We start from the raw sequence: 56,669 nt of genomic DNA on the forward strand, positions 1-56,669 counted from the left end.
CGCACAACCTGCGGCGCCTGCGCACCGACGTGAGCTGCATCTGGGTCAAGCGCTGGCCCAACCGCGGCATCTTCTTCCACGACACCCGCATCATGGTGATCGACACCACCTTCGTCGTGAACCCCACCTTCACCCTGGCCCAGGTCGCCGCCACCATCCTGCACGAGGGCGTGCACGCGCGGGTCACCGCCATGCGCGTGGACCGGCGCCACACCAACATCGCCGACGAGGAGCGCATGTGCCGCCGGGCCGAGATCACGTTCGGCCGCCTCGCCCCCGGCGGCGCCCCGGTCGTCGCACGGGCGATGGAGATCCTCGGCCTCAGCGACGCCGAGGTGGCACCGGGCATCGACCTCGGCGTCGCCGAGACGAAGCTGCGTGAACTCCGGCGCACCGAGGGATGACGGGTCCCTGCCGCACGGTGCAGCGCTGATGCCCAGCGTCGCCTTCCTCACGCTCGAGCAGGTCGGGGACTTCGTCATCGACGACGCCCTCGCGATCGCCGAACTGCGCGCCCGCGGCTGGCATGCCGAGGAGGTGCCCTGGTCGGTCCCCACCGACTGGGCACGCTATGACCTGGTCGTGATCCGTACCACCTGGGACTACCACGACCGCCCCGCCGAGTTCATGGCCGTGCTGGAGACCATCGAGGCCAGCGGCGCGACACTGCTCAACCCACGCAGCGTGGTGGCGTGGAACATCGACAAGCAGTACATGCGCATGCTCGAGGAGCGCGGCGTGCCGGTGGTGCCGTCGGTGTGGGGCCACGGCGGGTCGGCGGCGGCGTTCGCGGGGCTGTTCACGGCGCTCCAGGACACCGAGATCGTGATCAAGCCGACCATCAGCGGCGGCGCGCGTGACACCTTCCGCCTGCATGCCCCGTTGGTTGACACGATGCTGCAACGCCTGGTGGACACCTTCCGGGATCGCGACTGGTTCGCGCAGCCGTTCCTGCGCAGCGTCGTCACCGAGGGCGAGTACTCGCTCTTCTACTTCGACGGGGTCCTCAGCCACGCCATCCAGAAGGTGCCGAAGCGCGGCGACTTCCGGGTGCAGGAGGAGCATGGCGGCGAGATCATCGCGATCCCCGTCACCGCCGAGCTGCGGCGCGCGGCCGAGCCGGTGCTGGCCGCCATTGCGCCGGTGCCGCTGCAGGTGCGCATCGACCTCATTCGCATGGACAACGGGTCGCTCGCGCTGATGGAGGTGGAGCTGATCGAGCCGTCGCTCTACCTCCGCATGCATCCAGGCGCACCGGCGGCGTTCGCCAACGCGCTCGACGCAGCACTCGCGCGCCGGGGATGACCGCGTCACGCCGCGTGTTCCTGCTCGGCGCCACAGGGACCATCGGACGGGCGACCCTGCGCGCCCTGCTCGACCGCGGACATGACGTGACCTGCTTCGTGCGGCACGCAGGCGACGGCGAGGCACGGGCAGCGGCATTGCGTGGCGCCACCGTGCGCACCGGCGACGTCACCGATCCGGCCTCACTGCGGCGTGACGGCTTCCGCGGCGAGCACTTCGATGCCGTCGTCTCGTGCATGGCGTCGCGCACCGGCGCGCCGAAGGACGCCTGGGCCATCGACCATCGCGCGCACGCACACGCCCTCACCGCCGCGAAGGCCGCCGACGTGACGCAGTTCGTGCTGCTGTCGGCCATCTGCGTCCAGAAGCCCATGCTCGCATTCCAGCACGCGAAGCTGGCGTTCGAGACGGAGCTCATGGCCTCGGGCCTGAAGTACTCGATCGTTCGCGCGACGGCGTACTTCAAGTCGCTCTCCGGGCAGCTCGAGCGCGTGCGCCGCGGCAAGCCGTACCTCATGTTCGGCGACGGCCGGCTGACGTCATGCAAGCCGATCAGCGACGCCGACCTCGCGGCCTACCTCGCCGACTGCATCGACGACACGACGCGCCACGACCGCATCCTCCCCATCGGCGGCCCGGGGCCGGCCATCACGCCACTGGAGCAGGGCGAGACACTGTTCGCGCTCACCGGTCGCGCACCGAAGTACACGCGCGTGCCGGTGGCGATGCTCGATGTGATCATCGGTGTGCTCTCCGCGCTCGGCCGCGTGATCCCGCCACTGGCCGACAAGGCGGAGTTCGCGCGGATCGGGCGGTACTACGCCACCGAGTCGATGCTGGTCCTGAATCCCGTCACCGGGCACTACGACGCTGACGCGACACCAGAGACCGGCTCGGACACGCTCGCCGCGTACTGCGAGGCGCTCGTGCGCACCGGGGCGGGCGTCGATCGCGGCGATCACGCCGTGTTCTAGCCGGGCCTCTCCGGGGCGACGGGCCGGCGCGTTCATGCGGGCTGATTGCCACGGCAGGGATTCGGGGCTTCCGTATCCGGATGACCTCGTCGCTGCCCGCCGCGCTCACCTCCCGCTACGCCATCGAGCGCGAGCTCGGGCGCGGCGGCATGGGTGCGGTGTACCTGGCCCGCGACCGCACGCTGGATCGCGACGTGGCGCTGAAGGTCCTGCCACCGGAGGTTGCCTCCAGTGCCAGCCTGCGCGAGCGATTCCTGCGCGAGACCAGGGTCGCCGCCTCGTTCTCACACCCGAACATCGTCCCGGTCTACGCCGTCGAGCAGCATGACGACGTGCTGGCGTACGCCATGGGCTTCATCGACGGGGAGTCGCTCGGCGCACGCGTGGCTCGCATGGGGCCGCTCCCGATCCGCGACGTCGTGTCGCTGTTGCAGGACGTCTGCTATGCGCTGGCCTACGCGCATGGGCGCGGCATCGTGCATCGGGACCTGAAGCCGGACAACATCATGATCGAGCGCGCCACCGGCCGCGCGCTCCTGATGGACTTCGGCGTGGCGCGCACCATCACCAGCACCCCCGCGCACGGCAGCACCGCCCTCACGCGGGTCGGCGAGATCGTCGGCACCCCCGAGTACATGTCGCCCGAGCAGGCGTCGGGGGACACGGTGGATGGGCGGTCCGATCTCTATGCGCTGGGCCTCGTCGCGTACTTCGCGCTCAGCGGACAGCCCGCCTTCACCGGCGTGAGCACGCAGCAGGTGATCGTGAAGCAGCTCACGGAGGCACCGCCCCCGATCAGCCAGGTGCGCGCCGACACACCGCCGCCGCTGGCCGCGCTGATCGAGCAGTGTCTCTGCAAGGAACCCGGAGACCGCTTCGCCACCGCTGGCGCGGTGCTCGAGGCGCTGGATCGCGCGCAGGTGATGGGCCCGCAGATTCCACTTCCGGTCCGCCTCTTCGTGCAGGACGTGCAGATGGTGGCGCTGATCGTGTTCTTCGCCATGCTGCTCATCATCACGCAGGCCTCCGCCGCCCTCGATGACGCACTGCGTGACGGGTTCATAAAGAATGGGGACCGGTTCATCCCGCTCGTCATCCTGTTCGCGATCATCGTGGCACGCTCACTCCACGTGATCAGCGAGGGGCGGCGACTGAAGCTGGCCGGGTTCGAGGCGGAGGACGTGCGCAAGGCGGTGCGCGCCATGCACGCCGAGCGCGACGAAGTGCGCCAGCAGAACGCCGCGAACCCGGTGATCCGCGCGCGGCGTCGGCGCACCGTGCAGCGGGCCATCGGCATGCTGGCGGCGGGCGTGCTGCTGCTGGCCCTGGCGTGGTCCTCACGGCGGCAACTCGGGCCCACGAGCTTCTACACGCCCCCGCACGGGCTGCTGGAACTCTTCGCCGGCCTCGCACTCCTCGGGGCCGCGTTCGTGTCCCTGATGCTCAATCCGATGAGCGTTCCGTTGGCCGAACGCCTGCAGCGCGTCCTGTGGCTCGGCATACCGGGCCGTGTCCTGCTGCGGGTGTCGATGGGAAGGTCCGAGCCACTGGCACCCGCCTCATCGGGCGCACGCGGAACACCAGCGCCCGTGGCGCCGGTGAGCAACGCGCCGCTTCCCGTCGCGCGTCTCGACGCACTCGAGAAGCGCGTGGCGGCGCTGGAGTCGCGAAACCGCTGAGCGGAACCGGTGCCGGGCGACAGCAGACGTCGCTTCGCACGCGCGGGCCGGAGCGCAGGGAGCGGACGGTGTTCTGATGCCTGCCACGTTCGCACGGGTGGCTTGCCATCTTTCTGTATTTCTGTAATTTTTCTTTATCACAGAAAGGGAGACACGGTGGCGGTCAACATCAAGAACGACCGCGTGGAGCGCCTGCTCGAGCAGGTCGCCGCCATGACCGGCGAGACCAAGACCGAGGCCATCCGTCGCGCCCTCGAGGAGCGTCGGGACCGCCTCATGCGCGAAGGCGCCGACGTCACGCCAGCCGATCGCCTGCGCCGGCTGCTCGTGCGCGAAGTCTGGCCCGGCATTCCCTACGAGATACGCGGGACGTCCCACACGAAGGCCGACGACGAACGGATCCTCGGCTACGGCCCTGACGGCGCATGATCCTCGACAGTTCCGCCCTCGTCGCGATCGTGCTGCAGGAGCCGACCGCCGACGACCTGCTGCATCGGATGCGCGACGCCTCGCACCTCGCCATCGGCGCCGCGACGCTGCTCGAAGCCGGCATCGTCCTGTCTGCACGCCTCGACCGCGACACACGCGGCCTGCTCGCCCGCGTGCTGCAGGAGAGCGGTATCGACGTACTGCCGGTGACGGATGCGCATTTCGGCGTCGCGATGGAAGCCTGGCTGCGCTACGGGAAGGGGCGCCATCCCGCAGCGCTCAACTTCGGCGACTGTCTCTCGTACGCGATGTCAGTGGTGGCAGGCGAGCCGCTGCTGTGCGTTGGTGACGACTTCCCGCAGACCGACTGCGTGCTCGCCTGAGCACTCCGCCGAGCGGTCAGCGCCGCGGATCCAGAATCGCCTGCGCCCGGTCCGCGAGATCCAGCCAGTGCGCCCGCTGCGCCCCTGACGCCGTCGTGGCCTTCACCCGAGCTGCACCGGCCACCGCCCGGACCTGCGCGCGCGCCGACGCCGAGATGTCACTGCGCCGCACATTCACCTGCGGCACACCGAAGAAGCCCCCGCCACCGCCCTGCCCCGGCGCGGCCACCGGCGGTGCCGGCGGATCGATCAGCGCCTGCAGCCGCTCCAGGTACACGCGATGCAGCAGCCGACGGTTCGCATCCGGCGCGCTGCCACCGACGACGGCACTCGTGAGCTCGTCGAGGTAGCCCGTCACGTCATAGCCCACGCCCGGCTCCAGCGCCGCACCCTGCGCCATGCGGTCGAGGCGCGCCGGCTGCGTGAGTGCCGTCAGCACCGCCGCCTGTCGCGTGGCCAGCGCCCCCATCCCTGACGCGGTCGGCCCGATTCGGCTGATCACGTCCGCCGGCACCAGCCACGCCGGCGTGTCGAACGCCTGTGCCACCAGGAACCGCAGCGCCGCACGCTGGCGCGCCACCGGCAACACCTGCCACACCGGGCCCGCCTGGTCCGACACCTTCTGGTCGATGCGCATGCCGCCCACCACGTTCGTCACATGCCCCATGTACGTGGACCACATCCCCAGCACCTCGCCGTGGATCTCGGCCAGGTCGCTGTAGTCCTCACCCGGCCGTGAGGTCCACGCCACGACCTGCGGCACGACCTTCTTCAGGTTCGCCAGCGCATACGTCGTCGCGGTGACGGGATCGTCGCCCAGGTCCTCCGTCTGCGCGCGCGGATCGACGCCCACCAGCTGCTGCGGCAGGTATCGGTACGCGAACATGCCCGTGGAGTTGCGGAGCATCCGCTCGAGGATCGGGCGCTCCGCCGCCGGCGTCGCCGCATCGGGGAGCACTCGGTACCCCCACTCGATCACGAAATCGTCGAAGGGACCGAGGCGGCGGATGAAGTCCTTCGGCGCCAGCCCGTCACCGGGCTGCGCGACGTAGTTCTGCCGCGCATAGTCCATGATCGTCCCCGACACGCCGTACTTCGACGTGAAGCTGCGCGACCGCAGCGAGTCGGTGGGAAACGACGCCGAGGCGATCATGTTGTGAGGCAGGCCGAGCGCGTGTCCCACCTCGTGCGTGATCACCTGCGTCATCGTCTCGCCCATCACCGCTTCCGGGATCTCGAGCGTGCGCGCCGCCGGGTTGGCGGCGCCGGTCTCGATCATCAACCGGTTGCGGTACGAGCGCATGTGGTTGTGGTACCAGGTGATGTCACTCTCGATGATCTCGCCGGTGCGCGGATCCGACGTACTCGGCCCCACCGCATTGCGCACCGTGGACGCGGCCCAGCGCACCACGGAGTAGCGGATGTCCTCGGGATCCCAGTCGGGATCCTGCGCCTTCGTCGGCGCATCCTTGGCCTGCACCGCGTTCCGGAAGCCCGCCCGCTCGAACACCGTCGCCCACGCGTTCACGCCGGCGCGCACATATGGGCGCCACTTCGCCGGCGTGGCCGGGTCGAGGTAGTACACGATGGGCTGCACGGGCTCCACCAGCTCGCCGCGCGCATATGCCGCCGGGTCCTTCGGCTCCAGGCGCCAGCGACGGATGAACGTCTCGGTCGCCGCCTTCTGCACGTCGAGGCCGTAGTTGATGCGGTTCACGGCGAAGAACCCCACGCGGGCATCGGCGATGCGCGGGCGCATCGGCACCTTCGGCAGCAGCACCAGCGACTGGCGCATGGCCAGCGTGATCGTGGCCGCGTCGGCATCCGACGGCGGGGCGCCCGCGTCGAACGTCTGCGTGTGCGACACCTCGACGTTCATCGGGAAGCTCCTGATCCCGTCCAGCGACGAGCGGGCGGCATCGAAGCGCCGCACCTGGTACGTGCGTCGCTGCGCCGCCGACAGCCCCGAGAGCGCCGGCACGTCGCTGGAGAAGAACTCCGTCACGTCCACCACGTACGACGCGCTGTCACGCCCGAACGCCTGGATCGGGAACGCCGCCAGCACGGGCCCGATGTTGTTCACCCGCACCGAGATCGCGATCGCCAGCGAGTCATCGGCGTAGGCATTGGTGCCGAGGGTGCGCAGCACGATCCGGTCACCACTCTTCTCGAACCGCACCAGCCGGTCGTTGAGGCTGGTGCCGGCCGAAATGAACCCGTCGACGCCCGTCGGCACACCGGCGATGCGACTCACCAGGAGCTGATCGCGGCCAAGCAGCGAGTCCGGCACCTCGAAGAACCACTTCTCGTCCACCTTGTGCACCGTGATCATGCCAGCGTCACTGACGGCGCGCGCCGTGATGACCTGTGCGTACGGACGCGGTCCGCGGCGCGTCGCGGCAGGCGCAGCGGCGTCGGCACCAGCGGCCGGCGGTACCGTGGGCGGTGCGCCGGCAGGCCGCTGCTGCGCCGCAAGCCCTGGCGCGACGGTGAACAGGAGTGCGAACGGTCGGAATCGCATGGCGGACGTCGTGAAGGGTGGACCGCAACGGGCGCCCGACACCAGCGGACGCAGGCGCACAGGCACTGCACACTCGAACGGGCGGGGGCCGGCGAACGCTGGACCGCCGCAGACGCGCGGTCTGCGCCCGGGATACTATACGGCATGCGCCAGCCACTTCCTCCCCGAGCACGCGTCGTGCACGTCCTCGCCGCGATCGCGCTCGTCACCGGCAGCTCCGCGTGCACCCGGCAAGAACCGCGGATCGCCCGCGCGGAGCTCATCCTCCACAATGCACGCGTCTACACGCAGAACTGGGACGCACCGTCGCCAGACGGCAGGCCCGGTGCCGACGCGCCGTTCGACAGCGCCACGGGATGGCACCCGGACGCATCCGCCATCGCCATCGCCGGCGGCCAGCTGCTGGTCGTGGGCTCCGACACCGCCGCGTTCGAGTCCCGGGGCCCTGACACCCGCGTGATCGACATGCAGGGCGCCGTCATCCTGCCCGGCTTCGTCGATGCGCACACACACGTGGCCGAGATGGGCCAGGCGCTCGATCGTGTGAACCTGACAGGCATCACGACCGAGGCGGAGGCGGTGGCGAAGATCGAGGCGCGGGCGGCCACCACGCCGAAGGGGGAGTGGATCATCGGCTACGGCTGGGACGAGGGGGCGTGGGCCAACCACTACCCCGACCGGCGCCTCATCTCGCAGCGCGTGCCCGATCACCCGGTGCTGCTGCGCGGCCTGCACGGCTTCGCCGCGTGGGCCAACGACCTCGCCCTGCGGCAGGCCGGCATCACCCGTGACACGAAGGCACCCGTCGGTGGCGAGATCCGCCGCGATGCCCGCGGTGAACCCACCGGCCTGCTGCTGAATCGCGCCGTGCCACTGCTCGACGACGCCGTGCCGCAGCCCACACCGGCGCAGCGTGATGCGCAGGTGCTGCGCGCGCTCCACGTCATGGCCAACGCGGGCTTCACCGGCATCCACGAGGCTGGTGTCGCGCCGGACGTGATGGCCTCGTTCGAACGTCTCGCCAGTCGTGATTCACTCCCGCTGCGTGTCCATGCCATGCTCAGCGGCCGTGACTCGGCACTGATCCGGGCGTGGATCCGGCGTGGCCCGTACACCTCGCCGGACCGGATGCTCAGCGTCCGGGCGGTCAAGGCGTACTACGACGGCGCACTGGGCTCGCGCGGCGCACAGCTGCTCGCCGACTACAGCGACCAACCCGGCCACCGCGGCATCGCCGGCAGTGCCTATGGCTTCGACCACCGGGTGGTGGGCGATGCGATGGCGGCAGGGTTCCAGGTCGGGATCCACGCCATCGGTGACGCCGGCAACCGCGCGTCGCTCGACTTCATCGACTCGGTCATGCGCGCCACCCCCGGCAAGCGCGACCGTCGCCACCGCATCGAGCACGCCCAGGTGGTCTCACCGCAGGACCTTCCCCGCTTCCGCGCCCTCGGCATCATCGCCTCGATGCAGCCGCCGCACGCCGTGGAGGACAAGGGATGGGCCGAATCCCGCCTCGGTGCGCAGCGGATCCGTGGCGCCTACGCCTGGCGCTCGCTCCGCCAGGCCGGCGCGTCAGTGGCATTCTCGTCCGACCTCCCCGGCTCCGACTTCAACCTGTTCTACGGGCTCCACTCCGCCATCACGCGGCAGGACACCACCGGGGCCCCGGCCGGTGGCTGGTATCCGGGCGAGCGCATGACGGCCGAGGAGGCGGTGCGAGGCTATACGCGGTGGAATGCCTACGCCGGCTTCGATGAAACGGAGGCCGGCATGCTGATGGCCGGGTTCCGCGCCGACCTGACGGTGATCGACGTCGACCCGTTCCGGATGGCGTCGCCGCGCGACCTCCTGACGGGGAAGGTGTTGATGACGGGGTCGCGCGGACGGATCACGGCGGGGCGGCCACCGGCCCCGTAGGTTCGGCTCACGTCAGATTTCGCCCACCGCCTCCACGAACACCGGCCCGAGCTCGAGCACCAGCGCCGACACCGCGCCCGCCGGCTGCCACGTGATCGACTCCGTGACGATCTCCGGTCGATCCGAGGCCGGAGTCCACCGCTCCACCACGCGCGCGTCGAGATCGACGATCCAGTACTCGACGCCGTACCGCTGGTACCGCCCGCGCTTCACGACGCGGTCGAAGCGCGCCGTGCTCGGTGACAGCACCTCGACGAACAACAGCGGAAACCCGATCTCGGCTGCGTCGCGAGGTGACCGTCCCTCAACGAGCGGCAAGATGAAGACATCCGGCTGGACGAGTGTGAAGGCGTCCAGTTCAATGTCCCCCGGTGCCATGAAGACGGCACCGATGCGCTGTGCACGAACGAAGAGGTCGAGTGCGCGCCACAACGCGCCGACCATCGCCTGATGCGCCAGTCGCGGCCCCGGACTCGCCAGCAGCTCGCCATCCACACACTCGAACCGCTTCCCCGGTTCGTCCGGAAGCGCACGCACGTCGTCCGCCGTCCAGCGGCGCGGGGTGACTGCAGGCATGGCCATGCGATGCTCGGCGAGCGATGACAGGGGCAAGCTCACATGGGCGACGATAGCACCGCCGCGCCCCCAGACCGTCACCGAATTCACGCAGCAGTGCGCGCAGTGTTGCCGACACTCACGAACGCCGTCGCCACCACCCACGCCATCCCGGAAGCCCAGCGCCCCAGCTAGCTTCCCTCGGCTGCAGTCCAACCGTCCTGGACAGCACTCCGCCTTCCGCCCCATGCTGTCCGCTCTCCTCGCTATCACCCTCGCCGGCACACTCGGCCTCCCGGCCGACACCCTGCCCGCTGCCCCTCCGACGCCCGCTGACGCCGTCTATTCCGGGCGCGCCGGCCAGCTCGAGGTGAAGGCCCCGCGCGTGGACAGCAGCACCATCATCGTCGACGCCCAGTTCGATGAGGCCGACTGGAGCCGCAGCGCGCTGCTCACCGGCTTCACCACGTACAGCCCCGTGGACGGCCGGCCGGCGCAGGACTCGACGCAGGTCCGGCTGCTCCACACATCCAACGCGATCTACCTCGCCATCCGCGCCTGGGCCCCCGCCGGCACCGTCCGCGCGACGCTCGCCGAGCGCGATCGCATCAACAACGACGACTGGGTTGCGGTCCACTTCGACACCTTCAACGACCGGCGGCGTGCCTTCGTCTTCGCGGTGAACCCGCTCGGCGTGCAGGCCGACGGCATGCGCAGCGAGCAGTCGGCCGGCCCCGGTGTCTCACGCGCCTCGCTCACCGCCGCCGACCTCACGCAGGACTTCGTCTGGCAGTCCAAGGGACGCGTGCTGGAGGATGGCTACCAGATCGAGGTGCGCATCCCGTTCAAGTCGATGCGCTTCCAGATGGGCGGCGCACAGGACTGGGGCCTGCAGGTGGTGCGGCAGACGCAGCGCAACGGGTTCCAGGTCACCTGGGCACCGACCTCGCGCGGGCGGCAGTCGTTCGGCGTGCAGGCGGGCTACCTGCGCGGCATGCGCGACATGCGGCGCGGGCTGGTGCTCGATGCCACGCCCGTCGTCACGTCACGCACCAGCGGGGCCCCCGATTCCACTGGCAGCACCGCCGCCTGGCGCTACGACACGCGGCACCAGGCCGGGGCCGACGTGCGCTGGGGCGTGACCAGCAACTTCACGCTCAACGGCACCGTCAACCCCGACTTCTCGCAGGTCGAGACCGACGTCGGCCAGATCCCCGGCGACCCGCGCTTCGCACTCTTTTTCCCCGAGCTGCGTCCCTTCTTCGTCGAGGGCAGCGAACAGTTCGATGCCCCGAACCGCCTCGTCTACACGCGCCAGATCGTGAAGCCGGTGGTGGCGGCCAAGCTCACCGGCAAGATCCCGCACACCGACATCGGGCTGCTGTCCGCCGTCGATGCGCAGGAGTACAGCACCGACGGCGCGACGAATCCCATCTTCAACATCCTGCGCGTCCGTCGTGACATCGGCGATGAAAGCACGGCCGGCCTGCTGCTCACCGACCGCACCGAGGGCGCGCAGTACAATCGCGTCGGCGGCGTGGACGCGCGCATCCAGTTCCGCCGCGTCTACAGCATCGAGGCACGACTCCACGGCAGCCAGACCCGCGACACCGTGAGCACGCTGCGTGGCAGCATGTGGGAGGCGAACGCCGGCCGTTCTGGCCGCTCGTACGGCTTCCGCTACGGGCTGCAGGGCATCTCTCCCGACTTCCAGACGCGCGTCGGGTTCGTCCCCCGCACCGACTTCGTGCGCGGCCAGGTCAACCAGCGCTGGACCCGCTTCGGGCGGCGCGGCGGCTGGTGGGACCAGCAGCAGAACTTCCTGACCGCCACCACGCTCTGGACCTGGGACGGCTTCCGCGACGCGCAGGTGCCGCTGGAAAACATCGTCTCGATCGACAACACCATCACCATCCGTGGCGGCTGGAAGATCGGCGTCAGGCCGGAGCTGCAGTCCATCGCCTTCGACCCGCGCCGCTACGACGACCTGCGCGTGGTGCAGGGTGGCGACACCGTCACGTTCACTCCCGGGGAACGGCACGCCATCGGCACCGTCGAGCTGGCGCTCACCACGCCGCAGTGGCGGTACCTCGGTGCCACCCTGCTGTACACCGGGGGACGCGACCCGGAGTTCTTCGAGACCGCCACGGTGGACCGTCGCAGCCTCGACCTCGCGATGGACATCCGCCCCAGCCGGCAGGTGCGCGTCGGCATGCTGCTGCGGTACCAGCGGTATGAGCGCGTTCGCGACGGGACGCGGTTCAGCGAGCAGGTCGTGCCGCGGCTCCGGCTCGAGTACCAGTTCACGCGCTCGCTCTTCCTCCGCTTCGTCGGGCAGCTCGAGTCGCGGCGGCGCGACGCGCTGCGGGCCCCCGCCAGCGAGGCCCCGCTCCTCCAACAGGACTCGCTCGGCACCTGGCAGCCCATCGCCGCGCAGCAGAGCCTCCTCGCGCGGGCCGACTGGCTGGTGCAGTACCTGCCGTCGCCGGGCACGGTGGTGTTCTTCGGCTACGGCAACTCGCTCGATGCGAGCCTCAGCAACCGCCCCGGCGACCTGCGGCGCGCCGCGGATGGCTTCTTCCTGAAGGTGAGCTACCTGTTCCGCGCCGGCGTCAAGCGGCGTGACATGTCCGGGCCGAGCTGAACGCACCGCCGCGCGCTCAGCCGACGCGCCGGTGGCATGAAATCGAAGTTCAGATGGCACGCAGCCGGGTTTCACGCCACTCGTGGCGTGTAATCGAAGTTCGGATAGCACCAAGCCGGATGCGGCGCCTGGTTGGCCAGGCGAAAACCGCAGCAGTACCGGCGGTATTGCGAGGATCTTCAACGCCGCCAGCCGGGATGCCCCGACCGGCGACTGATTCCGGAACTTCGACTACACGCCACTAGCATTCCCCCCATGTCCCGCACCAGTGACGTCGTCATCTGCGGCGCCGGAATCGCCGGCATCGCCACCGCCCATGCCCTTGCCATGCGCGGCACCACCAACGTCACCCTGGTCGACGAGCGCCCGCCGCTCACGCTGACCAGCGACAAGTCCACCGAGGCGTACCGCAACTGGTGGCCCGGCCCCGACGACGCGATGGTCCGCTTCATGAACCGCAGCATCGACCTGCTCGATGCGTGGGCTGATGCCAGCGACAACCGCTTCCTGCTCAACCGGCGCGGCTACGTCTACGCCACCGCGAGTACTGACACTGGCGCGCGCTTCGCGGCCGACGCGCGGCTCGCATCTGCGCAGGGCGCTGGCGACGTGCGCACCTATCGCTCGCTGGACGAGGCGCGCGCCTACCAGCCAAGCGCCCACGCCGGTTACCGCGATCACCCCACCGGCGCCGACCTCTTCGTCGATCACCACGCCATCCGCGCACACTTCCCGTGGCTCGCGGAGGACATCGTCGCCGTGCTGCATGCGCGGCGCTGCGGCTGGATGAGCGGGCAGCAGCTCGGCATGTACCTGCTGGACGAGGCGCGCGAGCGCGGCGTGACGCTGCTGTCGGGTCGCGTGTCGGCCGTGGATGTGCGGGGCGGTTCCGTTCGCAGCGTGACGGTGGCGTGTACCGATGGCACCACCACCAGCATCGCCACACCGGCGTTCGTGAACTGCGCCGGCCCGTTCGCGAAGCAAGTCTCGCAGCTCATCGACGTCGAGCTCCCGCTCTTCTCCGAGATGCACCTCAAGGTCGCCTTCGAGGACACCCTCGGCGTCGTCGATCGCAACACCGGGCTCGTGATCCTGGACGACGCGCAGCAGCTCGAGTGGACCGACGAGGAACGCGCCGACCTGGCGTCGGACGACACCACCCGCTGGCTGACCGAGGTGATGCCCGCCGGCATCCACCTCCGCCCCGAGGGATACCGGCAGAACCAGACGGTGTTGATGCTCTGGGACTACCACAGCACCCACCGCTTCGACGTTCCGGAACTGCCGCTGCCCGAGGACACCTTCTATCCCGAGGTCGTGATGCGCGGCATGGTGCGCCTCGCCCCCGGCCTGGCGCAGTACCTCGACCGGCTGCCCCCCGTCTCCGTGGACGGCGGCTACTACACCAAGACGGCCGAGAACCGCCCACTGATCGGGCCGCTGCCAGTGGCGGGGGCATTCGTGCATGCGGCGCTGTCCGGCTACGGCCTGATGGCCGCACCGGCCGGCGCGGAGCTGCTGGCCGCGCACATCGCCGGCGGCTCCCTGCCGACGTACGCGCCGGCGTTCCGCCTCGATCGCTACCACGACCCTGCCTACCAGGCCATGCTCGCCGACTGGGGCTCCACCGGTCAGCTCTGAGCCCGGTGGGTCCGCCCCCCGAGGGGAGCGTGATTCCCACCTTGCGCGTAGACTGGAGACAGGGCCCCTGCCACCTCCAGCGCATCCCGCCATGCACCGACCTCTCCGCGCCGTCGTGCGTGCCGCCATCCTCGGCAGCACGCTGCTCACCACCCTGACGCCGCAGCGGTCGCTGACGGCCCAGGCGCTTGCCGGCGGCATCGATCCGCGCGCCACGCAGGCACTCCGGTTCCGCAACATCGGCCCCTTTCGCGGTGGTCGCGTCACCACCGTCACCGGCGTGCCGCAGCGCAAGCGCGAGTTCTGGATGGGCGCGACGGGCGGCGGCGTGTGGAAGACCACCGACGCCGGCCACAACTGGGTCAACGTCTCGGATGGCTCCTTCAGCACCGGGTCGATCGGCGCGATCCGCGTGGCACCGTCCAACCCTGATGTCGTGTGGGTCGGCACCGGCTCCGACGGCATCCGCTCCAACGTCATCGTCGGCCGCGGCATCTACCGCTCCAACGACGCCGGCAAGTCGTGGAAGTTCATGGGCCTGCGTGACGTCGGGCAGATCGCGGCGATCGTGATCAACCCGGCCAACCCCGACATCGCGCTCGTGGCGGCGCAGGGCGTGCCGTTCAGCAACTCCAGCGAGCGCGGTGTGTACCGCACCACGGACGGTGGCCAGTCGTGGCAGAAGGCGCTGTTCGTGAACGACAGCACCGGCATCACCGACCTCACCGCGAAGCCTGACGACCCGAACACGCTCTACGCCGCCGCCTGGCGCGGCGTGCGCCGGCCGTGGGCGATCATCTCCGGCAGCCGCGACGACGGCGGCATCTACCGTTCCACCGACGGCGGCACCACCTGGACGAAGCTCGGTGGCGGCCTGCCGACGGGGATCATCGGCAAGTCGAACATCGCCGTCTCCGCCGCCGCCCCCCGTCGCGTGTACGTGCTGATCGAGGCCGAGAAGCCCAAGGCGGGCGTGTACCGCAGCGATGACGCGGGGGACACGTGGACGCAGGTCAGCAACATGAACGCCCTGCTCCTCCGCCCGTTCTACTACACCAACATCGACGCCGACCCCACCAACGCCGACAACGTCTGGGTCCAGAACGAGACGATGTGGCGAAGCACCGATGGTGCGAAGACCTTTGCCGCGGTGGAGACGCCGCACGGCGACAACCACGACATCTGGATCAACCCCACCGATCCCGACGTGATGGTCCAGTCGAACGATGGTGGCGCGAACGTCTCCATCGACGGCGGGAAGACCTGGAGCACCCAGTACAACCAGGCCACGTCGGAGCTCTACCAGGTCTTCCTCGACGACCACTACCCGTACCGCGTGTACGGCGCGCAGCAGGACAACACCACCGTGATCGTGCCGTCATTGCCGCTCTTCAGCACCCGCCCCGACCAGCCGGCGCAGTACTGGATGACAGGCCCCGGCTGCGAAACGGGCCCGATCGTCCCAAGCCCGTGGAACGCGGACGTCGTCTATGGCGCGTGCAAGGGCCAGTGGTCGCGCCTGAACCTCGTCACCGGCCAGGAGCAGAACTCGTGGATCGGTGCGCAGTCACTCTACGGCAACGACCCGAAGGACCTGATCTACCGGTTCCAGCGCGTGGCCCCGCTGGACGTCTCGCCGCACACGAAGGGCGTGGTGTACTACGGCAGCCAGTTCCTGCACCGCTCCCGTGATGACGGGCTGACCTGGGAGCGCATCTCCCCCGACCTCACCGCGTTCACGCCCGAGACACAGGGCATCAGCGGCGGGCCCATCACCCGCGATGTCACGGGCGAGGAGTTCTACTCCACGCTCTACGCCATCCGTGAGTCGCCCATCGAGCCGGGCGTGATCTGGACCGGTGCGAACGACGGCCCGGTCCACGTCACGCGCAACAACGGCGCGAGCTGGACCAAGGTCACCCCGCCCGACCTGCCGCCCGGCGGCCGCGTGCAGCAGATCGACGTCTCGCGCCACCGGAAGGGCACGGCGTACATCGCCGTCTACCGCTACCTGCTCGGCGACTTCAAGCCGTACGCCTACCGCACCACCGACTATGGCCGCACCTGGACGCGCCTCACCACCGGGAGCAACGGCGTGCCCGACGACACGCCGACGCGCGTGCTGCGCGAGGATCCCGACCGGCAGGGGCTGCTCTACCTCGGCACCGAGTTCGGCTTCTACGTCAGCGCCAACGACGGTGCCTCGTGGATGCCGATGCAGCGCAACCTGCCGGTGGTGCCGATCACGGACATCAAGGTGCAGCGCCGCGACCTCGTCCTCTCGACGATGGGCCGCAGCTTCTGGATCCTCGATGACCTCACGCCGCTGGTGCAGTACGCCGATGCGAACCTCGCGAAGAAGGCCGTGCTGCATGCGCCGCGTCCCGCGATCCGCTGGCGTCACCAGGGTTCACCGGCCGGGCCGGGGGTGCCGGAATACCCGGCGGCCGGTGCCGCGATCGACTACTGGATCGGCAGCGCACCTGCCTCCGCACCGGTGCTGGAGATCCGCAACGCCCTCGGTGCCGTCGTGCGCAGCTTCACGACGGCCGCGGCGACACCGGCCGCACCCGGCGCCCAGGGGATGCGCGCGCCGCGGCGCGGATCGGCCGCCGCCACCGCCATCACCGACGTGATCGGCGCGAACCGCTTCACCTGGAACCTGATGCACGGCGCCACGGCCGGCGGCCCCGGCCCGATGGTCGCCCCCGGCCGCTACTCGGTGCGCCTGATCGTCGATGGCGACACGCTCTCGCAGCCGCTGGTCGTGCAGGCCGATCCGCGCGTGCGCCAGGATGGCCTCACCGACGCGATGCTGGTCGCACAGGAGGCACACCAGCTCGCGGTGCGCAGCGGCATCGAGCAGGCGCGCGCCACGCTTGCCCGCGCCCGCGACATCCGCACCCAGATGCAGTCGCGCGGGGCACCGATGGCCCGCGAGTCCGAGGACATCGTGCGTGCCCTCGAGACGGCCGAGGGCCGCTACCAGGCGCCGAAACTGCTCGCGCAGTTCGAGTACCTCTACAACATGACGCTCGGCGCGGACCAGCGTGTCCCCCGCGACGCCGCCTCGCGCCTCGTCACCCTCAACGCCGAACTCGCCGCCATCAAGCGGCGGCTCGACGCCCTCGCCCGCATCACCACGGCAGCCGTGATTCCGTAGGCGCGCGGAAGCAGTTGCTGTTCCCCCCATGCGCCGTTCGCGTCTCTGCGGCATGCAGTTCAGGATCGCTGGAACAGCTTCGACGCAAAGGCGCAAAGGACGCAAAGGACGCAAAGTGAAGATGAGGGGGGTGTAAGACGGGGATCGATGCACGAAGGCGGCGGTCACGGGATTGCGTGACCGCCGCCTTTTCGTTGTCCGCCCGCCCTACTGGTACTGGATGTACAGCGGCTTCGGCCAGAGGCGCAGCACCTCGCCCGGCACCATCATCCGCGAGCGTCCGCGCACGTCGTTCTTGTAGAACAGCTTGAACCCGGCGAACTGCACCGGCTCGTCGCGGATGTACGACCGGTAGCTGGAGATCTTCACCGGCGGGATGCCCCAGCCATCCATGTGCATCACCACCTGCACGTGCGGCTCGAAGCGGATGTTGCGGTAGTTCGTGATCATGGGCCGCGTGTAGCGGTGCACCACCAGCACCTTCGGCGGGAGGTTCTTCCGCTTCACGAGGTCCGCGAGCTGGTCCTGCACCCAGTTGATGTCCCGGGCATCGTAGGTGCCCACCCGCCGGCCGGGGTTCGAGCCGTCCTTCATCGAGAACTCGGCGTCGATGCCAAGGTGGACGTTCGGGCGCTCCAGCCACTTCATCAGCACGGGCAGCTCCTGCTGGATCGTGCTCTTCGCGACCTGGATGTCGAGGAAGACGATCGCGTTCCGGCTGTCGGCCCATCGGATGACCTTCGCGATCAGCGAGTCGCTCATCCGCGCCCGCCAGCGCCCATCGGCGCCGGCCGATCCCTGCGCCACGGTGGCGATCAGGTGCAGCGCCGGCATCACCGGCGTCGCCGGATCGGCGGTGCGCCACGCGGCGACCTCGCGGTCCAGGCGCGCCAGCATCGGCTCCGGGTCGAGCTCGCCGAGGATGCCCATGCGGCGCGAGAGCGGGTTGCCGTAGAACGCGACGATGCGGTGCCCGGGGAGCAGTGCACCGGCGGCATAGGCCGGCGTGCGGACGGGCCAGCGCGTGTCGCCGACCGAGTCGCGGTCCAGCGAAGCGATGGCGATGCTGTCGGACGCCGAGCGGCCACGGATGACCGGCGGACGCGGGCGGGGGCGCGGGCGTGGCGTGGAATCCGCGCGCGCCGGTGCGGCCTGAGGGCGGGTCGCCGTTCCACCCTGCTGCTGCGCGGCAAGCGGGATTGCAGTGGCCACGCCCAGGGCGAGGATCGACGCACATCGGCGCACGTCGGCACGAACCTTCAGGAACGGAAGCAGGGTCACGGCAATCGGCAGGGCTGGGGTGGCAGGTCGGAAGCCACAAGCCTAATGCTGCCTTGGAAAGCACTCCAGCGCAGGTCGCCAGCGCCGCGCCCTCTGCCCCCCGCGTGACTCTGTCCCCTTTCCCCCCATCCGACTCAGACCCCTTTGCACGAAAACGCTACGCCAGCCCCGCCGCCTCCGGTCCGCGCGCCGGCGGCGCAGCCAGCAGCATCTCCACGGCTTCCGCATCCGTGAACAGCCGCGACCGCGTCAGGAACCGCACCCCTTCCGGCGCCTCCAGCGAAAACCCGGCACCTCGACCCGGCACCACGTCGATCGTCAGCCGGGTGTGCTGCCAGTACTCGAACTGCGCGGCACCGATGTACACCGGCGTCGCCCCGTGGATGAAGCCCAGCAGCACGTCGCGTGCCCCGATCCGGAACTCGCCGCGCTGGTAGCACATCGGCGCGCTCCCATCACAGCACCCGCCCGACTGGTGAAACAGCACCGGCCCGTGCTGCGCCACCAGCCGGTCGATCATCACCGCCGCCTCCGGCGTGCAGTCCACCCGCTCCACCATTCGAACTCCTCCATCATCCTGAGACCGCAACGGCCTTGACGCAAAGGGCGCAAGAAGAATACTGCAAGATCGCGACGAAGGACTGGAATGGGCTCTCCAGCGGCGGCATCACCTCGATGCCTTTCCCAGGCGCTGTTGTCTGCGTTCGTGCAGTACCCCTGTGCGCCCTTTGCGTCAGGGCAGTTCACGTGTAGGAACCGGCGGGGCTCAGAAGAACCCGAGCGCCTTCGGGCTGTAGCTCACGAGCATGTTCTTCGTCTGCTGGTAGTGGTTCAGCATCTTCAGGTGGTTCTCGCGGCCGATGCCGCTCTGCTTGTAGCCGCCGAACGCTGCGTGCGCCGGGTAGGCATGGTAGCAGTTCGTCCAGACGCGACCGGCCTGGATGTGCCGGCCGAAGCGGTAGGCCGTGTTGATGTTGCGCGTCCAGACACCGGCCCCCAGGCCGTAGAGCGTGTCGTTCGCGATGTGCAGCGCATCCGCCTCGTCCTTGAACTTCGTCACCGAGACGACCGGGCCGAAGATCTCCTCCTGGAACACGCGCATGCTGTTGTTGCCCTCGAAGATCGTCGGCTTCACGTAGTACCCGTTTGCCGTCTCACCGTCCTGGTGGAAGCGCTCGCCACCCAGGCGCACCGTCGCCCCCTCGGCGCGGCCGATGTCGAAGTAGCTGAGGATCTTCTCCAGCTGGTCGTTCGACGCCTGCGCGCCCACCTGCGTGGCCAGGTCCAGCGGGTGGCCGAGCTTGAACGCCGCCACGCGCGCCGTCGCCCGCTCCATGAACGCATCGTAGATCGACTCCTGCACCAGCGCCCGCGACGGACAGGTGCACACCTCGCCCTGGTTCAGCGCGAACATGCCGAACCCCTCGAGTGCCTTGTCGAAGAAGTCGTCGTCCGCGTCCATCACGTCGGCGAAGAAGATGTTCGGGCTCTTGCCGCCCAGCTCCAGCGTCACCGGGATCAGGTTCTCCGAGGCGTACTGCATGATCAGCCGGCCGGTGGTCGTCTCGCCGGTGAACGCGATCTTCGCGATGCGGTTGCTGCTCGCCAGCGGCTTGCCGGCCTCGATGCCGAAGCCCTGCACGATGTTCACCACACCCGGCGGCAGCAGGTCGGCCACCAGCTCCATGAACGCCATGATGCTCACCGGCGTCTGCTCGGCCGGCTTCATCACCACGCAGTTCCCGGCCGCCAGCGCCGGTGCCAGCTTCCACGTGGCCATCAGCAGCGGGAAGTTCCACGGGATGATCTGCCCGACCACGCCGAGCGGCTCGTTGAAGTGGTACGCCACCGTGTCGTCGTCGAGCTGCGACAGGCTCCCCTCCTGCGCGCGGATGCAGCCGGCGAAGTAGCGGAAGTGGTCGATCACCAGCGGCAGGTCGGCGGCCATCGTCTCGCGGATCGGCTTGCCGTTGTCGATCGTCTCGATCACGGCCAGCGCCTCGAGGTTCGCCTCGACACGGTCCGCGATCTTGTTCAGGATCACCGACCGTTCCGCCGCCGACGTGCGACCCCACGTCTTGAACGCGGCGTGTGCGGCATCCAGCGCGCGCTCGATGTCCGGCGCCGTGCCACGCGCGACGTCACACAGGTGCTGGCCGGTGACCGGGCTGGGATTCGAGAAGTACTGCCCGTTCGCCGGCGGCGCATAGGCACCATTGATCCAGTTCTCGTACCGCGACCGGATCGGGATCGTCATCCGAAGCCGGGATGCTGCACTGGGGACGGTCGCAATGCCGTCCTGTTCGAGGGTTGCTGACATCGTGTGCTCCTGCGCGTGACAGTCGCACCGCCACGTCCGCGGTGCTGGACGCTGCTCACCGGTGAGCAGTTGTACGACCGTTACGGTACACGCGGGACCGGCATCCGCCAGAGAGCACACCAGCGCACTCGGCCGGATCACGCCACCACGAGTGAGCCGGTCGACTGCAGCGCCGTCACAGCACCGACATCCAACGCCATTTCTGGCATGTTCTTGCTATGGCAGCACCCCGAGTGCATCCAACCAGCACGCGCGCAGGCCGGAGGCCCCGGCTGCGCTCGGCTCGTGCGGGCTTCGTCGCCAGAACCACCGCTCCCCCTCCGGCGCCGTCATGCCGTGCCCCTGGAACGCGGCGTGTGCCTCCGCCACGATCGTCCCGCCGAGCCGCGCGGCGCGCTCGCGCAACTGCGCGTTGAACTGCAGCAGCGCGGCCGGCGGCACCGCATCGCCATCGCGCGCATCAGCAAACGTGCCAAGCCCGTCGGTCGGGTCAGGCAGCGTCGTCAGCACCAGCGTGAGGTCGTCGAAGCGTGCATGCAGCAACTCCGCGATCGCCAGCACGCCGCTGACCGCATCCCGCACGATCGCATCGCGGCGCGCCGGTGCGGGCTTCGTCGCGACGGCGCTGAGCAGGTCGATCGCCCCTGCCGTGAGCGTCACCAGGGTCGGCGACCCATCTCCCTCGAGCGTCAGCACCTGCTCGTCGAAGATGTCGCCGATGCTCGCGCCGTCCGTCGCCAGCCGCACGATCCCGGAACACCCGGTGAGCGACTGCAGGTCCAGGCCGAGGAAGTCCGGCCAGCGCTCGTCGTCATTGCTGAACAGCAGCGAACTCGCGCCCACCGGCGGCACGTCACCGCTGCGCGCGTCGCGCTCCAGCGCCACGCTCACGTCGGCCACCTTCAGGTCCAGCGCCGGCGTCAGGTCCGCCGAGAGGCCGTCGCCAAGCGAGATGTATCGCGCGAACTCGCGCCCAACGTGCCGGCTCACCCGATCGTCGCCGGGTCGATGCCCCGCGTCAGGAAGATGCGCGCCACCGCCTCGCCGATCTTGTTGTTCGGCGTGCTCGCGCCGGCCGTGATTCCCACCCGCACCGGCCCGCTCGCAGGCATCCAGCCGGCGCGCGTCGCCTCCTCGAAGTGCAGCCCGATGGGCCGGTAACGCACGACACCCGTCCCGGGATCGATGCCCTCGGCGTCCTCCACGTGGTACGTCGTCACCTTGTCGGCACAGATCGCCGCCAGCGACATCGTGTTGCTGGAGTTGTAGCCGCCCACCACCAGCATCACGTCCAGTGGCTCCTGCAACAGCTCGTCCACCGCATCCTGCCGGTCCTGCGTCGCCGAGCAGATCGTGTCGAAGGTGCGGAAGTTCGCCTCGCGAAAGGCCGCGCCGTGCGCCCGCGCCATCGCCTGGCCCACCTCCTCGCCGATCGCCAGCGACTCACGCGCGAGCATCGTCGTCTGGTTCGCGACGCCGATGCGGTGCAGGTGCAGGTCCGGATCGAAGCCGGGCGACGCCCGGTCGGCCGCGAAGGTGGCCAGGAATGCCTCCCGGTCCCACCGCCCCTCGATGTAGTCGCACACGAGGCGCGCCTCGGCCATGTCACGCACCACCAGGTAGCGCCCCTCGGGGAACTTCTGCACCTGGGAGGCGGTCGCCCGCGTCTCCTCGTGGTAGTGCTTCCCATGGATCAGCGACGTGAAGCCATCCCGTGCATAGCGCTCCACGCGCTTCCAGACGTTCAGCACCGAGCCGCAGGTGGTGTCCACCATGATGCACCCCAGCGCCCGCAGCGTCTCGAAGTCCTGGATCGTCACGCCGAATGCCGGCAGGATCACCACGTCATCCGGCTGCACCAGGTCGTAGTCGAAGCCGGTGCCCTTCGCCTGCAGGAACGTGATGTCCATCTCCCGCAGCTTGTGGTTCACGTGCGGGTTGTGGATGATCTCGCCGGCGAGGAACACCTTCCGGTCCGGGAACTTGCGCCGCGTCTGGTACGCGTACTCCACGGCGCGCTCCACGCCGTAGCAGAAGCCGAACTCCTTCGCCAGCCGCACCGTCACGTTGCCCGCCGTGAGTGTGTACTCGCTGGCGCGCAGCAGGTCCACCAGGCGGCCGGTGTAGTCGTCGGCGAGGGTGTCCTGCACATCGGCCTTGAGCCCGAAGCCCTTCCGGTAATACGTCTCTTCGTCGGTGGATGACATGGCCGGAATCTACCAGCCCCGCCCACCGCCCACCGCCCACCGCCTGCCCGCGCCCCGGGGCGACCGTCGCACGGGGTGAGCCACGCGAGCGCCACGTGGCGACCTGCGCCGGCGGCCGATACAGTTCCGCCGACCTCCAACGCCCAGCGATGATCCACCGCCGACCGGCGCCACTGCACTTCCGCCTCGCCGCACTGCTGCTCGCGGGGCTGCTCCCGAGCGCCGCCTCCGCCCAGTCCGCAGCCGACACGACCGCCCGGCCCCCGGCCGACGCCCCCTACCGCGACGCCCGCCGCTCCCCCGCCGCACGGGCGCACGACCTCCTCGGGCGCATGACCGCCGAGGAGAAGTTCTGGCAGCTCTTCATGGCGCCGGGCGACCGCGACGATCCCGCGCTGGACTACCGCCATGGTGCCTACGGCCTGCAGGTGAACCTGCCCGCCGGCATGCGCGCGGAGTCGCCCCGCAGCGACACCCTCGACGCTGCGCAGGTGGCACGCGCCCACACCCGGCGCATCAACGACCTGCAACGCTGGTTCGTCGACAGCACACGGCTTGGCATTCCACTGGTCCCCTTCGAGGAGACGCTGCACGGGCTCACCCGCGAGGGCACGACCACCTTCCCGCAGGCCATCGGGCTGGCCGCCACCTGGGACACAGCACTCGTGGGCCGCGTCGGCGCCGCCATCGCCACCGAGACCCGCTCCCGCGGCATTCGGCACGCCCTCTCCCCGGTCATCAACATCGCCAGCGACCCGCGCTGGGGCCGCGTGGAGGAGACATATGGTGAGGATCCGTGGCTCACTGCCGCCATCGCGCGCGCCTGGATCCGCCCCCTCGAAGCCGCCGGCATCGTCACGACCCCGAAGCACTTCATCGCGAACGTCGGTGACGGCGGCCGCGACAGCTACCCCATCGACCTCAGCCCACGCCTCCTCGCCGAGCGCCATTTCCCGCCATTCATCTCGGCCATCCACGACGCCGGCGCACGATCGGTGATGAGCGCATACAACTCGGTGGACGGCTCGCCAGCCTCGCAGAACCGGGCGCTGCTCACCGACCGGCTGCGCCGCGACTGGGGATTCACCGGTGTCGTCATCTCCGATGCCTCGGCGGTCGGTGGATCGACCGTGCTGCACAACACCGACTCCACCACCGGCATCGCCTTCAGGCGCGCGATCGAGGCAGGCCTCGACGTGGTGTTCGAGTCGGGCTACCGGCAGCATCGGTCGTATCTCGACGGCTTCCGCAGCGCAGGCATCGAGCCGGCGGCGATCGACACGGCCGTCGCCCGTGTGCTCCGCCTGAAGTTCGCACTCGGCCTCTTCGAGCAATGGGAGTCGGATCCCGCAGCGGCCGCCGCCGTGGCACGCACTGCGGCACACCGCGCCGTGGCCCGGGAGGCCGCCGCCGCGTCGATCGTGCTCCTCCGGAACGCGCGCCAGCGCCTGCCCCTCGACCGCGCCACCCGCCGCATCGCCGTGATCGGGCAGGACGCCACCGAGGGCCGCACCGGAGGCTACGCCCCGCCAGGCGCGCGCCTCACCACCATCCTCGACGGCATCCGCGCCGGTGCGCCGGCCGGCTCCATCGTGCGCAGCACACCGGGTGTGCCACGCCTCTGGTCACCCTGGGTCACCATCCCCGCGACGGCCTTCAGCACCACCACCGGCAGTGGGGTGCGCGCCGAGTACTGGGACAACATCACGCTCGCCGGTGCGCCGGTCGTTGCGCGTCTCGATCGCGACATCGCGTTCGCGTGGACACTCTATTCGCCGGCGCCGGCGCTCCCGTTCGACTGGTATTCCGCACGGTGGACCACCACCGTCACCGCCCCGGCATCCGGCGTGCGCACCCTCGCCGTCGAGGGCAACGATGGCTATCGCCTGCACGTCGATGGACGCCTGGTGATCGACAACTGGCAGAAGGCGTCGTTCGGCCTGCGACAGGTGCGGGTGGACTTCGCACCACACTCGCGCCACGAGATCCGCCTCGAGTATCACGAGACCACCGGGAGCGCCCGACTCCGGCTGGCCTGGGATGCCGGTGTCACGGATCCCACCCCCGCCGCGATTGCCGACGCCGTGCGCCTCGCCCGCTCGAGCGACGTCGCCCTCATCGTGGCCGGCATCGAGGAGGGCGAGTTCCGCGATCGCGCGATGCTCGGCCTGCCTGGCCGGCAGGATGCGCTCATCCGCGCAGTGGCGGCCACCGGCACGCCGGTCGTGGTGATCCTCGTGGGGGGCAGCGCCATCACCATGCCATGGCGTGCGCAGGTCGACGCGGTGATCGACGCCTGGTACCCCGGGCAGGAAGGCGGTCACGCCGTGGCGGACGTGCTCTTCGGCCGCGTGAACCCGTCCGGCCGGTTGCCACTCACGTTCCCCATGCACGAGGGGCAGGTCCCACTGTATTACGCGCACAAGCCGACCGGCCGTGGCGACGACTATCTCGACCTGACCGGCCTGCCGCTCTTCCCCTTCGGACATGGGCTGAGCTACAGCACCTTCACCTACGACGACCTCGCGACCGACGTGCAGCCGCCGGCCGACAGCACCGCGCTTCGCGTCTCGGCCACCATCCGGAACACCGGCACGCGCGCCGGCGCCGAGGTCGTGCAGCTCTATCTCACCGATGTGCTGGCGTCGGTGGTGCGGCCGGTCACCGAACTGGCAGGCTTTGCGCGCGTCCCCCTCGCCCCGGGCGAATCCAGGCGCGTCTCGTTCGCGGTCTCGCGCCACCAGCTCAGCCTGCTCGACGCCGACATGCAGCGTGTGGTGGAGCCGGGGCGGCTGCGCGTGATGCTCGGTGCGTCGTCGCGCGACATCCGGCTCCGCCGCGAAGTCGCGATCCGCTGACCCGGCCAGCCCGCCTGCCGGTGTTCAGCCGGAAGGGCGGGCCCACAACTCGGCCGAGATCCAGCGCGAGAGCGCGTACGTCACCAGGAGCTCGTACGACTGCTGCAGCGGCGCGACGCCGGCGGTGAGCACGCCCACGGCGCCACCCCCGTGCTTCGTTCCTGACGTCTGCGCCACCTGGTCCATCGCGTCGCCGAGCTCCAGCCCCTGGTCCAGCAGGGCGCTGACCACCGGCGGGAGCAGGATCGCCAGCGAGCCGCCCCGGGCCATCGTGCCCGTGCGGTCCACCACCACGGCCCAGGCGCAGACCCGGTGGGTGCCCTCGGGAGACTCATCCCGCACCACGCCACCCTCGATCCCGACGCCGAGGTCGGCCCCGGGATCGACGGCCAGCGCTGCGACCGCCCGGTTGCGGGCGCCCGCCAGCGTCTCGTCGTCGCCGACCGGCTGGGGCGGCACGCCGGAGGGGAGGTCGAAGCCCGTGACGGCGGCTGGGCAGGCACACCGCGCCAGTGCCGCACGGACCGCAGCGACCTTGACCGGATTCCGGGACCCGACCGCCACGCGTCGGACGCCGGGCAGCAGCGCTCTGGTGCTCATGGCCGAAAAGTATCGGAATGCGCCGGTCCGTTGCTTGCGGAGCCCCGTTCCGGGGGTAACGTCGATTGTATCCCCTCAGCGCAGGTCCTCGTGTCCGCACTCGTCGTCGCCCCATCGGATCGCCGCACCTTCGTGTTCGTCGGCGACCGACTCTGGCTGGATTTCGTCAACACGGATGACATCGAACTCGGCGTGCGCCGCGACGCACTCCGTGACTTCGGCACGATGCTGGAATGGCTCGCCGCGGTCGGCGTGATCGACCAGGACCGTCGGCTGGCGATCATGCGACGCGCGGAACAGCAACCGGCCGGTGCCACCGCGGCCCTGCTCGACGCGCGTCGGGTGCGCAGCGCCCTGCGGGCACTCGCGGAGCATGGCGCCGTCTCCGGCGACGCCCGGACCGAGGCCGTGGCGGAGATCAACCGCGTCCTCGGGCGCAGTGCCGGCACGCGCCGCCTGGAGCTGAGCAGCGACGGCGTCTACACGCGGAACTTCGTGGCCGGCGGCGACGCCTTCGCGGCGCTGATGATGCCCATCGTGGACGATGGCGCCGACTCGCTCATCGCCGGCGAGCTGGGACGCGTGCGCTGCTGCAGCGACCCGCGGTGCCGTCGCGTCTTCCTCGACAGCACCAAGAACGGCCGCCGCCGCTGGTGTGACATGGCCACCTGCGGCAACCGCGCCAAGGCGGCCCGCCATCGGGCACGCGAGCCGATGCGCAGCGCGCCGACCATCACGTCTTTCCGGCCGATCACGGCGTCCTGACCGGCTTCTACGCGGGTCGGAATCGCGAACAGGGTTCACGCGGAAGACGCGGAAAACGCGGAAAAGTTCTGCCTGTCGGCGCGTGTCTGCGTCGCTCGAGACGAAGAAATGCTGTAGGAACTCCGCGAGCGTGAGCGCAGTTCCTACAGCATTTCTTCGTCTCGAGCTACGGCGGCGATGGAAGCGGTGTAGTGCATTTCCGCGACTTCCGCGTTTTCCGCGTGAACCTTCTTGACGATCCCGACCCGCGTAGGAGCCCCGAGACGATCAGGCGGCTTCGGGCACCGACTTGATGTACCCCATATCCATCGCATAGCCGACCAGCTTCTTCTGCAGCAGGCGGCGCCCGCGGAACAGGCGGCTCTTCACCGTGCCCTCCGGCACGCCGAGGATGTGCGCGATCTCGGCATAGCGCAGCTCGTGGATGTCACTCAGCACCACCGCCGCACGATATTCGTCCGGCAGCGCATCGATGGCCGAGGTGATCTCGGCGTCGAGGAACGTCTCGTAGAAGCGCGCCTCCGGATTCGCCTCACCGACGGGCTCGAACGCGCCCCACCCGTCCGTCTCGTCGGTCGCCTGCACCTCGCGGGCGTCGATACGGCGCTTCCGGCTCACGAAGACGTGGTACAGGATCGTGAACAACCACGCCCGGATGTTGGTGCCGAGGCGGTACTGCTCCCAGCGTTCCAGCGCCCTGAGGATCGTGTCCGACACCAGGTCCTCCGCGTCGTCGCGGGAGCGCGACAGCTTCAGCGCGAAGCTGTACATCGCATCGAGGTGCACCATCGCCTCGGCCTCGAAGCGCGCGCGCCCATGGAGCACCAGCTCCGGCGTTCCTGCAAGTTCCGAATGCTGCGTGGCAGCCATGATGTGCTCCAGAGTGGGTCGCGTCGTCGTCCGTCCGAATCCGGCCTGCGAGGGCTCCGTCGGCCCCTGTGCGAAGTCAGGCATTCGCCATCCTCTCGACCGTGGATGCAGGCGCCGGCACCGGCTCGCGCAGGTGCGTCGCGATGAACCGCTTGAGGTCGACCGCGATGCCGTCGAGCACCTCGATGTCCCGCTTCACCCGCGACATCATCAGCCCGCCTTCCAGCGCCGCGATGATGAACCGCGACAGCCGCACCGCGTCCACGTCGTCCTGCAACTGCGGCCGTGCCTCCCACAGCAGCGACTGGATCTGCGCTGCCCACCGCGCGAACACCTTCGCGATCCGCAGGCGGAACCCCTCGTGGGCGTCCGCCATCTCCGCCGCCAGCGTCCCGAACGGCGACCCGCCGTGGCACCCCCGCTCCGCGTGCGCCGCCACCAGGGAGTCGATGAAGAGGTGCAGCCGCTCCAACGGGTCGATCATCGGCTCCCGCAGGATCGCCAGGCCACGCTCGGCAAACCGCTCGAACTGCCGGTCCAGCACCTCGTAACCGAGCTCTTCCTTGCTACGGAAGTAGTGGTAGAAATGACTCTTCCCGCTCAACCGCGATTCCCGGATCACATCGTCGATCGAAGTCGCCGAGTACCCCTGCCGCCCGATCAGGACCGCGGCGGCATCGAGGATCTGGGAGCGGCGAGGATTCATGGCCAGAATACTAGGACCGGTCAGTCCGATTTACAACCCCCGCATGCGAAATCGCGCAAGTCATTTCAATTGAATGACTTGCGCGACAATAAATCAGAGAAGTGCCATCACGAACGCCCGAACTTCCTTTCAGGACTAGACCGATCAGTCCTACCGTTCAGTCGTTTGCGCCCCTTCGCGCCCCTTTCCGAGGTTGCGTTCAGGTCGTTGCGGTTGCTGCTCGGGCGGCCGGCTCAGCGCCCCTTGCGCCCCCGACGCTTCGGCGGGATCACCGCCCGCCGCTCCTTCCCGCGCTGGTATTCCTCGCGCGCCCGATCACGGCCTCCCTTCCGGTGCCCGTACTGGTCACCCAGCGTCGCCAGCTCGTCGGGCATCCAGGGCGCATCCAACGCCTCCCGCAGCTCCACCAGCGTGCGGCCGCGGGCCGAGCCGCGCTGGCCGCGCGGCACGATGAACCGGTACGGCCGGTCGAACGGCGGCAGTTCCTCCGTCACCAGTGTGCGCGCCAGCTTCTCCGGCAGCCGCAGCCGCGCGACACCCAGGTACGTGCCGTCATCGTGCTCCTCCACGTCGTACTCGATCACCACCTGGCGATCGCGCACGGTGAGCTGGTGCGGCAGGTCGTCGTAGCGCGCGCGCTCCTCGGGCGTGATCCAGTCGTCCCACGACATCCGGAGCGGCAGGTGCCGCAGGTCCTGCACCGACTCCACGTCACCCAGCCGGGCGCGGTACCACGACGCCAGGTCAGCCTGCGACACACGCGCCGTCGTCGCCGCGCTGCGGCGCCAGACCTCCCGCGCCTCGGCGATCATCGGGCGGTTGCGCTCGACGGCGGGATGCCGCATCCGCTCCGTCGCGAACGCCTCGGCCAGGACGTCGCGCGCCGCGTCGGCCACCTCCGGCGTGAACTCGTCGATCACCGCCGTCTCGCGCTCCAGCTCGAACCCGGCGTACGTCACCCGGCGCGTGCGCACGAGCTGGCCCTGCTTGCGGTGCGGGTCGTAGGCCAGCGTCGACTCGCCGTATTCGGCGAACCGCCGGATGAGCGCCGGTGCAAGTTGCGTCCCCTCGATCGACGCGCGCGGGATCCCCATGCGATCGGCGAAGAAGCGCAGCGTGCCGGTCACGGCGCCCCAGCTGCCGCAGACACTCGTCTTGCCCACCCGCGCACTCTCACCCCACGCGGTCTGCTCGTCGATCACCAGGTCGAATGGCATCACCTGCGCCAGCAGCTCGCTGAAGCGTGCCCGCGTTGCCTCCGTGGCCTTCGGCAGCTCCGTCGGCAGGGGCGCATTCAGCGAGCGGTACACGCTGGCCATCGCCAGCGCCGCATCCTCCAGCGACTTCACCAGCACGCCCTTCACTTCGGCCCACTCCGCGATCTCCTCGTGGAAGAGCTGGCGCGGGAGCCCGTACACGTTCCCCACGTAGCCGTACTTCGTGAACGCCTCGCGGTACACGTTGTAGGCCGTGAGGTGATCACTCCCCGGGATGAGCAGCCCATCCAGGTTCCGGTCCTCGCGCGTCATGCGGTGCAGGCTCTCCACCCCACTCATCACCGCCACATACGGCACCAGGTCGTCGTCGCTGTTGACGAGCAGCTCGGCCCACGGCCGTTCCACCGGCATCTTCTCCACCGCGCGGCCGTAGTCCGTCAGCCGCCCGTTGGCGACGATGTTGCGCGTCTCGAGCAGGCGCAGCGCCCGCTGGTAGGCGATCCGGTCCAGCGGCACCGGCAGCTCGAGGTCGTCGGCGCGGACGCCGAGGGCCGCGCAGGTGATGGCGACGCGCTCGCTGTCGCCCGCGAGCTGGAACTCCGGCAGCTCGGGCTTGAGCGTCTCGAAGGGGATGCGCCGGTCGGAGAGGATGAACACCCGGCCGCCCGCCACGCGCCCGTGCACGCGCCCCGCCATCTGCAGCAGCTCGTTCGCGCCAAGGTGCACGCGCGTGAGCACGTTGCGCCCCTTGTCCACCATGTTGGTGAACCGCGTGTCGTCGATGATCACCGTGTCCAGGCCCTGCACCGTGATCGCGCTCTGGCCCGCCGCCGTCATCGAGAGGAAGAAGGGCTTGTCCACGCCCCCTTCCTCGAGGTACGGCCGGATCACGCGGATCGGCTCGCCACCGTGGTAGTGCTGGGCGTGGATCTTCGGGAAGCTCTCCTGCACATGTCGCGCGGCATCCTCGGTGCCGGCGCGCGTCGGCATGAACATCGCCACCCCGCGCCGCTCGGCGATCACCCTCTTCAGGAACTTGTCGTCCAGGAAGTCGGCCGGGCTCCGCGTCAGCACCTCGACCTTCGCCTTCTTCGCCTCGTCGAAGCTGTAGACCTCCAGCACGTCGTGGCTGCCGAGGTACTTCGCGTAGAACGTCGGGTCGACGGTGGCCGACAGCCAGATGTAGCGGCAGCGGGCCCGCTTGCCGAGGGCCAGGCAGAGTTCGAGCTCGGCGGAGGTCTGGTGGATCTCGTCGACGACCAGCGTGTCGCGGTGGTCGATGTCACCGTCCTGGAACCAGCGCCGCGCGATGCCCGTGGTGACGATGATGACGTTCCAGCTCGGCGTGTCGGGCGTCGCCTCACGCTCGCGGTTGACGACCCCGACCCGCAGCGCCTCGCCAAGGATCGTCTCGGCGATGGGCCGGACGGCGAGGGTCTTGCCGGTGCCGGTGCCGGCCACGATGCCGAATCCCTGACCACTGGCCGCCAGTTCGCGCAGCCTGGCGCCGTGGTGCTGCTCCAGGTAGGTCGGGATGTTGAGCGTGAAGGCCAGCTCGATCGTCTCGCACGCCGCACGGGTGGGGGCGATGACGATGATGCGTCCGCGCTCGGGACGGGCGGCCTTGAAGGCGTCGGGGTCGGGCGGGAGGTACCGATCGCGGGTGTCTCGCATGGGTCGAATCTACGCTGCCGTCAGGAGGAGAACGCCTGACACGGCTGCCATGGAAATCCCGACTGGTGGGGTCCCCAAAGCACCGGCATGTTCGCGGAGAGGGTTACCCATGGGTGCGACGTCAGCGCCCAGTGCTCCATCCGTCGGCCCCGCCGACACGAGAGGCTTTTCCGATGCGGATCCTGCTGATTCATCCGAACTACCACTCTGGTGGTGCCGAGATCGCCGGCAACTGGCCGCCGGCGTGGGTGGCCTACCTGAGTGGCGCGCTGAAGGCGGCAGGGTACACCGACATCCGCTTCATCGACGCGATGACGGACAACATCGAGGATCCCGCGCTGGAGCAGATCCTGCGCGAGGAGCGGCCTGCCGCCGTGCTCGCCACCGCCATCACCCCGGCGATCTACAAGGCGCAGGAGACGCTCGAGATGGTGCGCCGGATCCACCCCGACTGCCTCACCGTCCTGGGCGGCGTGCACGGCACGTTCATGTACGGCCAGGTGCTGAGCGAGGCCCCCTGGATCGACGTGATCGTCCGCGGCGAGGGTGAGGAGATCGTCGTCAACCTGATGCGGGCGCTGGAAGAGGGCCGGCTGCCGGCCGAACGCAGCACGATCCAGGGCATCGCGTACCTCGAGGACGGCAAGCCGGTCGCCACCAAGCCGCACCCGCCGATCGCGGACCTGGACACGCTCAAGCCCGACTGGGGCATCCTGAACTGGGACCGCTACATCTACATCCCGCTCAACTGCCGCGTCGCCATCCCGAACTTCGCCCGCGGCTGCCCCTTCACCTGCTCGTTCTGCTCGCAGTGGAAGTTCTGGCGCCAGTACCGCACCCGCGACCCGAAGAAGTTCGTGGACGAGATCGAGGAGCTGGTGACGGTGCACAAGATCGGCTTCTTCATCCTTGCCGACGAGGAGCCGACGATCAACCGCAAGAAGTTCGTCGAGCTCTGCGAGGAGCTGGTCAAGCGCAACCTGCCCGTGCAGTGGGGCATCAACACGCGCGTCACCGACATCCTGCGCGACGAGGAGCTGCTGCCGCTCTACCGGAAGGCCGGCCTCGTGCACGTGTCGCTCGGCACCGAGGCGGCGGCGCAGCTCAAGCTCGACCGCTTCAACAAGGAGATCAAGGTCGAGCAGAGCAAGAAGGCCATCCAGCTGCTGCGGCAGAACGGCATCGTGACCGAGGCCCAGTTCATCGTCGGCCTCGAGAACGAGACCCCGGAGACGCTGGAAGAGACGTACAACATGGCGCAGGACTGGAAGCCGGACCTCGTCAACTGGAACTGCTACACGCCGTGGCCCTTCTCCGACCTGTTCCAGGAGCTGGGCGACAAGGTCGAGGTGCGCGACTACGCCAAGTACAACTTCGTGACGCCGATCATCCAGCCCGACACGATGACGCGCGACGAGGTGCTGAAGGGCGTGCTCCACAACTACCGCCGCTTCTACTTCAAGAAGGCCACCGGCGGCTACCTGTGGGACAAGGACCCGTACCGCCGGAAGTACCTGCGCGGCTGCCTGAAGGCGTACCTCAAGAGCGCCTTCGAGCGGAAGTTCTACGACCTGGGCCGCATCAACTACTGGGGCCAGAGCACGGTGGACTTCCAGTTCGACGAGTCGAAGACGACGTCCAAGCAGGAGCTGGTGCGCCTCAAGAGCAAGCGCGAGATCCAGCACGTGCACGGCGTGGCCAGCGGCGTGGCGAACTGCTCGCCGATGGTGCTGGTGGCCGGCCACGAGATCCCGGCCGACGAGTTCATCACGCCCAAGCGCTCGACGATGAAGACCACGGCCAACGAATCGGCGGCGGCGGTGCTGGAGGCGGTCGAGGTGATCGACGGCGTGGATCCGCACGCGCGCGACGACGAGGGAATCCGGGTCTGCTGACCGGACACGCGTCAGCATGACCAGCGAGGCGGCGGTGGAGCAGGCATCCACCGCCGCCTCGCTGCATCCGGCCGGAGTGCCGCAGCGGACGAGGGCCGCCACACCCCGCCGCAGCAGGCCGGCGCGGCCGTTCCCTACCGCCGCCCCGCCCGCCGGATCGCCTGTGCCTCCGCGCTCCGCGGCAACGAATCCGCCCAATACCCCGAATCATTCCGGCTCGGATCGGTGTCCAGCAGCGCGCGATACGTACGATCCGCCGCCCTGACTGCCGCGCGCCGCTGCGCCGCCGTCACCCCCGGCCGCGCGAGATACGAGACGAACGCCCGCAGCGCCAGCCAGCGCTCCGAGCCCTCCCGCAGCGACGCGAACATCCGCGCCCGCTCGTGCGACCGCGTCCACGGCAGGTCCCACACCGGCGGGTGCTCCTCGACGTATCGCGGATACAGCGTGTAGTCGCGGTTCATCATCCCGCGGTAGAAGTAGCGCGACTGCTCGTAGAACACCGTCCCGCCGCCGGCCGCCAGCGCCGTCGCATATCGCAGCAGGCCGGCGTCGCTTCCGGTGTCGCCCGCCAGGGTGCCGAGCCGCGTGTAGCGCGCGGCACGCGCCGCGTCGAACGCCTGCACCTGCGCGGCCGCCTCGGTCCAGCGTCCCGCATTCGCCGCCCGCACCGCCAGCACCAGTCGCGCCTCGCGCGACACGACGCGATCCGCCACGGCGCCAATCCGCGACACCGCACTGTCCGGTGCCAGCACCCGCACGATGTAGCGACGCGTCCACTGGTCCAGGCCCGGCGTGGTGGCCGCCGACGCCCAGTCGCCGCGGGTCATGTGGATGCGCGCCGCGAGGTATGCCGACTCGGGCGCGAGCAGCGAATCCTGCGCCACCGTCACCAGCGGGCCGCCCGCGAACCTCGCCGCCTCATCCAGCCGCCCGGCGCGCAGCATGCTCACCGCCCACATGTGCCGCCAGAAGGGTGACGCGGTCGCGCGCCACGACGGCATCGACTGCGGCAGCCGCAGCGGCGCCACCGAGTCGGTCGCCAGCATGGCCAGCAGCCGCTCCTCGAGGTTTTCCGACCACGGCGCACCGCGGTTCGCCACCGCCGCCTGCATCAGCGACTCCCACGCCGCGCGCCCCGGATGGAGGTTCCCCACCAGCGCGGCACGCACCTCGATCGGCACCCGCGCATCCGACAGCAACCGCGGCGGCGCCGGCATGAACGTGGTCAGCAGGTACCGCATCTCGGCCGCCGCCCGCACGGGATACTCGCCGTAGAGCGCGACCGCGGTGTCCCACGTGCTGTCCGCCTGCGACGCGAGAAAGAACAGCCGCATCCGGCTGAACTGCACCAGCCCCGCATACGGGTGCTGCGGATACCGCGCCAGCCAGGCCCGGTGTGCCGCATGCAGCGAATCCCAGCGCGCCGCCGGCACCGCCTTCGCAATCTCCTCGCGCGTGCCGTCCGGCAGGCCGTGCCGCACCGCCAGCCGCAGCGCCGCATACTCCAGCGTGGCGCGGCGCGGGGACTGCGGTGAACGCGCGAGGAGGGCGGGCATCGAGTCGATGGGCAGCGCCCGGATCGGCGCCGCCAGCCGCTCGAAGGCCGCGGTCCGCATGGCCTGTGGCGCGGCCAGCACGGCCGGTGCCAGTTCGATGGTCTCCACCGCTCGCCGCAGCAGCGAGTCGCGGCCGGCGTCGTCCGACACCGGCAACGCCATGACCTGCGCCACCACCAGCCCCGCCTCTCGCAGCGCGCGCTGGGCATCACCCTTTCCCCACGCCGCCACGATCGCGGCACCGGTCGGCTCGGGCACCCGCACTCGCACCGTCGTGTCCCAGGCGTACGGTTGCAGCGGCGCCCGCCCGATCAGCCCCGCGAAGCGCGCACTGTCAGCGCGCAGGAAGCCAGGCAGCAGACGCACCTCGTCGCGCGAGATGAAGTCGAGGTCCCGCAACGGCAGCATGCCGCGCTCGCCGAAGGTCGCCGCGCTCACCAGCGGCCCGTCCACGTCGAAGCTGTTCGACACGCCGCAGGGAAACGCCACCGTCGCCACGCACATCGTGCACGATGCCACCAGCACCGATCGCCTCGTCATCCGATCTCTCCCACGAACGTGATCCAGCGCTGTCCAGCCGGGAACACCCACACACCGCGATAGCCCTCCAGTGCGGCGAACTGCGGCACCGTCGCGAACCACGCGCGATGGTCCGTGAGTCCACGGCGCGTCCGGCGCTCGAAGGCGCCAAGCCCGAGGCGGAACGGCATCCGCGCACGCTGCGCGAGCGCCACCGCCTCATCCACCTGGCGTGCCGTGGCCGGCTCCCCGGTGTCGAACACCTGCAGGACGTGGCCCGCCACCACGTCGCGGAACAGGTCCCCGTACGTCGGCTCACGCAGGTGGGCGATCAGCGACGTGACCCACACGTCATCCGCGGCCAGGGCATGCGCATGCAGGTACGACACGCTGCGCGCCCATGCGGCCAGTGCGCGCTGCGGCACGTCGTGGTCCAGCTGCACCGCACGCACCGTGGCGCCGCCGGCACGCGCACGCAGCACCTGCACCGCACTGTCGAGTGCGAGGTCGAAGCGGTGCGCGCCGTCAGCCGGCGTGCGGCACTGGTCCAGCCCATCCTCGAACCGGATCACGACCGTCACGTCGGCCGTGTGCGTCGCCGTGGCCGCCAGGCCGGCGCGCGGCACGAGGCGCATCGTGCGTGCGTCGCAGCCCACCGAGCCGATGTAGATGCCTGCCTCGAGGCCGGGACGCACGCCGGCACTCTCGGCAAAGCGGTCCACGTCGCCTCGCGTCCAGATCCACTGGCCCAGCTGCGGCGCGGCGGCGGGCGCCCCCGGCGTGGCGCGGCAGCCGGCCAGTGCGGCCAGCACCGGCAGCGACGACATCAGGTGACGGAGCGGGGACCGGATCATGGCGCGGAGAGGTCTCGGGATGCCGGAGAACATATCGCGAGGCACGGGCACGACAGGCCACCTGATCAGGTGACCATCGCGCGGCAACCCGGTGTGCTCAGTCCGTCATCACGGCGCTGTGGCGCGTCTCGGGCATCGTCGCATACACCACCAGCGAGGCCGCGATGCACGCCGACACGTACCAGTAGAACCACCCCTCGTGCCCGAGCTGCTTGAACCACAGCGCGAGGTACTCCGCCGTGCCGCCGAACACCGAGACGGCGATCGCGTACGGGAAGGCCACCCCCAGCGCGCGCACACCGGTGGGAAACAGCTCCGCCTTCACCACCGCATTGATCGCCGTGTAGCCGCTCACCACCAGCAGCGCGAGCGTGAGCAGCAGCAGCGCACCGGCGGTCGACCGCACCTGCGCCAGCGCCGTCAGCAGCGGCAGGGTGCCGAGCGTGCCCACCACACCGAAGGCCATCAGCACCGGCCGGCGGCCCACCCGGTCCGAGATGGCCCCGACCACCGGCTGCACGCACATGAAGATCGCCAGCGACGCGGCGGACACCGTCGTCGCGTCGGCCTTCGAGAACCCGGCGGTGTTCACGAGGAACTTCTGCGCGTAGGTCGTGAAGGTGTAGAACGCCACCGTGCCGCCGGCGGTGAGGCCGAAGACAGTCGCCACCGCGCGCGGATGCAGGCGCAGGCTCGCGAAGCCGCCCGGCCCCGCCGCTCCCGCGCGCGCGGCGGTGAACGCCGCCGTCTCGTGGATCCCGCGGCGCAGGTACACCGCCACCAGCGCACAGGCGGCGCCGATCACGAACGGGATGCGCCAGCCCCACGCCTCCAGCGCCGGCACCGTCATCGTGCGCTGCAGCACCAGCAGCACCCCGAGCGCCAGCAGCTGGCCCATGATCAGCGTGACGTACTGGAAGCTGGACCAGAACCCGCGCTGGCGCTGGCCGGCCATCTCGCTCAGGTACGTGGCGCTCGCCCCGTACTCGCCGCCGACGCTCACGCCCTGCATCATCCGCGCGAGCACCAGCAGCGCCGGCGCCGCCACGCCGATGCGCGCGTACGACGGCGTGATGGCGATCAGCAGCGACCCGGCGCACATCAGCAGCACCGACGCCGTCAGCGCCGTGCGGCGCCCGTGCCGGTCGGCGTAGCGGCCCATCAGCCAGCCGCCGAGCGGGCGCATGAGGAACCCGATGGCGAACACCGCTGCGGCGTTCAGCAACTGCGCGGTCTGGTCTGCCGGCGGGAAGAAGGCCTTCGCGAAGTAGAGCGAGAAGGCCGAATAGGCGTACCAGTCGTACCACTCGACGAGGTTCCCGACCGACCCGCCCACGATCGAGCGAAGGCGCTGGGACGCGCTGGGCGCGGCGGCGGGCATCATGCCGCAAGTCTACGCGGCGGTGCGGCCACGCGCGGCGACGACGCCGGTGCTACGGCTGGCCCACCACCCGCGTGCGGGCACCGTCGCGGCTGAACATCTCCACGCGGTCGGCCCGGCCGTCGCCGTTGCGGTCCGTCCAGATCTGCACCAGGCGGCCGTCGCTGTCGAACCACTGGACCCGATCCGGCAGTCCGCCGCGCGGCGGCATCGGGAACCGCGCCGCCACGTTCAGGCCTCCGAACCAGCGCTGCAGCTCGGCCGGTCGCTGCCCCTCGATCCACTGCATCGCACTGCGCATCCCCGGCAGCGCCGTCGTGTCGTCACAGCGTGCGTCGCGGGCGTCGATGCACCCGTCGCCGGTCACGGCACACGCACCATCGCGGTTCACGTCCGTGCAGGGCTCACGCATGCCGCGCAGGCCCGCCCGGGCACGCTCCTCGTCGCGCGCCGGACGCACGAGGGGTCGGGACCAGTCGTTCGCCGGCAGCCCGCTCCTGCGCACCTCGGGCCCGTAGATGACCGTGGCCCCGACAGGCTTGGCTCGCAGCGCTGAACGGCAGTCGGTCGGTGCCGGCTGCTGCACCGGAGGCACGTCGCGCAACCACACGCGGCACATGCCGGCTGGCGGGGCGTACGCGGGAGGCACGTCGGGCTGTGACGGGGACTGCGCGGGCAGCGCCGCGGCGCCGCCCGCCATCCCTGTCACCAGCATGCCCCAGAAGAGCCCCGTACGTCTCACTGCGCTGTCTCCTTCACCGGTGTGTGCATCGGTCGCGTGCCCGACGCTCATACCCCCGGGAAGCAGGGTCGGTGCCACGTCGCCCCAAAGCGCCAACTGCTCGCCGTGCAACGACTTACGGGCATCCCCCCGCCCCGGCCTCCGGTGTGCGTCGTCCACTCGGGTGGACAGCTGTCCCACCACCGACGTCACAGCGGAAAGTTCCCGTCCAGCGTCAGTCGCCGAACGAGATCCCGGTCGCGCGCGCCGTGCGCACGATGTCGTGGTTCGGGTCGACGCGCTTCACCTCGCGCAGCGCCTCCACGATCGGGATGGTCACGATGTTCGGCGAGTGCAGCGCCACCATGTGGCCCCACCGCGCCTCGGCCACCGCCCGCACCGCCTCGCCACCGAAGCGGGTCGCCAGCAGGCGGTCGTACCCGGTCGGCTGGCCACCACGCTGCAGGTGGCCGAGCACCATCGAGCGCGCCTCCTTGCCCGTCTTCTCCTGGAGCATCCGCGCCAGCGGGCCGGCAATGCCACCCACACGCTTCGCCTGCCCCGGCATCGACGGCCCCATGATCGATTCCTCGCCACCGACCGGCACCGCGCCTTCCGCCACCACCACGATCGAGAACCGGCGACCGGCCAGGTCGCGCGAGCGGATCTTCTTCACCACCGTCTCGACGTCGAACGGGATCTCGGGAATCAGGACCACGTCCGCACTCGCGGCCACGCCGGCATGCAGCGCGATGAAGCCCGCGTCACGGCCCATCACTTCCAGCACCATCACCCGGTCATGGCTCTCGGCCGTCGTGTGCAGCTTGTCGATCGCCTCGATCGCCGTCGTCACCGCGGTGTCGAAGCCGAAGGTGGTGATCGTGCCACTCACGTCGTTGTCGATCGTCTTCGGCACGGCCACCATCTTCATCCCCTTCTCCACCAGCCGCTGCGCGATCGACAGCGACCCGTCCCCACCGATCGTGATGATCGCGTCGATGCCGAGTGCCCGTGAATTCGCCACCACCTCGTCCGAGCGGTCGATCTCGCGGTAGGTGCCGTCACCGTTCGGGATCGGATATGAGAACGGGTTGCCACGATTCGTCGTGCGCAGGATCGTCCCGCCAAGGTGCCCGATGCCGGCCACCATGTCCCGGGTCATCGGCACCACGTCATCCTCGCCGAGGAGGCCATAGTAGCCGCGCTTGATCCCCAGGACTTCCCATCCGCGATCGAGGGCGGAGAGGACAGCCGCACGAATGACTGCGTTCAGGCCCGGGGCGTCGCCGCCACCGGTGGACAGGGCAATGCGCATGACGTTGGTGTTTGGGTGTGGAGTCAGCCAAGGAAAGTAACCGGCCCGGGCCATGTTCCCACGGGGGCGCATAGAATTCGTTCATGCGTCTCCCGATCCTTGCCTGCCTGAGCCTCGCCGCCGGCCATCTCGCCGCCCAGGTTCCCACGACCCCGCCACTCCCGGCCGGCGTGCTCCGCGACCTCGACACCCGCATCGCCCGCGTCGCCCCCAAGGTCGTGAGCTGGCGGCGCGACCTGCACGAACATCCGGAGCTGAGCTACGCCGAGGAGCGCACGGCCGGCGTGGTCGCCGCGCACCTGAGGTCGCTTGGACTCGAGGTCCGCACCAACGTCGGCGGCACATTCAGCGTCGTCGCGGTGCTCCGCGGCGGCCGGCCGGGACCGGCGGTCGCGCTCCGTGCAGACATGGACGGACTGCCGGTCACCGAACAGACCGGCCTGCCGTTCGCCTCGAAGGTACGCACGCAGTACAACGGCCAGACCGTCGGGGTGATGCACGCCTGCGGTCATGACGCGCACACCGCCATCCTCATGGGCACCGCCGAGGTGCTGGCGGGCATGAAGGCAACACTGCCGGGCTCGGTCACCTTCCTCTTCCAAGCGGCGGAGGAAAGTGCCCCGGACGGCGGCGCGAAGCCGATGATCGAGGCCGGCGCCCTCGAGAACCCACGCGTCGAGGCGGTCTACGGCCTCCACACCTGGCCCGGGCCCACCGGCACGGTGTCCACCCGCAGCGGCGGCCTGATGGCCAGCGGCGACAACTGGCGCATCGTCGTCCACGGCAGGCAGGCACACGGCGCGCAGCCCTGGCGCAGCGTGGACCCGATCGTCATCGGGGCGCAGATCGTCTCGGGGCTGCAGACCATCGTGAGCCGGAACATCGACCTCACCGCCGGCCCGGCCGTCGTCACGGTCGGCGCGTTCCAGGCCGGCGTGCGCGAGAACATCATCCCCGACAGCGCAGTGATGTTCGGCACCTTCCGCACCTTCAACGAGACCGCCCGGCAGCGCGCCGCGGCCCAGATCCGGACGATCGCCGAGCAGTACGCCGCGGCCGGCGGTGCCACGGCCACGGTCACGATCTCCATGGGGTACGCCACGACCAGCAACGATCCGCGCTGGTTCGGCCGCGCCTCCACGACCCTCCGCAACGCATTGGGCGGCACGCAGGTGCTCGAGAGCGCCCCCTCGATGCCGGCCGAGGACTTCTCGCGCTTCCTCGAGAAGGTGCCGGGCATGTTCTTCTTCCTCGGCGTCACGCCGAAGGGACGCGATCCCCTCAGCGCACCGGCCAACCACTCGCCGATGTACGATGTCGACGAGGCCGCGTTCCCCACCGGCGTCAAGGCGCTCAGCGTGCTCGCGATCGATGCGCTGCTCAACGGGGTGCCGCCACTGGGCCCGCTCAAGTGAGCCGGCCCGGCGCCGTCATCCTCGACTGCGACGGCGTGCTGGTGGACAGCGAGCCGATCATGAACCGCGAGTTCTCCGCGATGCTGGCCGAGCTGGGGCTGCCGTACACCCCGGAGGAGAACCTGCGGACCTACATGGGTCGGTCCATGAAGAGCTGCCTCGAGATCATCGCGTCGCAGCTCGGCGGGCCGGTGCCGCCGGACTTCATCCCGGGGCTCGAGCAGCGCGCGTATGCCGCCTTCGCCCGTGAGCTGCAGCCCGTGGCCGGCATCGAGGCACTCCTCGACCGGCTGGACGGGACGGGCACACCGTATGCCGTGGCCAGCAGCGGGTCACACGACAAGATGCGCACGACCCTCGGCATCACCGGCCTGCTCCCGCGCCTCGCGGGCCGCATCACGAGCGCGACCGAGGTCGCACACGGCAAGCCAAGCCCCGACGTGTTCCTGCTGGCGGCGGAACGGCTCCGCGTTGCACCGTCGCGGTGTGTGGTGATCGAGGACTCGCTCCTCGGCATCGAGGCGGCGCTCGCCGCCGGCATGCGTGTGGTGGGCTATGCCGCGATGATGCGCGTCGAGGACATGCAGGCCGCCGGTGCGACGTTCGTGGTGTCGAGGATGGCGGCGGTGCCGGCCCTGCTCGCACTCGAATGATGCCGAGTGCGTGACTTCGGCTGGCGCACGCACGCAGCGCCGGCCAGCATGGGCGCTCCCGTCACCCGGAGTGCCCCATGCGCCCAGGCTTCACCCTGCCGGAACTGCTGCTGGTGTTGTGTGTCTCCGCCATCCTCGCCGGCATCGCCGCACCTGCGCTGATCGGCATGCGCGACCGCATCACGGTGCGCCTGGCTGCCGCCGATGCGGCCCGCACCCTGGCGGACGCCCGCAGCGTCGCACTCACCGCCGCGCGGCGCACGGCAGTCCGCATCGACTCGGCCGCCGGCACGCTCACGGTGATCGCCGGCGCCGACACCATCAGCACGCTGCGACTCGAGAGCTACGGTGTGGAGCTGCGCACCACCCGCGACTCCATCGCCTTCGGCCCCACCGGCATCGGCTGGGGTGCCGCCACCGCCACGATCACCCTGCGTCGCGGCTCGGCCACCACGGCGCTCGCCGTCTCGCGCATCGGGCGGATCCGCCGGGCCTGACGTTCGGCGGCGCTTCGGATCCAGAGGCTCGGCGCCGTGCACAGCGTCCACGATGCCGGCGCGGCGGGAACGTCCGCCGCGCCGGCCCCACGACCTACGAGCCGAAATCGTATCCCGGCACCGACACGCGCGGGATCTGCTGCCCGATGACGCGCTCGATCGTGCGCACCATCGCGATCTCGTCCGGGGCCATGAACGTCACCGCGTCACCCGTGGCCGCGGCGCGGCCCGTGCGGCCGATGCGGTGCACGTAGTCCTCCGCCTGCTGCGGCACGTCGTAGTTGATCACGTGCGAGATGCCGTTGATGTCCAGGCCGCGCTGTGCGATGTCGGTCGCGACCAGCACCCGGATGCTGCCGTCGCGGAAGCCCTCGAGCGCCTTGATACGCTGCGCCTGCGTCTTGTCGGCGTGCATCGCGGTCGAGGCGATGTCGTTCTTCTCGAGGTTGCGGACGACCTTGTCCGCCCCGTGCTTGGTGCGCGTGAACACCAGCACCGAGTCCATCTTCGGCTGCTGCAGCAGGTGCACCAGCAGGTCCACCTTCTTCTCGGCCGGCACCGGGTACACCGCGTGCGCCACCGTCACCGCCGCGCTGGAGCGGCGACCCACCTGCACGACGATCGGGCGACGCAGGTACTTGCGGGCCAGCGCCTCGACCTCGGGCGGCATCGTGGCGCTGAAGAGCAGCGTCTGGCGGTACTTCGGGATCTGCTCCACCACGCGGTTGATCTGCGGCGCGAAACCCATGTCCAGCATGCGGTCCGCCTCGTCGAGCACCAGCACCTCGAGGTCGTCCGGCACCATGTTCTGTTTCTCGAGGTGGTCGAGCAGGCGGCCCGGCGTGGCCACCACGATGTCCACCCCGCGGCGCAGCGCGGTCTCCTGCGGTTCGTACGGCACGCCACCGAAGATCGGCGCCACCTCGATGCCGGTGCCGCGCGCGTACTTCCGCACGCTTTCCTCCACCTGCAGCGCCAGCTCACGCGTGGGCGTGAGCACCAGCGCGCGCGTGCGCTTCGGGCCATCCAGCAGGCGGCTGATCAGCGGGAGCGTGAACGCGGCGGTCTTGCCGGTGCCGGTCTGGGCGAGGCCGATGATGTCGGAGCCGCGGAGTGCGAGCGGGATCGCATCGCGCTGGATCGGCGTCGGGTACTCGTAGCCGGCCTCGCGCACGGCGGCGAGGAGGCGGGGATCGAGGTCGAGCTGCTCGAAGGTCGTGCGGGCCTCGTCGGCGGCCACCTGCGCGGCGATCGTCTCGGGCGTCTCCTCGACGGCCTCCGGGACGAGGTTGTGTTCCGCCTCACTGACGGTGGTCGGTCCTGCGCCAGCGGGGCGCGCGCGACCGCCACTGCGTGGGCGTCGTGTCCGTGAATTCACTCGGTGTGGTGTGTTGCTTCCAGGTCGCCTGTTCGGCTTGCGCCGACCTGTGAAGCTGGCTGCAGCGGTCCCGGGGTCCGGTGCCGTCACGGGGACCGCCCCCGGCCGCGACGGAAAGCGTCGCGGACCGTCCGGGCGATCACCGCGGGTGCACGGAGTGCTCGTCGCGTGGGACGCCGGCGAGGTGGCGCATCAGGGGGACGCGTACCGCCGGTGAACATGCCGCCCAGGCGCGGGCAGCTGTTCGAGGTGGAACGTACTCACCCCCGGGGACGCGGAACACCCGCGCGCGGAAACGCCCCCAGCGACCTCATCCAGTCACGAACGCCGGCGCACCGAGGAATGGCAGCACGTGCGTCAGTGTCCAGGCCGGGCGCTCCTCATGCAGGACATGGCCGGCCCCGTGGGCCACGTGCAGCGCCGCATTCGGGAGCATGCGCGCCAATGTCGGGACCACCGACTGCGGGCGCACCACGGGATCGCGGTCGCCGAACATCACCAGCATCGGCTGGCGGAAACCGGCCAGCTCGGTCGGCGTCCAGGGTGACCAGCGGAACTCGTGGAGCAGCAGCCGCATGGCGTTGAGGAAGTCGGGGAACTGGGTCGGCGCCCAGTATTCGTCGACTTCGCGCTCGCCATCGGAGAGGCCGGCCTCGCCGCGTGACCGCCGGAGGGCAAAGCTGATCGCCCAGCGGGGGATGCTGCCCGGCAGGAGCCGTCCGGTCAGCGAGGGGGGCATGAGCTGCGTCCAGGCCGCGCGGTCGACCACGCCGAAACCCACGCTCCCGAGCAGCACGATGCGCGGCACGCGCGCAGGCGCTCGCAGCGCGAGGCTCATCCCCACCATGCCACCCATGGAGTGTGCGATGACCGGCGCCCCGGTGATCCCCAGGGCATCCATCGTCGCGGCCACATGCGACACCATCGCCTCGCGGGTGTACAGCGCGGGATCGGCGGGCCGGTCACTCAGCCCGTGCCCGCGCTGGTCCACCGCCAGGACACGCCAGCCGGCCGCGGCCAGTGGACCGGCGAAGTGCCGCCACGCATACGCCGTGCACCCCCAGCCGTGCAGCAGCACGATCGGTGGTGCCGCCGGGTCGCCGGTCTGCACCACCCGCACCCGCTCGCCGTCGTCGAGCCGCACCTGCAGCGCCGTGGCCGACGCGTCGTGTGCCGGATACATCTCGCCGGCAACGATCGGCACCGCGCGCTTCGACACCGGCACGCGGAGCACCCCGGCTACACGAGGTTCAGGTCGCGCCCGATCAGCCGTGCGATGAGCGACACGCGGAGCGTCACGTCGCTCCAGCGACGCTCACCCTCGGTGGAGGCATCCTCGAGCGGGAACCAGCCGATGAGCTCCGGCGCCGTGGTGGCCGGCATCGCATCACCCTTCATCGGATGCCAGACGCCGTACCGATCCGCACTCTCGACGAAGCGCTCGAACATGCGGATCCACGGCTCATGGCGACGGAACACGCCAAGGCGCACCATGATCTCGAGCCAGTGCAGCGCCGCCGGCACGTCGGCCTCGAGGGCGTTGCGATGCGGCAGCCGGTCACCCAGCACCGCGTTCGGGACCGGCACGAGCTGGCCCTCGATGAGCTGCACCGGCTCCTGCCGCGGCTCGGGCTGCATCAGGTGCTTGCCCAGCAGCTCCATGCCGATGTGGTACTCGGTGCGGAGTTCGGGCATGAAGGCGGCCATGCGGAGGAAGCCCATCGTCGGCGGCGCGGCCTCGCTGGCCAGCACCTGCTTGTTCCCGACGCGGATCCACGGCTTCGCCGCCAGCGGCGAGCGGAGGTAGTCCATCACGCGCTGCGTGGCGCGGATGGCGGCCCCGCGCACGCGCGGGTCGCGCTCGTAGCCAGCCTGCGCGAGCAGCGCCGCCGCCTCCACGCGCACGTTCGCACGCACGCGCTTCGCGAGCTCCTTGTTCCCCGCCACCGACTCGGCCAGCTCGAACAGCATGAACGGATCCTCGTCCATCGCCAGGAGACGGAACAGGAACCGGCGCGAGACGGCCAGCGGGGGCGAGTCACGATCCCAGCCACATTCGAGCAGGTGGCGGAACGCCGAGAAGGTGGCGGTGTGCGGCGCCGCGCCGGGGAGCGGGAAGAGCCGTCCGCCCCAGGTGCCGTCGAGGTGCATGGTCACGGCGCAGCGGATCGCCGATGCCTGCGCCAGCGTCACCGGCTGCGCCTCGAGTGGCGCCTTCAACTTTGCGAGCTCGACGATGGCACGGTACTGCACCGCTCCCGTGCCCTCACGCATCAGCCAGCGCACCGGCACCCGGACCGTGGAGTCGGGCATGTCGGGCAGTACCGGCTTCGGCGGAGGCGGGGGCGGAGCCGCGGGCGCGTCAGCCGGAGGCGTCAGCGGTGCGGTCGGGAGGCCCGTTTCGAGTTCTGGGAGATCGGTCACAGGAGGGGTAGCGGACGGAACACGTTGCGCCACAACAACCTCCAAGCTAGCACAGGAACGGCGTCACGGCATGGGTGCGGGGCATTTTGCGCTCCGGACGAACGGGAAGTCCCACTCAGCGGGACGATACACAATACGGCGGCGCCTCCGAAGCTATTAAAGCCACATTTGCGGCGGCACGATCATGGCGTAGCGTATAGAGGGTCGGCGGTGATGCCGGTGCTCACCGGCAGGCACGGCGCTTCGCCCTCACGATCGGCACCTGCCGAGCAGCTGGAGCTGGCCGGATTCTCCCCCACGAGACATGGACGGTGGTGTAGTGCGCGGCGAGTTCCTGGACGTCGGCGGCGCACGCCTCTACTACTACGCCGCCGGCACGCGGGGTGGCGGTGAGCCCCTCGTCCTCATCCACGGCTTCCCCACCTCGTCGCATCTCTGGCAGGACCTCGTCCCGCTGCTGCCCGATGGCCGGCGCGTGGTCGTGCTCGACCTGCTGGGCTACGGCCGGAGTGATCCCCCGGGCGAGCTGCCGCTCGACATCCGCGCGCACGCCGACCGGCTCCTGATCCTGCTCGACCTCCTCGGGATCAATCGCGCCTGCCTCATTGGCCACGACGTGGGAGGTGGCATCGCACAGGCCGTGGCCGTCAAGGCGCCGCATCGCGTGTCGCACCTCTGCCTGATCAGCAGCGTGTCGTTCGACGACTGGCCCTCGCGCGAAGTGAAGATGGCGCGCGCCACACTGCCACTGACGCGCCATCTTCCAGCCACCTGGGTGCTCGGCGTGCTCAAGACCGACCTCGCGCGCGGCTACGTCGACGCCGACCTCGCGGCCCGATCCATCGAGCGGTACGTCCGCGGCTTCGCGACGCCGGCCGGACGCGACCTCCTCGTGGCGCACCTCGAGGCGCTCGACAGCGCCGACACACTCGAGATCGGCGCCAGGCTCGGGTCGGTGCCCGCCCCCACCGCCATCATCCAGGGCGCCCACGACCCGTTCCTCACCACGGCCGCCGCGCGACGCCTGCAGCAGGCCATCCGCGGATCGACCCTCGAGATCATCGAGTCGGCGCGGCACTTCCTCCCCGAGGAATCACCCGAGCGGTTGGCCAGGATCATCACTGCGCTCGTGGAGCAGTGACGGCGACCCGCTGAGGCAGCCGCGCCGCGTGCTCAGGGCGCGCGGTTCACCATCGTCACGAAGCCGATGCGGCGTGCCACCGGCACGCCGAAGGGCAGCGTGCCGCTGAAGCCGACCACCACCACTGTCTGCGCCCCCCCGGCGGGCAGCGTGATGCTCCCCGTTGCCAGCACCGTCGCCGGTTCCGACAGCGCCGTGAGCGTGAGCGTGTAGGAGCCGGGCGCCATCACGGTGGTGAGCGTGCTCCGGTAGTCCACGCCGGCGAAGGTGGGCGTGCCGGTGACCGCGCCGCCGGCTGGCGTGACGTAGAGATCCAGCCCATCGGCATCGGCGGCGCCATTGATCACCCGCAGCCGCGCCTGGCCGCCCGCCGGCTGCGTGACGTCGTCCACATACGCGGAGAGCGCCGCCGCACGACCGCTCACCGTGTCCCGCGCCTGGCCGGCGCCCAGCACCGTCAGGCTGGCGCCATCCGACACCCGGATCTGGTTCAGGGAGGCAAGCGACCGGGGCTTGTCCGCTGACTCACTGGGCGACGGCTGCACCGCGAACGCCAGCGTGCCCGCGCTCACGGACAGGTACGCCGACGCGGCACCGTACGGCACTGCCGTCTGCGAGGCGTTGAGCGTGGCGTTGATGCGGAAGTCCACGGCCGACGTGTCGGCCAGCGCGTGCACGAAACGCACGCGCGCATCGGTGAGGTCGGGGCCGGCGGTGTCGTCGCTGGCGCAGGCGGTGAGCAGCAGCAGTGCCGCTGCGGTCAGGAATGGGCGCGTCATGTTGTGTGAAGACCGGATCCGTGGGCCGGATGTTCCCGCGCGCGACCCGGCCGTCAGGAGACGCGGTCAGCCTCGCGGGCCCCTTCGAGAAGATACGCGAGATCGCGCGAGAGTGCCTGGGCCTGCTCCGTCGCCATGCCGACATCCGAGCGGACCTGCGGCACGTCGAGGCCCAACGACCCGAGCCGCAGCACGTCGAGGCGCAGGCCCTGCAGCCGCAGCGATGCACTCTCCAGCTTCGCACGCAGGCTGGTGCGCCGCCCCTCGAGATCCGCGATGGACTGCCGCTGGCGCAACAGCAGCGAGAGTGTCGCATCGGAATCGGGCACGCCGCGCATGCGCAACTCGGCGATGCGACCGTCGAGCGAGCCGTCGGTGGCGCTGCCCATGTCGCGGTCGAGCTGGTGCAGCGCGCCGCAGACCTCCGCGATGCGCTGCACCAGCGCATTCACGGTGGGGAGCATGTCCGGGATGACGGAGCTGCCGCCGCCGTCCAGCCGTGCCATCTGCTGCCGGATGGCGGTGCGGTCGTCCACCGCCAGCCGGAGCCGCTCGCCGTACGCGCTCATCACCACGTCGGGCGGCGCGAGCTGCGACACTTCCTCCTCGCGCAGGCGGAACGCCGTGCCCGCCGAGCGTGCCGCCTCGCTGTCGCGCCAGGTGCCGTTGAGCAGGTCCCGGCGGCGGAAGCCGAGTCGCCGCAGCGGGCGCGCAGCGCGCATGGCGCTGACGGCCGAGACGAGCGCCACCGCGCCGCCGCCGAGCATGACCGGGATCAGTGCCTGGATCTCGAACGTGCTGCCGACGACCAGCGACACCACCGCGGTGCCCGCCGCGACCGCCGCGACCTTGATGCGCCGCGCGAACCGCCGCGCGCGTCCGGCGAGGCTGTTGCTGAACAGTGTCGCCGGCACCGTGCCCTCGACACCGGCGCTCTCCAGCGCGCGGTCGTTGCGCATCACGTCGAAGAATGACAGGCCGGCATCCCCCAGCGGGCGCCAGCGGGCGCTCAGGCCCATCAGCATGCCGAAGGCCGGGAACACGATCCAGGGAAATCCGTCCCAGATCCCGTTGATGATGCCCAGGAACGCGAGCGTCGCGAAGGTGCTCTTCGCGTGCCGCCGGAACGTCTGCGCCTGGAGCGCGATGCTCTTCGCGTCTGCGCTCGCACCGTACACCCACGCTGGCACCGCATTCGCGCCGGCCAGCGGCACGGGAGGCCGCGGGGGCACGGGCAGGCCCGGCGGACGCAACGGCGGTGGGGCCAGCGGCCGCGCCTCGCGCGGCGGCGGGGCGGAGCGCGGTGCGGGGTCGTCCGCCCCCCGCGCGGGCCTCGACATCGCCGGCACGCCGATCACCGGCGGCGTGGGCGGCAGGCGCACCGGGTCGACCGCCGCCGCAGCCCCGGTGCGCGGATTCCGCAGCGCCGACGCAAAGTCGGCCAGCGTCGGCCAGCGGTCGGCGGGTTTCTTGGCCAGCGCACGCTCGATCGCGGCCACCAGTGCCAGCGGCGCCGATGGCGCGCGCGCCGCCAGCGGCGGCAGCGGTTCCGAGACCTGCTTCAGCATCAGCGCCGGCGTGCTGTTGGCGACGAACGGCGGCGCACCCGCGAGCATCTGGTATCCCACGATGCCCAGCGAATAGAGGTCCGTCCTCCCGTCCACCTCCCCCTCGCCGATCGCCTGCTCGGGGCTCATGTACGTCGGCGTGCCGACGGCCACGCCGGTGAGCGTCAGTCGGCCATCCCCTTCGGCGGCACGCGCGATCCCGAAGTCGGTCACCAGCACGCGCTTCGAATCGCGCTCGATGAGGATGTTGTCCGGCTTGATGTCACGATGGATCACGCCATGCGCATGGGCGTACGCCAGGGCGTCGGCGACGCTCCCCAGGATGCGCTCCGTCTCCGGCCCATCGACTCGTCCCTCCCGGGCGAGGCGATCGCCGAGCGTCTCGCCCTCGACCAGCGCCATCACGATCCAGACCAGCGTGTCGCGCTCCTCGACGCCGTAGATCGGCACGATGTGCGGATGCGTGAGCTGCGCGGCGGTCTGCGCCTCGCGCATGAACCGTTCGCGCACGTTCGCCACGAACGCCAGCTCCGGCGGGAGCACCTTCACCGCCACGTCGCGCCGCAGGCGCACGTCCCGGGCCCGGTACACCACGCTCATGCCGCCGCGGCCGAGTTCCGCCTCCACGGTGTAGGCGGGGGCGAGTGCCGCCGCGAGGCGGTCGCGCAGGGCGTCGCTGCCGGACGCGGCGGGCGCGGTCATGGGGCGCGCGGCGCCGCGCTCAGCGCGTGCCCGGCGACGTGCGCGACGCCTTCTCGCTGCCGACGGCGGCGAGCACGGCGTCCACATCACGTGCCAGTTCCTGCGCGCGCTCGGCGAGCTGCGTCACCTGCGCCGCCGAGCCCGGGGTCGCACCCGTGCGCAGCTTGACGAGGTCGAAGCGGATCGAGCGCAGGGCGGCCCGTGCACGCTCGAGGCGATCGGTGGAGCGCTCGCGCCGCGCCTTTTCGGTGGATGCCAGCCGTCCCTCGCGGCGCAGCCTGGCCAGGCGGCGCACGCGCTCCTCGCTGCCGCGTTCCAGCGGGTTCGCCTGGGCCTCGAGCATCGCGATCTCGCTCTCGATGCGCCCCACGTCGGGCAGTGCGGCCGCGTTCCGGTCGAGGTCCGCGAGCTGTGCCGCCTCGGCCTTCACGGCGTTCAGCAACTCCTCGGACTTCGACAGGATCCCGCTGGCGATGCCCCGCTCCGCCTTCGGCAGCGTCTCGTACATGCGCTGGATCTCGGCCCGGTCGCTCACGCCGTCACGCACCGCGTCGAGCCAGGTGCCGTAGCGGTTGCGGTCGTCGACGGCCGCCCCGGGCACGACGCCGGCGGGCAGCGTGCCATCCTCGGAGGCGAGGCGGTCGGTGGCCGAGAAGAGCGACCCGCCGGTGCCCTGCTGCAGGCGCAGGCGCTGGCGCTCTCGCACCATGTTGCGCTTGTTCGGGTCCCAGAGCGCCGCCACGTCCTCTGCCTTCTCCGACATCACGTCGGCCAGCAGCACGTGCCGCTGCTGCTTGAACACGTCGCGCCAGTCGTAGCCCGCCTGCCACAGCTTCGCATAGCCCATCGCGATGCCGATCGACCAGAAGGCCGGGATGAAGGTGAGGTCGCCGACGTTGAGCATCTTCATCAGCAGCGTGACGCCGGTGGCCGTGAGGAACGGCGCCAGTCCCTTGCGGAACTTCACCACCTGCGGCGCATACCAGCGTGCCACCTCGTCGGCGGTGGCCTCGACGTAGGACGGCTGGGCGCCGTAGGCCGGCGCGGCAGCCATTGCGCCGGTGGCCTGCCCTGCGCCGCCGTACACCCAGGCCGGCTGCGGGGCCTGACCCACCAGCGGCGCCGCGGGGCGCACCGGTGCGGGGGCGCGGTACCCCGACGAGATGCGGCCGTCCAGCGCCGCCGTCAGCTCGTCGGCCGTGGCGTAGCGCGCCGACGGCTCCTTCTCCAGGAGGCGCATGATGATGCCCGCGAGATCGGGCGGCGTGTCGGGACGACGCTCGACGATCGGGAGCGGCTTCTCCGAGAGCTGCTTCACGAGCAATGCCGGCGTGCTGTTGGCCTCGAACGGCAGGCGGCCGGCCAGCATCTGGTACCCGAGCGTGCCGAGCGCATAGAGGTCGGCGCGGCCATCGATCTCGCGCTCGCCGGCGCACTGCTCCGGTGACATGTAGGCGGGCGTGCCGATGGCGATGCCGGTGGCGGTCAGCCGTGTCTCGGCCCCGTCCTGCACGGCGCGCGCGATGCCGAAGTCGGTCACGATCGCGCGCCCGTCATCCTTGTCGATCAGGATGTTGTCGGGCTTGATGTCGCGGTGCACGAACTTGCGCGCATGGGCGAAGGCCAGCGCGCCGGCCACCTCGCGCATGATGCGGCGGACGTCGGCCACCGGCAGCGGGCCGCGGGTGGCCATCTGCTTGCCGAGGTTGTCGCCGTCGACGCAGGCCATGATGAAGTAGACCAGCCCGTCCTTCTCATCCACCGAGTAGATCGGCACGATGTTCGGGTGCGCGAGCTGGGCCGCCATCTCCGCCTCGCGCAGGAAGCGCGACTTGATCTCGGTGCGGTAGGCGAGTTCCGGCGGGAGGAGCTTGACGGCGACGGTGCGCTTCAGGCGCGTGTCGCGCGCCCGGTACACGATGCCCATGCCGCCGCGACCGAGCTCGCCCTCCACCTCGTATTGAGGGGCGAGGGCGCGCTCGACTCGCGCCAACAGCTCGGTGTCGGCGGTGGCATCTACCGGGTCAGGCACGTTGGGCCGGCGAAAAGGGACAGAATTACGTTCAGCGTAGGATAGCATCCCGGGACCACCCGTAGGAGTCGCGGCCGGGTCCGGCGCTCCCGGGCACCGTCCGGCGCCGCGGACCGCGCACCGGAATGCACCACGGCAGGAGCGCCGGGCTGACCACATGGCACCCCATACGCCAGACCGGCCGGAAAAGTTTGGACGGGGGTGCCGACTTGGCACGGCGGGCGCGCCTGTGGCTTGCAACGGGTGAGGACAGGAGACGCATCCGGCTCTCGTGGACCGTGGCCCTGGCAAGGGCACCGGCCAACAGCACCGCCGGTCGCGTCCGTATCATGTCCGGGACACCTTGCCAGGTGGCCCGCCAGTCCGAGAGAGCCACCCGATGGCTGACCGTCAGACCCTGCCCGTCCTGCCCCTCCGTGGGCAGGTGATCTTCCCCGGCCTCACCGCCCCCATCGCGGCGGGCCGGCCGGGAACACTGCGGGCGATCGAGACGGCGCTGAAGGGCGACCGGCTCGTCTTCGCCGTCGCCCAGCGCGACACGTCGGAGGAGCCGACGGGCGACAACCTCTACACCACCGGCGTCATCGCGCGGATCGGCCAGATCCAGCGCGGCCTGGGTGGCGTGCAGCTGCTGCTGCAGGGCGAGACCCGCGCCACGGCGCTCCAGTTCCTCAAGACCGACGGCTTCCTCTCGGCGGCGATCGTGCCCACGCTGGACATGGAGCCGATCGACCCGAAGGATCCCGCCTTCGAGGCGCTGCACCGCGAGACCCGCGAGCGCGCGACGGAGCTGGGCGAGAAGCGCGGCCTCCCCGAGGAGGCGGTGCACCAGGTGCTGGACAGCGTGACCGAGCCGGGCCGGTTCGCCGACCTCGTGGCCGGCTACCTGGACGTCGACGTGCCGCAGAAGCAGGCGCTGCTCGAGACGCTGAGCGTCGAGGAGCGGATCCGCCGCGTGCTGGTCCACGTGCAGCGCCAGATCGGCATGCTCTCGGCCCAGGAGGACATCAAGAACCAGGTCCAGGAGGAGCTGGGCGACCGCCAGCGCGAGATGTTCCTGCGCGAGCAGCTGAAGGCGATCCAGAAGGAGCTGGGTGACGACGACTCGAGCAAGGAAGTCGAGGCGCTGCGCGAGAAGCTGGGCAAGCTGGAGCTGCCGAAGGAGGCGCAGAAGGAGGTCGAGCGGGAGCTCGGCCGGCTCGAGCGCGCCGGCCGCGAGAGCATGGAGGCGCAGGTGATCCGCACCTACCTCGAGTCGATCGCCGAACTGCCGTGGAACACGCGCAGCGACGACCAGCTCGACCTGCCGCGTGCCGTCACGGTGCTGGAGGAGGATCACTACGGCCTGGGCGACGTGAAGGACCGCGTGCTCGAGTTCCTGGCCGTGCGCCAGCTGCGCGCGAAGCAGCTGGAGGCGGAGCTGCAGCAGGCGGGCGAGCTGCCGGTGACGAAGGTCGTGGCGGACGACGAGGCCGTGCCCGCTGACGCCGCGCCGATCACCGACAACAAGGAGGCGAAGGCCCGCGCCATGGCGCGCGGCCCGATCCTGCTGTTCAACGGCCCGCCGGGCGTGGGCAAGACCTCGATCGCGAAGTCCATCGCGCGGGCGCTGGGGCGCGAGTACGTGCGCATCGCGCTCGGCGGCGTGCGCGACGAGGCCGACATCCGAGGCCATCGCCGCACCTACGTGGGCGCCATGCCGGGCCGCATCATCAACGGGATGAAGGCGGCCGGCACGCGGAACCCCGTGTTCCTGCTGGACGAGGTGGACAAGCTTGGCACCGGCTTCCAGGGCGACCCGGCGAGTGCGCTGCTGGAGGTGCTGGACCCGGCGCAGAACAACAGCTTCACCGACCACTACCTGGGCGTGCCGTTCGACCTGAGCGAGGTGCTCTTCATCGCCACGTCGAACTTCATCCAGAACATCCCGGGCCCGCTGCTGGATCGCATGGAGGTGGTGGAGTTCAGCGGCTACACCGAGAAGGAGAAGGCGGGGATCGCCACGCAGTACCTGGTGCCGCGCCAGTTCGACGAGAGTGGCCTGAAGCACGCGGGGATCACGCTCACGCCCGATGCGGTGATGACCGTCGTGAGCCAGTACACGCGCGAGGCGGGCGTGCGGCAGCTGGAGCGCCAGATCGGCGCGGTGGCGCGCAAGGTCGCGCGCAAGCTGGCAGCGGGTGGCGCGGAGGCGGAGACGGTGCCGACGGTCCTCGACAGCGCCGCCGTGCGCGACCTGCTCGGCCGGCCGCGCGTGCACCCCGAGAAGATCGCCGACACCGACTCGGTGGGCATCGCCAACGGCATGTACTACACGCCGATGGGTGGTGACATCATGTTCGTCGAGGCGTCGGTGCGCCGTCCGGGCACGAAGTCCGTGCAGCGTCCCGGGGTGGCTGAGTCGGCGGTGGAGACAATCACCGACGGCCTGGGGGTGAGCGGCCCCGTGTCGCTGATCCTGACCGGCCAGCTGGGCGACGTGATGAAGGAGAGTGCGCGCGCCGCATTCACCTTCGCCACCAACAACGCGGCGTCACTCGGCATTCCGGCCAGCCGCCTCGGCGCGGTGGAGGCACACATCCATGTGCCGGCGGGTGCGATCCCGAAGGATGGCCCGAGCGCCGGCATCGCGATCGCGACGGCGCTGGTCAGCGAGATGAGCGGCCGCCCTGTGCGCCGCGACGTCTCCATGACCGGGGAGATCACGCTGCGCGGCCGCGTGCTGCCGATCGGCGGGATCAAGGAAAAGGTGCTGGGCGCACATCGCGCCGGGATCAAGCACGTGATCATCCCGAAGGCCAACGAGGCCGACCTCGAGGACGTGCCGGAAGAGGTGCGCCAGGAGCTGACGTTCCATCCGGTGCAGACGCTGGACGAGGTGCTCAAGGTCGCGCTGGTGCCGCAGAGCGATGTCGAGCGGGTGATCGAGCGCGAGCTGGCGTCGCTCTGATGCCCGATCACTGACGGCACCAGCCTCGACGCAGGGGCACTGCGTGGGACGCCGCGGGCGCGGGCGTCCCACGCCCCGGGAGTGAGGCGCTGCACGACGGGGCTCGCGGTAGGTTGCGGATCGTGTCGTCAGACTCCCAGCCTCGCCGCATGCCTGCAGCCGAGATCGTCCCGCGCGACCCTCCGGCCGCGCCGAACCGCCGTGCGCGGCACCACCCGATCGCGCGGATCACGCACTGGGTCAGCGCCCTCGCCTTGTGCGTGATGGCAGGCTCGGGACTTCGCATCTTCAATGCCAGTCCATCATTTGCGCCGAAGGGCAGCACGTTTGCGCTCTGGCCGTGGAACGGCACGCCGGCCCCGGCCAGCCTGACCTTCGGCGGGTGGCTGGGCGGCGCGCGGCACTGGCATTTCGCGATGATGTGGCTGCTGGTGGCCAACGGCCTGCTCTACCTCGGCCACCTCTGGCTGCGCGGCGAGTGGCGCACTCTGATGCCGCTCCGCGGCGACGTCCGCGATGCGATCCAGATGGCGCACTTCTACCTTGGCCTGCGCATGCGACACCCGCATCAGGGCAAGCACAACGCGCTCCAGAAGTTCGCGTACTCCGCCATGATCGTGCTGGGCATCGTGTCGGTGGTGACCGGTGTCGCGATCTGGAAGCCGGTGTCACTCGGCTGGCTGGCGGCGGCGATGGGTGGCTATCACTGGGCCCGCTGGTGGCACTTCGCCGCGATGCTGGGCCTGGGCCTGCTGGTGGTGGTGCACGTGGTGATGGTGTTCGCGGTGGATCCGTATGCGCTGCGCGCGATGACGACCGGCGGCTACGATGCGGAGCGCTGGTCGCCGGAACGCCGCAATGCCCGGCCCTTCATCAACCTTGCCCCGGCACAGGCCGACGATACGCCATGACGCCGCACCGTGAGATCCTGCGCCGTGCCGACGAGGCGGTGGAGCGTGCGCGTGCCAGTGGGCGGCTGGACCGGCGCGCGTTCATGCGGCTGTCCTCACTCGGCATCGGCGCGTCGATCCTGTCGGCGTGCAACAGCCCGGGCCCGGGATCGGCGGAGAAGCTGCTGACGTTTGCCACGCAGCAGAACGAGAAGTTCGAGCGCTGGCTGCTGGGTGACGGATCGCTGGCCCGCACCGGCGGCGTGCCGCCGGCGGGGGCGCGC

42 protein-coding genes (1 of these 42 running past the window's edge) are annotated in these 56,669 nt (G+C 70.3%); 20 read left to right on the forward strand and 22 right to left on the reverse strand.

Annotated elements, in window-relative coordinates:
* The 6 genes from IT355_16485 to IT355_16510 all read left to right on the forward strand — a co-directional run.
* Positions 1 to 404 carry the 3' portion of a hypothetical protein gene (locus tag IT355_16485; GenBank protein MCC7054871.1) on the forward strand. It extends 175 nt beyond the left edge of the window, so 404 of the gene's 579 nt are visible here — the last part of the coding sequence; its start codon lies beyond the left edge, outside the window; the stop codon is at positions 402 to 404.
* Between the two features lie 28 nt (positions 405 to 432).
* Entirely contained in the window at positions 433 to 1,305 is an 873-nt protein-coding gene (locus tag IT355_16490) for a hypothetical protein (protein ID MCC7054872.1), read from the forward strand.
* Complete coding sequence (locus IT355_16495; GenBank protein ID MCC7054873.1) at positions 1,302 to 2,279, forward strand: NAD(P)H-binding protein; 978 nt, start codon at positions 1,302 to 1,304, stop codon at positions 2,277 to 2,279. Before IT355_16490 ends, IT355_16495 begins: the two co-directional genes overlap by 4 nt.
* Positions 2,280 to 2,359: 80 nt before the next feature.
* The gene (locus IT355_16500; GenBank protein MCC7054874.1) at positions 2,360 to 3,958 is read left to right on the forward strand and encodes a serine/threonine protein kinase; all 1,599 of its coding nucleotides are present in this window, start codon (positions 2,360 to 2,362) and stop codon (positions 3,956 to 3,958) included.
* Positions 3,959 to 4,114: 156 nt separating this feature from the next.
* Complete coding sequence (locus IT355_16505) at positions 4,115 to 4,387, forward strand: type II toxin-antitoxin system VapB family antitoxin (GenBank protein MCC7054875.1); 273 nt, start codon at positions 4,115 to 4,117, stop codon at positions 4,385 to 4,387.
* Positions 4,384 to 4,770, forward strand: a complete 387-nt coding sequence (locus tag IT355_16510) for a type II toxin-antitoxin system VapC family toxin (protein ID MCC7054876.1) — start codon at positions 4,384 to 4,386, stop codon at positions 4,768 to 4,770. Before IT355_16505 ends, IT355_16510 begins: the two co-directional genes overlap by 4 nt.
* 16 nt (positions 4,771 to 4,786) lie before the next feature.
* Here the strand turns inward: IT355_16510 and IT355_16515 are convergent, their stop codons facing one another.
* Entirely contained in the window at positions 4,787 to 7,291 is a 2,505-nt protein-coding gene (locus tag IT355_16515; GenBank protein MCC7054877.1) for a zinc-dependent metalloprotease, read from the reverse strand.
* A 177-nt stretch (positions 7,292 to 7,468) separates the two neighbouring features.
* Here IT355_16515 and IT355_16520 point away from each other — a divergent pair, with 177 nt between their 5' ends.
* A complete protein-coding gene (locus IT355_16520; protein ID MCC7054878.1) occupies positions 7,469 to 9,211 on the forward strand; it encodes an amidohydrolase in 1,743 nt (580 codons plus the stop codon).
* Between the two features lie 12 nt (positions 9,212 to 9,223).
* Here the strand turns inward: IT355_16520 and IT355_16525 are convergent, their stop codons facing one another.
* Complete coding sequence (locus IT355_16525; GenBank protein MCC7054879.1) at positions 9,224 to 9,793, reverse strand: Uma2 family endonuclease; 570 nt, start codon at positions 9,791 to 9,793, stop codon at positions 9,224 to 9,226.
* A 220-nt stretch (positions 9,794 to 10,013) separates the two neighbouring features.
* Between IT355_16525 and IT355_16530 the strand changes: the two genes are divergently transcribed.
* The 3 genes from IT355_16530 to IT355_16540 all read left to right on the forward strand — a co-directional run bounded on the left by IT355_16530 (position 10,014) and on the right by IT355_16540 (position 17,214).
* Entirely contained in the window at positions 10,014 to 12,410 is a 2,397-nt protein-coding gene (locus tag IT355_16530; protein MCC7054880.1) for a carbohydrate binding family 9 domain-containing protein, read from the forward strand.
* Positions 12,411 to 12,665: 255 nt separating this feature from the next.
* The gene (locus tag IT355_16535) at positions 12,666 to 14,051 is read left to right on the forward strand and encodes an FAD-binding oxidoreductase (GenBank protein MCC7054881.1); all 1,386 of its coding nucleotides are present in this window, start codon (positions 12,666 to 12,668) and stop codon (positions 14,049 to 14,051) included.
* Positions 14,052 to 14,142: 91 nt separating this feature from the next.
* On the forward strand, positions 14,143 to 17,214 hold the full coding sequence (locus IT355_16540; protein ID MCC7054882.1) for a hypothetical protein: 3,072 nt from the start codon (positions 14,143 to 14,145) through the stop codon (positions 17,212 to 17,214).
* 207 nt (positions 17,215 to 17,421) lie between these two features.
* Here IT355_16540 and IT355_16545 read toward each other — a convergent pair whose 3' ends face one another.
* The 5 genes from IT355_16545 to IT355_16565 form a co-directional block, all read right to left on the reverse strand.
* Positions 17,422 to 18,432, reverse strand: coding sequence for a hypothetical protein (locus tag IT355_16545; GenBank protein ID MCC7054883.1), 1,011 nt, complete (start codon positions 18,430 to 18,432; stop codon positions 17,422 to 17,424).
* Positions 18,433 to 18,652: 220 nt separating this feature from the next.
* Entirely contained in the window at positions 18,653 to 19,051 is a 399-nt protein-coding gene (locus tag IT355_16550) for a DUF779 domain-containing protein (GenBank protein ID MCC7054884.1), read from the reverse strand.
* A gap of 210 nt (positions 19,052 to 19,261) precedes the next feature.
* The gene (locus IT355_16555; protein MCC7054885.1) at positions 19,262 to 20,815 is read right to left on the reverse strand and encodes an aldehyde dehydrogenase; all 1,554 of its coding nucleotides are present in this window, start codon (positions 20,813 to 20,815) and stop codon (positions 19,262 to 19,264) included.
* Between the two features lie 216 nt (positions 20,816 to 21,031).
* Positions 21,032 to 21,805 carry an SGNH/GDSL hydrolase family protein gene (locus tag IT355_16560; GenBank protein ID MCC7054886.1) on the reverse strand — a complete coding sequence of 258 codons (774 nt, stop codon included), beginning with the start codon at positions 21,803 to 21,805 and terminating at the stop codon, positions 21,032 to 21,034.
* The gene (locus IT355_16565; GenBank protein ID MCC7054887.1) at positions 21,802 to 23,022 is read right to left on the reverse strand and encodes a 4-hydroxy-3-methylbut-2-enyl diphosphate reductase; all 1,221 of its coding nucleotides are present in this window, start codon (positions 23,020 to 23,022) and stop codon (positions 21,802 to 21,804) included. The genes IT355_16560 and IT355_16565 overlap by 4 nt, the downstream gene beginning before the upstream one ends.
* Positions 23,023 to 23,171: 149 nt before the next feature.
* Here IT355_16565 and IT355_16570 point away from each other — a divergent pair, with 149 nt between their 5' ends.
* The gene (locus IT355_16570; GenBank protein ID MCC7054888.1) at positions 23,172 to 25,880 is read left to right on the forward strand and encodes a glycoside hydrolase family 3 C-terminal domain-containing protein; all 2,709 of its coding nucleotides are present in this window, start codon (positions 23,172 to 23,174) and stop codon (positions 25,878 to 25,880) included.
* Positions 25,881 to 25,904: 24 nt separating this feature from the next.
* Here the strand turns inward: IT355_16570 and IT355_16575 are convergent, their stop codons facing one another.
* Positions 25,905 to 26,480: a DUF84 family protein gene (locus IT355_16575; protein ID MCC7054889.1), complete on the reverse strand. Its 576-nt coding sequence runs from the start codon at positions 26,478 to 26,480 to the stop codon at positions 25,905 to 25,907.
* A 90-nt stretch (positions 26,481 to 26,570) separates the two neighbouring features.
* Between IT355_16575 and IT355_16580 the strand changes: the two genes are divergently transcribed.
* Entirely contained in the window at positions 26,571 to 27,245 is a 675-nt protein-coding gene (locus IT355_16580) for a CGNR zinc finger domain-containing protein (protein MCC7054890.1), read from the forward strand.
* A 267-nt stretch (positions 27,246 to 27,512) separates the two neighbouring features.
* Here the strand turns inward: IT355_16580 and IT355_16585 are convergent, their stop codons facing one another.
* From IT355_16585 to IT355_16595, 3 genes are all read right to left on the reverse strand, one after another.
* Positions 27,513 to 28,115, reverse strand: coding sequence for a sigma-70 family RNA polymerase sigma factor (locus IT355_16585; protein ID MCC7054891.1), 603 nt, complete (start codon positions 28,113 to 28,115; stop codon positions 27,513 to 27,515).
* Positions 28,116 to 28,191: 76 nt separating this feature from the next.
* Entirely contained in the window at positions 28,192 to 28,821 is a 630-nt protein-coding gene (locus IT355_16590) for a TetR family transcriptional regulator (protein ID MCC7054892.1), read from the reverse strand.
* Between the two features lie 233 nt (positions 28,822 to 29,054).
* Positions 29,055 to 31,712: a DEAD/DEAH box helicase gene (locus tag IT355_16595; GenBank protein ID MCC7054893.1), complete on the reverse strand. Its 2,658-nt coding sequence runs from the start codon at positions 31,710 to 31,712 to the stop codon at positions 29,055 to 29,057.
* A gap of 173 nt (positions 31,713 to 31,885) precedes the next feature.
* Between IT355_16595 and bchE the strand changes: the two genes are divergently transcribed.
* Complete coding sequence (gene bchE / locus IT355_16600) at positions 31,886 to 33,607, forward strand: magnesium-protoporphyrin IX monomethyl ester anaerobic oxidative cyclase (protein ID MCC7054894.1); 1,722 nt, start codon at positions 31,886 to 31,888, stop codon at positions 33,605 to 33,607.
* 134 nt (positions 33,608 to 33,741) lie between these two features.
* Here bchE and IT355_16605 read toward each other — a convergent pair whose 3' ends face one another.
* From IT355_16605 to IT355_16625, 5 genes are all read right to left on the reverse strand, one after another.
* A complete protein-coding gene (locus IT355_16605) occupies positions 33,742 to 35,706 on the reverse strand; it encodes a hypothetical protein (protein MCC7054895.1) in 1,965 nt (654 codons plus the stop codon).
* Positions 35,703 to 36,539: a hypothetical protein gene (locus IT355_16610; GenBank protein MCC7054896.1), complete on the reverse strand. Its 837-nt coding sequence runs from the start codon at positions 36,537 to 36,539 to the stop codon at positions 35,703 to 35,705. Before IT355_16610 ends, IT355_16605 begins: the two co-directional genes overlap by 4 nt.
* A gap of 97 nt (positions 36,540 to 36,636) precedes the next feature.
* Positions 36,637 to 37,923: an MFS transporter gene (locus tag IT355_16615; protein ID MCC7054897.1), complete on the reverse strand. Its 1,287-nt coding sequence runs from the start codon at positions 37,921 to 37,923 to the stop codon at positions 36,637 to 36,639.
* 49 nt (positions 37,924 to 37,972) lie between these two features.
* Complete coding sequence (locus tag IT355_16620; GenBank protein ID MCC7054898.1) at positions 37,973 to 38,662, reverse strand: hypothetical protein; 690 nt, start codon at positions 38,660 to 38,662, stop codon at positions 37,973 to 37,975.
* Positions 38,663 to 38,876: 214 nt separating this feature from the next.
* Positions 38,877 to 39,956, reverse strand: coding sequence for an ATP-dependent 6-phosphofructokinase (locus IT355_16625; protein MCC7054899.1), 1,080 nt, complete (start codon positions 39,954 to 39,956; stop codon positions 38,877 to 38,879).
* 83 nt (positions 39,957 to 40,039) lie between these two features.
* On the opposite strand from IT355_16625, the gene IT355_16630 reads away from it, so the two are divergent.
* The 3 genes from IT355_16630 (at position 40,040) to IT355_16640 (ending at position 42,521) form a co-directional block, all read left to right on the forward strand.
* A complete protein-coding gene (locus IT355_16630; protein ID MCC7054900.1) occupies positions 40,040 to 41,371 on the forward strand; it encodes an amidohydrolase in 1,332 nt (443 codons plus the stop codon).
* Positions 41,368 to 42,024 (forward strand): HAD family phosphatase, encoded by a 657-nt coding sequence (locus IT355_16635; GenBank protein MCC7054901.1) that lies wholly within the window; start codon positions 41,368 to 41,370, stop codon positions 42,022 to 42,024. Before IT355_16630 ends, IT355_16635 begins: the two co-directional genes overlap by 4 nt.
* A 77-nt stretch (positions 42,025 to 42,101) precedes the next feature.
* Positions 42,102 to 42,521: a prepilin-type N-terminal cleavage/methylation domain-containing protein gene (locus IT355_16640; GenBank protein ID MCC7054902.1), complete on the forward strand. Its 420-nt coding sequence runs from the start codon at positions 42,102 to 42,104 to the stop codon at positions 42,519 to 42,521.
* A gap of 94 nt (positions 42,522 to 42,615) precedes the next feature.
* On the opposite strand, the gene IT355_16645 is transcribed toward IT355_16640, so the two are convergent.
* The 3 genes from IT355_16645 to IT355_16655 all read right to left on the reverse strand — a co-directional run bounded on the left by IT355_16645 (position 42,616) and on the right by IT355_16655 (position 46,212).
* A complete protein-coding gene (locus tag IT355_16645; protein MCC7054903.1) occupies positions 42,616 to 43,761 on the reverse strand; it encodes a DEAD/DEAH box helicase in 1,146 nt (381 codons plus the stop codon).
* Between the two features lie 448 nt (positions 43,762 to 44,209).
* Positions 44,210 to 45,124: an alpha/beta hydrolase gene (locus IT355_16650; protein MCC7054904.1), complete on the reverse strand. Its 915-nt coding sequence runs from the start codon at positions 45,122 to 45,124 to the stop codon at positions 44,210 to 44,212.
* A gap of 14 nt (positions 45,125 to 45,138) precedes the next feature.
* Entirely contained in the window at positions 45,139 to 46,212 is a 1,074-nt protein-coding gene (locus IT355_16655; GenBank protein MCC7054905.1) for a hypothetical protein, read from the reverse strand.
* A gap of 415 nt (positions 46,213 to 46,627) precedes the next feature.
* On the opposite strand from IT355_16655, the gene IT355_16660 reads away from it, so the two are divergent.
* Positions 46,628 to 47,464: an alpha/beta hydrolase gene (locus IT355_16660; GenBank protein MCC7054906.1), complete on the forward strand. Its 837-nt coding sequence runs from the start codon at positions 46,628 to 46,630 to the stop codon at positions 47,462 to 47,464.
* A 32-nt stretch (positions 47,465 to 47,496) separates the two neighbouring features.
* Here IT355_16660 and IT355_16665 read toward each other — a convergent pair whose 3' ends face one another.
* The 3 genes from IT355_16665 to IT355_16675 are packed head-to-tail and all read right to left on the reverse strand — an operon-like array spanning position 47,497 to position 52,545.
* Positions 47,497 to 48,243, reverse strand: a complete 747-nt coding sequence (locus tag IT355_16665; protein ID MCC7054907.1) for a DUF4397 domain-containing protein — start codon at positions 48,241 to 48,243, stop codon at positions 47,497 to 47,499.
* 53 nt (positions 48,244 to 48,296) lie between these two features.
* Positions 48,297 to 50,513: a serine/threonine protein kinase gene (locus IT355_16670; protein MCC7054908.1), complete on the reverse strand. Its 2,217-nt coding sequence runs from the start codon at positions 50,511 to 50,513 to the stop codon at positions 48,297 to 48,299.
* Between the two features lie 19 nt (positions 50,514 to 50,532).
* Complete coding sequence (locus IT355_16675) at positions 50,533 to 52,545, reverse strand: serine/threonine protein kinase (protein ID MCC7054909.1); 2,013 nt, start codon at positions 52,543 to 52,545, stop codon at positions 50,533 to 50,535.
* Positions 52,546 to 52,924: 379 nt separating this feature from the next.
* On the opposite strand from IT355_16675, the gene lon reads away from it, so the two are divergent.
* From lon to IT355_16690, 3 genes are all read left to right on the forward strand, one after another.
* Complete coding sequence (gene lon / locus IT355_16680; GenBank protein MCC7054910.1) at positions 52,925 to 55,495, forward strand: endopeptidase La; 2,571 nt, start codon at positions 52,925 to 52,927, stop codon at positions 55,493 to 55,495.
* Between the two features lie 149 nt (positions 55,496 to 55,644).
* Entirely contained in the window at positions 55,645 to 56,406 is a 762-nt protein-coding gene (locus IT355_16685) for a cytochrome b/b6 domain-containing protein (protein MCC7054911.1), read from the forward strand.
* A partial coding sequence (locus IT355_16690) for a hypothetical protein (protein MCC7054912.1) occupies positions 56,403 to 56,669 on the forward strand: 267 nt, incomplete at its 3' end. The genes IT355_16685 and IT355_16690, both read left to right, overlap by 4 nt.

This window comes from Gemmatimonadaceae bacterium, from assembly GCA_020851035.1.
In the GTDB taxonomy this organism is placed as follows: domain Bacteria; phylum Gemmatimonadota; class Gemmatimonadetes; order Gemmatimonadales; family Gemmatimonadaceae; genus JACMLX01.

Bases quoted from the DNA above. Each gene is read 5' to 3' on its own strand.
- IT355_16490 (MCC7054872.1), top strand. From the start codon at position 433: ATGCCCAGCGTCGCCTTCCTCACGCTCGAGCAGGTCGGGGACTTCGTC.
- IT355_16495 (MCC7054873.1), top strand. From the start codon at position 1,302: ATGACCGCGTCACGCCGCGTGTTCCTGCTCGGCGCCACAGGGACCATC.
- IT355_16500 (MCC7054874.1), top strand. From the start codon at position 2,360: ATGACCTCGTCGCTGCCCGCCGCGCTCACCTCCCGCTACGCCATCGAG.
- IT355_16510 (MCC7054876.1), top strand. From the start codon at position 4,384: ATGATCCTCGACAGTTCCGCCCTCGTCGCGATCGTGCTGCAGGAGCCG.
- IT355_16515 (MCC7054877.1), bottom strand. From the start codon at position 7,291: ATGCGATTCCGACCGTTCGCACTCCTGTTCACCGTCGCGCCAGGGCTT.
- IT355_16525 (MCC7054879.1), bottom strand. From the start codon at position 9,793: ATGGCCATGCCTGCAGTCACCCCGCGCCGCTGGACGGCGGACGACGTG.
- IT355_16530 (MCC7054880.1), top strand. From the start codon at position 10,014: ATGCTGTCCGCTCTCCTCGCTATCACCCTCGCCGGCACACTCGGCCTC.
- IT355_16535 (MCC7054881.1), top strand. From the start codon at position 12,666: ATGTCCCGCACCAGTGACGTCGTCATCTGCGGCGCCGGAATCGCCGGC.
- IT355_16540 (MCC7054882.1), top strand. From the start codon at position 14,143: ATGCACCGACCTCTCCGCGCCGTCGTGCGTGCCGCCATCCTCGGCAGC.
- IT355_16555 (MCC7054885.1), bottom strand. From the start codon at position 20,815: ATGTCAGCAACCCTCGAACAGGACGGCATTGCGACCGTCCCCAGTGCA.
- IT355_16565 (MCC7054887.1), bottom strand. From the start codon at position 23,022: ATGTCATCCACCGACGAAGAGACGTATTACCGGAAGGGCTTCGGGCTC.
- IT355_16570 (MCC7054888.1), top strand. From the start codon at position 23,172: ATGATCCACCGCCGACCGGCGCCACTGCACTTCCGCCTCGCCGCACTG.
- IT355_16575 (MCC7054889.1), bottom strand. From the start codon at position 26,480: ATGAGCACCAGAGCGCTGCTGCCCGGCGTCCGACGCGTGGCGGTCGGG.
- IT355_16585 (MCC7054891.1), bottom strand. From the start codon at position 28,115: ATGGCTGCCACGCAGCATTCGGAACTTGCAGGAACGCCGGAGCTGGTG.
- IT355_16590 (MCC7054892.1), bottom strand. From the start codon at position 28,821: ATGAATCCTCGCCGCTCCCAGATCCTCGATGCCGCCGCGGTCCTGATC.
- IT355_16595 (MCC7054893.1), bottom strand. From the start codon at position 31,712: ATGCGAGACACCCGCGATCGGTACCTCCCGCCCGACCCCGACGCCTTC.
- bchE (MCC7054894.1), top strand. From the start codon at position 31,886: ATGCGGATCCTGCTGATTCATCCGAACTACCACTCTGGTGGTGCCGAG.
- IT355_16605 (MCC7054895.1), bottom strand. From the start codon at position 35,706: ATGACGAGGCGATCGGTGCTGGTGGCATCGTGCACGATGTGCGTGGCG.
- IT355_16610 (MCC7054896.1), bottom strand. From the start codon at position 36,539: ATGATCCGGTCCCCGCTCCGTCACCTGATGTCGTCGCTGCCGGTGCTG.
- IT355_16615 (MCC7054897.1), bottom strand. From the start codon at position 37,923: ATGATGCCCGCCGCCGCGCCCAGCGCGTCCCAGCGCCTTCGCTCGATC.
- IT355_16625 (MCC7054899.1), bottom strand. From the start codon at position 39,956: ATGCGCATTGCCCTGTCCACCGGTGGCGGCGACGCCCCGGGCCTGAAC.
- IT355_16630 (MCC7054900.1), top strand. From the start codon at position 40,040: ATGCGTCTCCCGATCCTTGCCTGCCTGAGCCTCGCCGCCGGCCATCTC.
- IT355_16640 (MCC7054902.1), top strand. From the start codon at position 42,102: ATGCGCCCAGGCTTCACCCTGCCGGAACTGCTGCTGGTGTTGTGTGTC.
- IT355_16655 (MCC7054905.1), bottom strand. From the start codon at position 46,212: ATGCCCGACTCCACGGTCCGGGTGCCGGTGCGCTGGCTGATGCGTGAG.
- IT355_16660 (MCC7054906.1), top strand. From the start codon at position 46,628: ATGGACGGTGGTGTAGTGCGCGGCGAGTTCCTGGACGTCGGCGGCGCA.
- IT355_16665 (MCC7054907.1), bottom strand. From the start codon at position 48,243: ATGACGCGCCCATTCCTGACCGCAGCGGCACTGCTGCTGCTCACCGCC.
- IT355_16670 (MCC7054908.1), bottom strand. From the start codon at position 50,513: ATGACCGCGCCCGCCGCGTCCGGCAGCGACGCCCTGCGCGACCGCCTC.
- lon (MCC7054910.1), top strand. From the start codon at position 52,925: ATGGCTGACCGTCAGACCCTGCCCGTCCTGCCCCTCCGTGGGCAGGTG.
- IT355_16685 (MCC7054911.1), top strand. From the start codon at position 55,645: ATGCCTGCAGCCGAGATCGTCCCGCGCGACCCTCCGGCCGCGCCGAAC.